41 protein-coding genes (1 of these 41 only partly in view) are annotated in these 48,516 nt (G+C 73.6%); 25 read left to right on the top strand and 16 right to left on the bottom strand.

Annotated features, from left to right (window positions below; translation table 11 throughout):
- Nucleotides 1-118: 118 nt before the first annotated feature.
- From Q392_RS01435 to Q392_RS01405, 7 genes are all read right to left on the bottom strand, one after another.
- Entirely contained in the window at nt 119-1,789 is a 1,671-nt protein-coding gene (locus Q392_RS01435) for an FAD-dependent monooxygenase (RefSeq protein ID WP_157007684.1), read from the bottom strand.
- Between the two features lie 41 nt (nt 1,790-1,830).
- Entirely contained in the window at nt 1,831-2,799 is a 969-nt protein-coding gene (locus Q392_RS01430; RefSeq protein WP_038200453.1) for a Bug family tripartite tricarboxylate transporter substrate binding protein, read from the bottom strand.
- A 42-nt stretch (nt 2,800-2,841) separates the two neighbouring features.
- The gene (locus Q392_RS01425) at nt 2,842-3,804 is read right to left on the bottom strand and encodes an MBL fold metallo-hydrolase (protein ID WP_038200452.1); all 963 of its coding nucleotides are present in this window, start codon (nt 3,802-3,804) and stop codon (nt 2,842-2,844) included.
- 17 nt (nt 3,805-3,821) lie between these two features.
- Nucleotides 3,822-4,007 carry a DUF2783 domain-containing protein gene (locus Q392_RS01420; RefSeq protein ID WP_084216773.1) on the bottom strand — a complete coding sequence of 62 codons (186 nt, stop codon included), beginning with the start codon at nt 4,005-4,007 and terminating at the stop codon, nt 3,822-3,824.
- Nucleotides 4,008-4,015: 8 nt separating this feature from the next.
- Nucleotides 4,016-5,659 (bottom strand): FAD-dependent oxidoreductase, encoded by a 1,644-nt coding sequence (locus Q392_RS01415; RefSeq protein ID WP_038200450.1) that lies wholly within the window; start codon nt 5,657-5,659, stop codon nt 4,016-4,018.
- 65 nt (nt 5,660-5,724) lie between these two features.
- Entirely contained in the window at nt 5,725-6,846 is a 1,122-nt protein-coding gene (locus Q392_RS01410) for an alpha/beta hydrolase family protein (RefSeq protein ID WP_038200449.1), read from the bottom strand.
- A complete protein-coding gene (locus Q392_RS01405) occupies nt 6,839-7,381 on the bottom strand; it encodes a VOC family protein (RefSeq protein ID WP_245610611.1) in 543 nt (180 codons plus the stop codon). The genes Q392_RS01410 and Q392_RS01405 overlap by 8 nt, the downstream gene beginning before the upstream one ends.
- A gap of 117 nt (nt 7,382-7,498) precedes the next feature.
- Between Q392_RS01405 and Q392_RS01400 the strand changes: the two genes are divergently transcribed.
- Nucleotides 7,499-8,407 carry a LysR family transcriptional regulator gene (locus Q392_RS01400; protein WP_038200551.1) on the top strand — a complete coding sequence of 303 codons (909 nt, stop codon included), beginning with the start codon at nt 7,499-7,501 and terminating at the stop codon, nt 8,405-8,407.
- 64 nt (nt 8,408-8,471) lie between these two features.
- Nucleotides 8,472-9,665 carry a phosphoglycerate kinase gene (locus Q392_RS01395; RefSeq protein WP_038200447.1) on the top strand — a complete coding sequence of 398 codons (1,194 nt, stop codon included), beginning with the start codon at nt 8,472-8,474 and terminating at the stop codon, nt 9,663-9,665.
- 2 nt (nt 9,666-9,667) lie between these two features.
- Here Q392_RS01395 and hmuQ read toward each other — a convergent pair whose 3' ends face one another.
- Entirely contained in the window at nt 9,668-9,973 is a 306-nt protein-coding gene (gene hmuQ, locus Q392_RS01390; protein WP_038200446.1) for a heme-degrading protein HmuQ, read from the bottom strand.
- A gap of 135 nt (nt 9,974-10,108) precedes the next feature.
- Between hmuQ and pyk the strand changes: the two genes are divergently transcribed.
- The 6 genes from pyk to Q392_RS01360 all read left to right on the top strand — a co-directional run bounded on the left by pyk (nt 10,109) and on the right by Q392_RS01360 (nt 18,300).
- Nucleotides 10,109-11,554 (top strand): pyruvate kinase, encoded by a 1,446-nt coding sequence (gene pyk, locus Q392_RS01385; protein WP_038200445.1) that lies wholly within the window; start codon nt 10,109-10,111, stop codon nt 11,552-11,554.
- 129 nt (nt 11,555-11,683) lie between these two features.
- Nucleotides 11,684-12,571 (top strand): fructose bisphosphate aldolase, encoded by an 888-nt coding sequence (locus Q392_RS01380; RefSeq protein WP_038200444.1) that lies wholly within the window; start codon nt 11,684-11,686, stop codon nt 12,569-12,571.
- Nucleotides 12,572-12,686: 115 nt separating this feature from the next.
- Nucleotides 12,687-13,595, top strand: coding sequence for a phosphoribosylaminoimidazolesuccinocarboxamide synthase (locus Q392_RS01375; RefSeq protein ID WP_038200443.1), 909 nt, complete (start codon nt 12,687-12,689; stop codon nt 13,593-13,595).
- Nucleotides 13,596-13,746: 151 nt separating this feature from the next.
- Nucleotides 13,747-14,403: a helix-turn-helix transcriptional regulator gene (locus Q392_RS01370; RefSeq protein WP_038200442.1), complete on the top strand. Its 657-nt coding sequence runs from the start codon at nt 13,747-13,749 to the stop codon at nt 14,401-14,403.
- Between the two features lie 124 nt (nt 14,404-14,527).
- Entirely contained in the window at nt 14,528-15,169 is a 642-nt protein-coding gene (locus Q392_RS01365; protein WP_038200441.1) for a Crp/Fnr family transcriptional regulator, read from the top strand.
- An 89-nt stretch (nt 15,170-15,258) separates the two neighbouring features.
- Nucleotides 15,259-18,300, top strand: a complete 3,042-nt coding sequence (locus Q392_RS01360) for an ATP-binding protein (protein WP_038200440.1) — start codon at nt 15,259-15,261, stop codon at nt 18,298-18,300.
- Nucleotides 18,301-18,307: 7 nt separating this feature from the next.
- Here the strand turns inward: Q392_RS01360 and Q392_RS01355 are convergent, their stop codons facing one another.
- The 4 genes from Q392_RS01355 to Q392_RS01340 form a co-directional block, all read right to left on the bottom strand.
- Entirely contained in the window at nt 18,308-21,766 is a 3,459-nt protein-coding gene (locus tag Q392_RS01355) for a Dyp-type peroxidase domain-containing protein (RefSeq protein ID WP_038200439.1), read from the bottom strand.
- Nucleotides 21,767-21,787: 21 nt separating this feature from the next.
- Nucleotides 21,788-23,779: a patatin-like phospholipase domain-containing protein gene (locus tag Q392_RS01350; protein WP_038200438.1), complete on the bottom strand. Its 1,992-nt coding sequence runs from the start codon at nt 23,777-23,779 to the stop codon at nt 21,788-21,790.
- A gap of 84 nt (nt 23,780-23,863) precedes the next feature.
- Nucleotides 23,864-24,319: an META domain-containing protein gene (locus Q392_RS01345; RefSeq protein WP_038200437.1), complete on the bottom strand. Its 456-nt coding sequence runs from the start codon at nt 24,317-24,319 to the stop codon at nt 23,864-23,866.
- Nucleotides 24,320-24,518: 199 nt separating this feature from the next.
- Nucleotides 24,519-25,427 (bottom strand): tetratricopeptide repeat protein, encoded by a 909-nt coding sequence (locus Q392_RS01340; RefSeq protein ID WP_038200436.1) that lies wholly within the window; start codon nt 25,425-25,427, stop codon nt 24,519-24,521.
- 38 nt (nt 25,428-25,465) lie between these two features.
- Here Q392_RS01340 and purE point away from each other — a divergent pair, with 38 nt between their 5' ends.
- From purE to Q392_RS01320, 4 genes are all read left to right on the top strand, one after another.
- Nucleotides 25,466-26,011 (top strand): 5-(carboxyamino)imidazole ribonucleotide mutase, encoded by a 546-nt coding sequence (gene purE / locus Q392_RS01335; protein ID WP_038200435.1) that lies wholly within the window; start codon nt 25,466-25,468, stop codon nt 26,009-26,011.
- The gene (locus Q392_RS01330) at nt 26,008-27,207 is read left to right on the top strand and encodes a 5-(carboxyamino)imidazole ribonucleotide synthase (RefSeq protein WP_038200434.1); all 1,200 of its coding nucleotides are present in this window, start codon (nt 26,008-26,010) and stop codon (nt 27,205-27,207) included. The genes purE and Q392_RS01330 overlap by 4 nt, the downstream gene beginning before the upstream one ends.
- Before the next feature lie 7 nt (nt 27,208-27,214).
- On the top strand, nt 27,215-28,216 hold the full coding sequence (locus Q392_RS01325) for an L-threonylcarbamoyladenylate synthase (RefSeq protein WP_038200433.1): 1,002 nt from the start codon (nt 27,215-27,217) through the stop codon (nt 28,214-28,216).
- A 125-nt stretch (nt 28,217-28,341) separates the two neighbouring features.
- Nucleotides 28,342-28,812 (top strand): hypothetical protein, encoded by a 471-nt coding sequence (locus tag Q392_RS01320; RefSeq protein WP_038200432.1) that lies wholly within the window; start codon nt 28,342-28,344, stop codon nt 28,810-28,812.
- Here Q392_RS01320 and Q392_RS01315 read toward each other — a convergent pair.
- Entirely contained in the window at nt 28,779-30,365 is a 1,587-nt protein-coding gene (locus Q392_RS01315; RefSeq protein WP_051952626.1) for an alpha/beta hydrolase family protein, read from the bottom strand. The genes Q392_RS01320 and Q392_RS01315 overlap by 34 nt on opposite strands.
- An 83-nt stretch (nt 30,366-30,448) precedes the next feature.
- Nucleotides 30,449-31,879 carry a D-alanyl-D-alanine carboxypeptidase/D-alanyl-D-alanine endopeptidase gene (gene dacB, locus Q392_RS01310; protein WP_038200431.1) on the bottom strand — a complete coding sequence of 477 codons (1,431 nt, stop codon included), beginning with the start codon at nt 31,877-31,879 and terminating at the stop codon, nt 30,449-30,451.
- Nucleotides 31,880-31,940: 61 nt separating this feature from the next.
- On the opposite strand from dacB, the gene Q392_RS01305 reads away from it, so the two are divergent.
- From Q392_RS01305 to Q392_RS01290, 4 genes are all read left to right on the top strand, one after another.
- Nucleotides 31,941-32,966, top strand: a complete 1,026-nt coding sequence (locus Q392_RS01305; protein WP_038200430.1) for a DMT family transporter — start codon at nt 31,941-31,943, stop codon at nt 32,964-32,966.
- A 246-nt stretch (nt 32,967-33,212) separates the two neighbouring features.
- Nucleotides 33,213-33,920 carry a tRNA (adenosine(37)-N6)-threonylcarbamoyltransferase complex dimerization subunit type 1 TsaB gene (tsaB, locus tag Q392_RS01300; RefSeq protein WP_038200549.1) on the top strand — a complete coding sequence of 236 codons (708 nt, stop codon included), beginning with the start codon at nt 33,213-33,215 and terminating at the stop codon, nt 33,918-33,920.
- A complete protein-coding gene (locus tag Q392_RS01295; RefSeq protein ID WP_038200429.1) occupies nt 33,917-34,510 on the top strand; it encodes a GNAT family N-acetyltransferase in 594 nt (197 codons plus the stop codon). Before tsaB ends, Q392_RS01295 begins: the two co-directional genes overlap by 4 nt.
- 58 nt (nt 34,511-34,568) lie before the next feature.
- Complete coding sequence (locus tag Q392_RS01290; protein ID WP_038200428.1) at nt 34,569-35,339, top strand: uracil-DNA glycosylase family protein; 771 nt, start codon at nt 34,569-34,571, stop codon at nt 35,337-35,339.
- A gap of 36 nt (nt 35,340-35,375) precedes the next feature.
- Here the strand turns inward: Q392_RS01290 and Q392_RS01285 are convergent, their stop codons facing one another.
- On the bottom strand, nt 35,376-40,379 hold the full coding sequence (locus Q392_RS01285) for an autotransporter domain-containing protein (protein WP_038200427.1): 5,004 nt from the start codon (nt 40,377-40,379) through the stop codon (nt 35,376-35,378).
- Nucleotides 40,380-40,556: 177 nt separating this feature from the next.
- On the opposite strand from Q392_RS01285, the gene pyrF reads away from it, so the two are divergent.
- Genes pyrF through Q392_RS01265 form a run of 4 tightly spaced genes read left to right on the top strand, consistent with a single transcriptional unit; the run spans nt 40,557 to nt 42,973 of the window.
- Nucleotides 40,557-41,384, top strand: coding sequence for an orotidine-5'-phosphate decarboxylase (gene pyrF / locus Q392_RS01280; RefSeq protein WP_038200426.1), 828 nt, complete (start codon nt 40,557-40,559; stop codon nt 41,382-41,384).
- Nucleotides 41,385-41,442: 58 nt separating this feature from the next.
- Nucleotides 41,443-41,793, top strand: a complete 351-nt coding sequence (locus Q392_RS01275; RefSeq protein WP_038200425.1) for a GFA family protein — start codon at nt 41,443-41,445, stop codon at nt 41,791-41,793.
- The gene (locus tag Q392_RS01270; protein ID WP_038200424.1) at nt 41,790-42,305 is read left to right on the top strand and encodes a GFA family protein; all 516 of its coding nucleotides are present in this window, start codon (nt 41,790-41,792) and stop codon (nt 42,303-42,305) included. Before Q392_RS01275 ends, Q392_RS01270 begins: the two co-directional genes overlap by 4 nt.
- Nucleotides 42,302-42,973 (top strand): LysE family translocator, encoded by a 672-nt coding sequence (locus Q392_RS01265; protein ID WP_038200423.1) that lies wholly within the window; start codon nt 42,302-42,304, stop codon nt 42,971-42,973. Before Q392_RS01270 ends, Q392_RS01265 begins: the two co-directional genes overlap by 4 nt.
- Nucleotides 42,974-42,983: 10 nt before the next feature.
- Here the strand turns inward: Q392_RS01265 and Q392_RS01260 are convergent, their stop codons facing one another.
- On the bottom strand, nt 42,984-43,805 hold the full coding sequence (locus Q392_RS01260; RefSeq protein ID WP_038200422.1) for an IclR family transcriptional regulator: 822 nt from the start codon (nt 43,803-43,805) through the stop codon (nt 42,984-42,986).
- Nucleotides 43,806-43,928: 123 nt separating this feature from the next.
- Here Q392_RS01260 and Q392_RS01255 point away from each other — a divergent pair, with 123 nt between their 5' ends.
- From Q392_RS01255 to fahA, 5 genes are all read left to right on the top strand, one after another.
- Entirely contained in the window at nt 43,929-44,894 is a 966-nt protein-coding gene (locus Q392_RS01255) for an MBL fold metallo-hydrolase (protein ID WP_038200421.1), read from the top strand.
- 35 nt (nt 44,895-44,929) lie between these two features.
- Complete coding sequence (locus Q392_RS01250) at nt 44,930-46,585, top strand: FAD-dependent oxidoreductase (RefSeq protein WP_038200420.1); 1,656 nt, start codon at nt 44,930-44,932, stop codon at nt 46,583-46,585.
- A 13-nt stretch (nt 46,586-46,598) separates the two neighbouring features.
- Entirely contained in the window at nt 46,599-46,802 is a 204-nt protein-coding gene (locus Q392_RS01245; protein WP_038200419.1) for a DUF2783 domain-containing protein, read from the top strand.
- Between the two features lie 169 nt (nt 46,803-46,971).
- Entirely contained in the window at nt 46,972-48,279 is a 1,308-nt protein-coding gene (gene hmgA, locus Q392_RS01240; protein ID WP_038200418.1) for a homogentisate 1,2-dioxygenase, read from the top strand.
- Between the two features lie 14 nt (nt 48,280-48,293).
- Nucleotides 48,294-48,516: the 5' portion of a fumarylacetoacetase gene (fahA, locus tag Q392_RS01235; RefSeq protein ID WP_038200417.1), read on the top strand. 1,046 nt of this gene lie beyond the right edge of the window; only the first 223 of its 1,269 coding nucleotides appear in the window; the start codon lies at nt 48,294-48,296; the stop codon falls past the right edge of the window.

Below are 48,516 nucleotides of genomic sequence, written 5' to 3'. Positions count from 1 at the left end.
AACAGCAGCAGCGCCAGGCGGGCCAGCAAGAGCGACTCGCGCTCGGCGCCGGCCTCGCTGACGGCGCGGGCGCACTCGGCGTACAGGCGGTCGCGGGCCTCGGGGGCGAGGGCGGCGGTCATGCGGTCTCCTTGACTTTGACGGTGTGCACCGAGGCGCGCTGCAGCGCGGCAGCGATCTGCGCCGCCGAAGGGGCGCGCCAGCGCGCGGCCACATGGCCATCCGGGCGCAGCAGGTAGACGGCACCGCCCGGCTCGGCGCCCAAGGCGCGCAACACCTCGGCATCGGCCCGCGCGTCCGCGCCTTCATCGCCGCCGATGCGCACCACCCGCAGCACCGGCGGCAGGCCCGCTCCGGGCAGGCGTGCCTCGCCCAGCGCCAGCAGCGTGAAGCACGGGCCGATCCAGTCCGTCAGGTGGCCGCGCCGCAGCGGCTGGTCGGCCATCACCTCGCCGGGCACCGGGCCAGCGGACAGATCGTCGCCGGGGCTGGACAGCGCCGAGTCCTCGTAGCACACCGCCTGCGTCTGCCGCGGATTGACCAGCTGCGCGATGCCGCGGTGCCTCTCGGCCAGCGACAGCGCCGCCTCGCGCAGCAGGTCGAAGCCGCGCGAGGGCGGCGACATGAACTCCGTGCTGCGCATCGCGTTCTCGGCGTTGACGTGGAAGGCGGCGATGCGCTCGGCCGAGTAGCTGTCCAGCAGCGCGGCATCGGACTCGCCCTTGGCCACCGCCGCCAGCTTCCAGGCCAGGTTGTCCGCGTCGTCGAAGCCGGAGTTCAGCCCGCGCACGCCGAAGATCGGCATGGCGTGCGCCGCGTTGCCGGCGAACAGGATGCGCCCGTGCCGGTAGTCGGCCAGGGTCATCGCGCCGGCGCGGTACACCGAGGTCCACACCGGCTTCCAGGGCAGGTGGCCCTCGCCGATGGCGTCCAGGTGGCGCTGCACGAATTCGCGCACCGCCTCGGGGGTGAGCGCCTGCTCGGTGCTCTGGCCGGGGCGAAGCTGGTAGTCGATGCGCCAGATGTCGTCCGGCTGGGGGTGCATCAGCACGGTGGAGCCGGGGTTCCAGGGCGGGTCGAACCAGGCGCGGCGCTCGGTGCGGTGGCGGCTGGGCAGCTCGATGTCGATGATCACGTAGCGGCCCTCGTAGGCGGCGCCCTCCAGGGCCAGGCCGAGTGCCTTGCGCACGAAGCTCTGGCCGCCGTCGCAGGCGGCCAGCCAGCCGGCGTGCAGGGTGTAGGTGCCCAGCGCGTTGCGCGCCTGCAGGGTCACGCCGCCTTCGTCCTGCGAGAAGCCGCTCAGCTCGGTGCCCCAGCGGATGTCGATCAGGCCCGGCTGCGCCGTGTTGCGCCGTTCGATCTCGTCCAGCAGGTACTGCTCGATGTAGTACTGCTCCAGGTTGATCATCGGCGGCAGCTTCTGCTGCGCGAAGGTCGGCATCTCGAAACGGAAGACAGGCGTCGTCTTGTAGAAGCTCGTGCCCGAATGCCAGGGCAGGCCCTTGGCGAGGAAGGCGGGCAGTGCACCCAGGCGCTCCACGATCTCCAGGCTGCGGCGCGAAATGCACGCCGCGCGGCTGCCCACGCACACCGTGTCGTCCGCTTCCAGGATCACGCTGGGCACGCCGTGGTTGGCCAGGCCCAGTGCCAGCGCCATGCCCACCGGGCCGCCGCCGGCGATCGCCACCGCGTGGCGCTGCGGCTCCGTGCCGCCGTGCAGTGCAGGTAGACGCGGCGCGAAGCGCGTGTAGTGGAAAGCCCCCACGGGCGGCGGCAGATCCGTCGGCATGGCGTCGGGCACGGTTGTCTCCGCTGCGGCAGGGCTGGGCATCAGTCCAGCTTCACGCCCGCGGCCGCGATCACCTTGCCCCAGCGCTCGCTCTCGGCGCGCGCCGTCCGGTGGAAGTCCTCGGGCGTGCCCGGCATCGGCTCGAAGCCGAAATCGGCGAAGAGCCTGACGACCTTGGGAGACTGCATCGCCTTGTGCAGCCCGGCATTGAGACGCGCCACGGCTTCCTTGGGCATGCCCTTCGGGCCGATGAGGCCGTGGAAGGCGTAGGCGTTCACGCCCTTGAGGCCGAGTTCGGCGAAGGTCGGCAACTCGGGCAGGGCGCTGGCGCGCTGCGGCAGCGCGATGGCCAGCGCGCGGACCTTGCCGGACTTGATGATGGGCAGGCCCGAGGCCAGGTCCAGCATCATGATCGGCACCTGGCCGCCCATCACGTCGGTCATGGCCGGCGCGGCGCCCTTGTAGGGCACGTGCGTGATGTTCAGCCCGGCCTGCTGCTTGAACAGCTCCATCGCCATGTGGTGCGGCGAGCCGTTGCCCGGCGAGGCGTAGCTCAGCTTGTCGCCGTTGGCCTTCGCGTAGGCGGTGAACTCCGCGAGCGTCTTCGCAGGGAAATCCGGGTGCACCACCAGCGCCACCGGGAAGCGGCCGATGGTGCCGATGTAGGTGAAGTCGCTGGCCGGGTTGTACGGCAGCTTGCCGAACATGTGCTCGTTGAAGAGCAGTGCGGCGTTCTCCGCCTGCATGATGGTGTAGCCGTCCGGCTTGGCGGCCATCATCGCCGCCACGCCGATGTTGGTGGAGGCGCCGGGGCGGTTGTCGATGATGATCGGCTGGCCGAAGTCGGCCTGCATCGCTTCGGCCAGGTTGCGCGCCAGGTTGTCGGTGCCTCCGCCGGCCACGTAGGGCACGATCCACTTCAGCGGCTGGCTGGGATAGGCCTGTGCCAGGGCGGCGCCGGCTGCCAGGGCCAGGGCGGCGGCGCCGAGGGCGCGCACGAGTTGCTTCATCGGGTTGTCTCCTTGGAGTGGGATGGGAAAGGGAAGGAAGGTTCAGCCGCGCAGCACCTGCCAGAGCGCGCGGTCGCGCTCGGCGGTCCAGATCACGGGGTGCTCGGTGCCGGTCAGCTCGTCGTAGGCGCGCGAGACATCGAAGGGCAGCACGTGCTGGAACACCGGCCAGTCGCCGAAGCGCGGCGTCATGGCCGCCTCGGCGCGCGCGAAGCAGCCCTTGAGCGTGTCGCCCGCGTCGATGCCGGCGCGCACCGCGCCCAGCAGGGTGGCGAGGAAGTCCTTCGTCAGGTCGATGGCCTCGCCGCAGGCGGCCTCGCCCTGCAGCACGGCGCCGCGGCCGGGCACCAGCACGCGCGGGCGCAGCGCCTTGACCGCATCGAGCGTGCCGGCCCAGTCGCGGATGTAGGCGTCGCCGGCGTACACGCCGCAGTGGTTCTCGACCACGTCGCCCGAGAAGCACACGCCGCAGTCCGGCAGCCAGGCCACCGTGTCGCCGCCCGAATGGCCGCGGCCCAGGGCCAGCAGCCGCAGTTCGCGGCCGCCGTCCAGCCACAGGCTCATCTCGCGCTCGAAGCTCATGGTCGGCATCGTCAGGCCGGGGATCTCTTCCACGCCCGCGAACAGGCGCGGGAAGCGGCCCACTTCCGAATCGAAGTCGGCCTGGCCGCGCGTGCGGATCCAGTCCAGCGTGCCGTTGCTGGCGACGATGGCCTGCACCTGCGGAAAGGCGCTGGCGCCCATCACGCGCACCGCGTGGTAGTGCGTGAGCACGATGAACCTGACCGGCTTGTCGGTCACCGTGCGGATGGCCGCCAGGAAGTCGCGCGCCATGCGCGGCGTGGGACGCGTGTCGATCAGCACGACATGCTCGTCGCCGACCACGAAGCCGCAGTTGGGATCGAAGTCGCTGATGTAGCCGTAGACGTTGGGCGCGAGTTCGCGCACCTGGGGCTTCTGCTCGCGGGTGTCGGAGGCGGAGGCGAAGGAGACGGAGGTGTTCATCGTGGGCGGGGCCGGGTTCAGGCCGCCTCGCGGGCGGCGTCGATGCAGGCCAGCAGCACCTGCTGGTCTGCGCATTGGTTGGCCAGCAGCAGCACCAGGCGGGCGTTGAGGTCGGCGCTCTGCGCTTCGCTCAGGCCCTCGTGGGCCTGCAGCCAGGCGGCATAGAAGCCGTCGGGGTCGGGGATGTGGGGCTCGGTGATCAGCGGCATGCTCAGGCTCGGTTCAGCGCGAAGGCGGTGCGCACGGCCTCGGCCGTGGTGTCGGGGTCGGGCGCCGGCAGCAGCGCGGCGCGGTAGCCGTCGGGCCGCACCAGCAGCAGGCTGTCGGGCGCCGCGAGGCCGAGGTGGGCCAGTTCGGCCTCGCCGGCTTCGAAGGTGGGCAGGGCGCTGGTGCCGCCCAGCGCGACGAGGTGCACCGGCAGGCCGGCCAGCGCGGCCGACATCGCCTGCGCGGCCCCGGCGCCGGGCGCGTGCCACAGCGCCAGGCCGCGGGTGCCCTGGCCCAGCAGCTGCATGAGCGTGGTGTCCGCGCCGTCGGCGGCGCGCAGCGCCACGTTCTGCACCGTGCGGCTGCCTTCGGGCAGGTGCGGCGCGGGCGGGTAGTCGTTGGCAACCGACATGCGGCCCGTGTTCACCAGGCCGCGGGCGAAGGCGTGGTGCCGGGCCAGCGCGACCACCGCGCGGCGCAGCGTGTGCTCCGCCGGCGAACGCGGCGCGAGGAAGCGCGCAGAGCGGCTCGTCACTTCCAGGTTCTTCTCGGCCGCCGGCCGGCGCTCGGCGTCGTAGCTGTCCAGCAGCGACGCATCCGCATGCCCTCCGAGCACCAGCGCGAGTTTCCAGGCCAGGTTGGCGGCATCCTGGATGCCGGTGTTGCCGCCGCGCGCGCCGAAGGGGCTGACCACGTGCGCCGCATCGCCGATGAAGAAGAGGCGGCCGTGGCGGAAGCGCTCCAGCAGGTGGTCGCGGTAGCCGTAGGGGCCGATCCAGACGAACTCGAACTCGACGTCCGGCCCGAGCTGTTCGCGCAGCCGGGCGCCGGCCACCTCGGGCTGGCTGATCTCGTCCGTGTCGCAGTCCTCGGGCATCTGGTAGTCCATGCGCCACACGCCGTCGCCCATCAGGTGCTGCCAGACGCCCCGGCCTTCGTTGAAGGGCGCGTCCACCCAGGTCCAGCGCTCGATGGGCAGCGGTTTCGTGAAGCGCACGTCGCTGATGCACCAGCGGTCGGTGCTGCGCGAGGCACGGGCGGGCAGCGCGAGCTGCGTGCGGATGGGGCTGTTGGCGCCCGTGGCGTCGATGACGTAGTCGGCGTGCAGTGCGTAGGCGCCGGCGGGCGTGTCCACCTCCAGCGTCACGCCGTCCTCGCCCGGCTCGATGCGGGTGAGGCGGTTCTTCCAGCGCAGCTCGGTCAGGCCCAGTTCGAGGATGCGCTCGACCAGGAACCACTCGATGTAGAACTGCTGCAGGTTGATGAAGGGCGGCTGGACGGAGACGCTGTCCGTCCGGAGGTTGAAGCTGTAGACCTCCTCGTCGCCCGAGAAGGTCCGGCCGAACGACCAGGTGATGCCCTTGGCGGCGATGCGTTCGTAGATGCCCAGGCGCGCGAAGATCTCCAGGCTCTTCTGCGCGTAGCAGATGCCGCGCGAGGAAGCGCCGCGCACGCCGATGGTGTCGTCCTCGTCCAGCAGCACGCTGCGGATGCCGCGCACGGCGAGGTCGCAGGCCAGCGTCAGGCCGGAGAGGCCGCCGCCGACGATCACGATGGGATGGCGCGCGGCCGTGCCGCCGAGTTCGGGCGGCGGCGTGAAGGGCCAGCTCGGGAGCTCGTAGGGCTCGGCGAAGCGGAAGGTTTCCATGGCGGGGCTGTCTCTCTTCTTTGTCTCGTGTGTCCGTGGCGCCGTGCGCCTGTGCGCCTGTGCGCTCAGAGCGCGTGGGCGAATTCGGCGATCGCGTCCGCCGCCCGGGGCACCAGCTCCGGCTGGCCGGCCAGGTAGTGGTTGCCGCCCACGATGTCGACGTTGCGGATGTGCTCGCCGCCGGCGGCCAGCCAGGCATCGCGCGTGCTCGGGAAGGTCGACTGGTCGGCGGTGTACGTCAGCAGGAGCTTGGGGCAACTGGTGCGCGCGAGGTTGGCCGGGCCGTCGGCCTGCGAGCGCGAGGACCACTGCGACAGGAAGGCCGTGAGCGAGGTGGTGCGGCCCATCGCGTTGGCCGAGTAGTTCACCTGCCGCGCGTCGCCCCACACGCTGCCGGGGGCGCGGTCGTTCGGGTCGAGCGAGAAGTCCACGCAGCGCGGGTCGGCATGGGTGCGGTAGACGATGAAGGCCTGGTCGCGCGGGGCGCCCGGCGTGCTGCGCAGCTGCTCCAGGCGGCCGAGCACCCACTGCTCGATGCGCTGCAGCCGCGCCTGCTGCGCGCCCTTGAAGCGCGCGAGGAACGCGGCCTCGTAGGGCACCCGGTGGCGCGGGTCGTACATGTCGAGCGCCGGGTCGACCGACAGCGGGTCGTGCTCGTCGGTCAACGACGGGTCGATCCAGTCGGCCAGCAGGCGCGAACGGCCCAGGTGCGCGGCGGCGAGCGCGATGCCGTCCACCGGCGGCAGGTCGTCGGGATGCAGGTGCGTGGGGTCGCCGTCCGGGAAGTGCGTGGCGGTCAGCCGCTCGGCCTGCGCCTGGTAGAAGCTGGCCAGCGCCGCGCCGCCGGAGTTGCCGATCAGCACGATCTTCCCGTAGCCCATCGCGCGCAGGTGCTTCACGCCGGCGCCCAGGTCCTGGATGGCGCGCTCCATCAGCAGCAGTGTGTCGTTGCCCATGTAGCGCGAGTTCAGGCCCATGCAGCAGATGCCGCGCTCGGCCAGCGGGCCGATGAGGTAGTGGCCCATGAAGTTGCTGGTCGGGTGCATCACGATCGCTGCGACCTTCCTCGGCCCCGCCGGCGCCATGAAGGCGCCGAAGATGCGCGGCCGCAGCATCTGCAGGCCGGACTGGCTCTCCAGCGCGGCCCCGGGCTTGACATCGATGACGGCGATCTGCAGCTCAGGCATGCGTGGCCCCCGCGCGCTCGCGGCGCAGCAGCGCCTTGCGCTGCGTCCACGCCTCCAGCTCGGCATGCGCCACCCGGGCATGGGCCTCCATCTCGGCCGGGGACACCGTGGGGGTGGTCAGTTCCACCCGGATGCCATTGGGGTCGAAGAAATAGATCGAGTCGATGATGTGGTGGTCGGTGATGCCCAGCACCTGCACGCCGGCCGCTTCCAGCCGCGCCTTGGCACTGCGCAGGTCGTCCACCGAGTCCACCCGCAGCGCGATGTGGTTCACCCAGGCGGGCGTGTTGGGCGAAGGCTCGGCCTGCACGTCGTCGCCGAGGTCGAAGAAGGCGATGTACGCGCCGTCGCGCATCTGGAAGAAGATGTGGACGTAGGGGCAGTACTCGCCCGTGCTGGGCACGTGGTCGTTCTTGATCACGTGCACCAGCGGCAGGCCCAGCAGGTCTTCCCAGAAGCGGCGCGTCTCCTCGCTGTCGCGGCAGCGCCAGGCAAAGTGGTGCAGGCCGCGCACGGGCACGGGCAGGGGGTCCATCGGCATCGATCTCGTCTCCATCGGGTGCCGGCCTCCCGGCCGACGCGAGGCGCCATTGGGCCGCAGCGTCTTCTATGATGCAATCGAAATTAATTCATCGATTGATGAAGGATGGCCATGAATCTCACCCTGCGCCAGTTGCGCGCCTTCGCCGCGGTGGCCGAGGCCGGCAGCTTCACCGCGGCGGCGCGGACGCTGCACCTGACGCAGTCGGCCCTGAGCGTGCTGGTGCGCGAACTGGAGCGCGAGATGGGCGTGCAGCTGCTGGACCGCCATACCCGCCAGGTGCTGCTGACGGAGGCCGGCCGCGAGTTCCTGCCTTCGGCCCAGCGCCTGCTGGCCGAGCTGGCGGGCGCGGTGGCCGGCGTGACCGATCTGCGCGACAAGAAGAAGGGCGTGCTGCGGCTGGCGGCGCCGCAGCTCATGGCCTGCGCCCTCATGCCGCCGGTGATCGCGGCCTACCGCGCGCGCTACCCGGACGTGGAAGTCCGCCTGGCCGACACCCTGCCGGAGCGGCTGCTCGACGGCCTGCGCAGCGGGCAGGTCGAGCTGGCGGTCGGCCAGGACGTGCCGGTGGACGAGGCCGTCGAGCGCCGCGCGCTCCTGCGCGACCGCCACTGGCTGGTGTGCCCGCAGGCGCATCCGCTGGCGCGGCGCCGCTCGGTGCGCTGGCGCGAGCTCGCCGCATGGCCCTTCATCGCGCCGACCCGCGACTTCCGCGCCCGCATCGGCCCCGAGCTGGCGGCCGAGCTGCGCGAATGGATCCAGCAGCCGGGCACGCAGGAGGTCTCGTACATGACCACGGCCATCGGCATGGCCGCCAACGGCCTGGGCCTCACGGTCTGCCCGACCTACTCGGCGCCGCTGGTGCGGGCCTGGGGACTGGCGATGGTGCGGCTCACCGCGCCGGACTTCGACCGCGACGTCTGCGTCTACACGCCCGCGCGGCGCTCGCTGTCGCCCGCGGCGCAGGCCTTCGTCGAGCTGCTGGTGACCCAGCAGCCGAAGAGGCCAAACCTACAATGAAATCCAGCATCGCCGCGGCCCCGCCGGCCGCCGCTTCCGCCTTCCAACTTCCCGGGCTTCGATCATGGACATCCTCCGTTTTTCCGATCTGTGCGCGCAAGGCAAGGTTGCCGGCCAGCGCGTGTTCATCCGTGCCGATCTCAACGTGCCGCAGGACGACAGCGGCGCCATCACCGAGGACACGCGCATCCGCGCCTCGGTGCCGTGCATCCGCATGGCGCTGGACGCCGGCGCGGCCGTGATGGTCACCTCGCACCTGGGCCGCCCGAAGGAGGGCGAGTTCAAGCCCGAGGATTCGCTGGCGCCGGTCGCCGCGCGGCTGGGCGAGCTGCTCGGCCGCGAGGTGCCGCTGGTGGCCGACTGGGTCGACGGCGTCGACGTGAAGCCCGGCGGCGTGGTGCTGCTGGAGAACTGCCGCCTCAACAAGGGCGAGAAGAAGAACGACGAGGCGCTGGCGAGGAAGCTTGCCGCGCTCACCGACATCTACGTCAACGACGCCTTCGGCACCGCGCACCGCGCCGAGGCGACCACCTACGGCATCGCCCAATTCGCCAGGGTGGCCTGTGCGGGGCCGCTGCTGGCGGCCGAGATCGACGCCATCTCCAAGGCGCTGGCGCAGCCGAAGCGCCCGCTGGTGGCCATCGTGGCCGGCTCCAAGGTCAGCACCAAGCTCACCATCCTGCAGAGCCTGGCGAAGAACGTGGACCAGCTCATCGTCGGCGGCGGCATCGCCAACACCTTCATGCTGGCGGCGGGCCTGCCCATCGGCAAGTCGCTGGCCGAGCCCGACCTGCTGGGCGAGGCCAAGGCCGTGATCGAGGCCATGCGCGCGCGCGGCGCGGCGGTGCCGATCCCGGTGGACGTGGTCACGGCCAAGACCTTCGCCGCCGACGCGCCCGCCACCGTGAAGGCGGCGGCCGACGTGGCCGAGGACGACCTGATCCTCGACATCGGCCCGAAGACCGCCGAGCAGCTCGCCGCGCAGCTGCGCGAGGCCGGCACCATCGTCTGGAACGGGCCGGTGGGCGTGTTCGAGTTCGACGCCTTCGCGCACGGCACCGAGACCATCGCGCGGGCCATCGCGGCCAGCAGCGCTTTTTCCATCGCGGGCGGCGGCGACACGCTGGCGGCCATCGCCAAGTACGGCATCGAGAAGGACGTGGGCTACATCTCCACCGGCGGCGGCGCCTTCCTGGAAGTGCTGGAGGGCAAGCAGCTCCCGGCCTTCGAGATCCTGGAGAAGCGGGCGGCGGGCTGAGGTCAGATCACCGCGTCGAACAGCTCCAGTTGCGGCGGCCCGAGGTACAGGTCGCGCTTCTGTCCGGCGCCCGCATGCGCGGCGCGGAAGGCTTCCGAGCGCGTCCAGTCCTCGAAGTGGGCGCGCGACGCCCAGACCGTGTGCGAGGCGAACAGGGTGTGCTCGTCCGTCGTGGGCCCGCGCAGCAGGTGGAATTCGACGAAGCCGGGCACATTCGACAGGTAGCTGTCCCGCTGCCGCCACATCTCGACGAATTCGTCCTCGCGGCCGGGCACGATGCGGAAGCGGTTCATGGCGATGAAGGGCATGGGCGATCCTCAGGAGACGGGTGGCCGTGTCATCCTATCGCGCCGCCGTTTTCCGCGGCGCCGCGCCAGCCGGGGATTCCCTCCCGGGCGAAAATTGTATACAGTTGAGAATACAAACTGATGGAGACACCGTCCATGCCTGCCGACCGCCTTCCCCGCCACGCCACCAAGATCGTCGCCACGCTGGGCCCGGCCTCCAGCACGCCCGAGCTGCTGGAGCAGATGATCGTGCACAAGGTCAGCGTGGTGCGGCTGAACTTCAGCCACGGCACGGCGCAGGACCACATCGCGCGTGCGGCGATGGTGCGCGAGGCGGCGCGCCGCGCCGGGCGCGAGGTGGCCATCATGGCCGACCTGCAGGGCCCGAAGATCCGCGTGGGCCGGTTCGCCGAGGGCAAGGTCTGGCTCGAGCCGGGCGCGAAGTTCGTGCTCGACGCCGCCCGCACCGAGCCGGGCGACGTGGATGCGGTGGGGCTGGACTACAAGGACCTGCCGCGCGACGTGAAGCCCGGCGACCGGCTGCTGCTGAACGACGGGCTGATCGTGCTGACTGTCGACGCGGTGGTCGGCGACGCCGTCCACACCACGGTGAAGCTGGGCGGCGAGCTGTCGAACAACAAGGGCATCAACAAGCAGGGCGGCGGCCTCACCGCGCCGGCGCTGACGGCCAAGGACATGGAAGACCTCAAGACGGCGATGAGCTTCCAGGCCGACTACGTGGCGGTGAGCTTCCCGAAGAACGCGACCGACATGGAGATGGCGCGCCAGCTGTGCAACGTGGCCGGCGCCGAGTGGGGCCACAAGCCCGGCATGATCGCCAAGATCGAGCGCGCCGAGGCGATCCCCAAGCTCGACGAGATCATGGCCACCAGCGACGGCATCATGGTCGCGCGCGGCGACCTGGCGGTGGAGGTGGGCAACGCCGCCGTGCCGGCGCTGCAGAAGAAGATGATCCGCATGGCGCGCGAGATGGACAAGGTCGTCATCACCGCCACGCAGATGATGGAGTCGATGATCACCAACCCGGTGCCCACCCGCGCCGAGGTGAGCGACGTGGCCAACGCCGTGCTCGACGGCACCGACGCCGTGATGCTCAGCGCCGAGACGGCCTCCGGCCGCTACCCGCTGGAGACGGTGCAGGAGATGAGCCGCATCTGCGAGGCCGCCGAGCAGGCCGAGGACACCACGCGCGACCTGGACTTCAGCGGCCACTACACCCGCATCGACCAGTCCATCGCCATGGGCGCGCTCTTCACCGCGCACCACCTGGGCGCCAAGGCGATCGTCGCGCTCACCGAGTCGGGCTCCACCGCGCTGTGGATGAGCCGGCATGCGGCGCACATCCCGGTGTACGCGCTCACGTCCCGGCTGGCGACGCAGCGCAAGATGGCGCTGTACCGCAACGTGCGGCCGCTCCTGATGGATTCCGAGAACGACCGCGACGCCGCGCTGGACCAGGCCGAGCGGCACCTGAAGACGCGCGGCATCGTGCAGAGCGGCGACGTCTACGCCATCACCTGCGGCGAGCCGATGGGGGCGCCGGGCGGCACCAACATGCTCAAGATCTGCCGGGCGTCCTGACGGGCCGCGCTTGCCGCTTGCCTTTTGAAACCGGCACGGCGCGGTAGGGGATAACCCGCCTTCTACAATCCCCGGCTGACCGCGCCGCCCCGGCGGCTCCCCCCGAACGACGACGAAGAGAGCGACACAGTGAACCAGGAACAGCTGAACAAGGTTTCCACCGGCAAGGGCTTCATCGCCGCGCTGGACCAGAGCGGCGGCAGCACGCCCAAGGCCCTCAAGCTCTATGGTGTCGAGGAGTCGGCCTACAAGGACGAGGCCGAGATGTTCGACCTGGTGCACGCGATGCGCAGCCGCATCGTGACCAGCCCGGCCTTCACCGGCGAGCGCGTGCTGGGCGCGATCCTGTTCGAGATGACCATGGACCGCCAGTTCGACGGCCAGGACGCCGCCGCCTACCTGTGGGAAAAGAAGCAGGTCGTGCCCTTCCTGAAGGTGGACAAGGGCCTGGCCGCCGAGGCCGACGGCGTGCAGACGATGAAGCCCATGCCCGAGCTGGACGCGCTGCTGGCGCGCGCCGTGAAGAAGGGCATCTTCGGCACCAAGATGCGCTCGGTGGTCAACGCCGCCAACCCGAAGGGCATCGAGGCCGTGGTCGAGCAGCAGTTCGCCGTCGGCAAGCAGATCCTGGCGGCCGGCCTCATGCCCATCATCGAGCCCGAGGTCAACATCAAGGCCACCGACAAGAAGGAGGCCGAGGCGCTGCTCAAGGCCGCCATCCTGAAGCAGCTCGACGCGCTCCCCGCCGGCCAGAAGGTCATGCTCAAGCTGACCATCCCGACGGTGGACGGCTTCTACGGCGAGCTGGCGAAGCACCCGAAGGTGGTGCGCGTGGTGGCCCTGTCGGGCGGCTACAGCCGCGACGAATCGAACGCCATGCTGGCGAAGAACCCCGGCGTGATCGCCAGCTTCAGCCGCGCGCTGACCGAGGGCCTCACCGCCCAGCAGTCCGACGCCGAGTTCAACGCCGCGCTGGACAAGGCCGTCGAGTCGATCTACCAGGCCTCCCTCACCTGATGTGCAGCGGCGGGGGCAGGCCCCCGCCCGACGCGCCCGGCCACCGCTCGCGGTGGCTTTTTTCTGCGCACAATGGCCGCCTGCCGGCCCCGCGCCTCCCTTCCCCCGCCGCACCATGACCACGACCGTCCACACCTCCTCCATCCAGAGCCAGCCCCTGCTCGCGCGCGGCAAGGTGCGCGACAACTACGCGGTGGGCGAGGACCGCATCCTGATGGTCGCCAGCGACCGCCTCTCGGCCTTCGACGTCATCATGGGCGAGCCCATCCCGGGCAAGGGCGAGATCCTGACGAAGATGGCGCTGTGGTGGTTCGAGCGCCTGGGCGGCCTGTGCCCCAACCACCTGACCGGCGAGGCGCCCGAAAGCGTGGTGCGGCCCGAGGAAGTGCCGCAGGTCGAAGGCCGCTCGATGCTGGTCAAGCGCCTCAAGCCGATCCCGGTCGAGGCGGTGGTGCGCGGCTACCTGGCCGGCAGCGGCTGGAAGGAGTACCAGGAGAGCCGCTCGGTGTGCGGCGTGCCGCTGCCCGAGGGCCTGACCAACGCCGCCAAGCTGCCGCGCGCCATCTTCACGCCGGCGGCCAAGGCGGCGGCGGGCGAGCACGACGAGAACATCAGCTACGACCGCGTGGTCGAGCTGGTCGGCCCGAAGCTGGCGCAGCAGATCCGCGAGACCAGCATCGCGCTGTACGAGACGGCGGCCGCCATCGCCCTGACCAAGGGCATGATCATCGCCGACACCAAGTTCGAGTTCGGCCTGGACGCCGACGGCGCGCTGGTGCTGATGGACGAGGTGCTCACGCCCGACAGCTCGCGCTACTGGCCGGTGGAGGGCTATGAGGAGGCGCTGGCCGCCGGCGCCAACCCGCCGAGCTTCGACAAGCAGTTCGTGCGCGACTGGCTGGAGGCCGTGCGCATCCACGGCAAGCCCTGGGACAAGACCCCGCCGGCGCCGCGCCTGCCGCGCGAGGTCATCGACAAGACGGCGGCCAAGTACCGCGAGGCGCTGGAGCGGCTGATCGGCTGAAGGCCGGCGCGCTATCGAAAAGATAGCGCCAAAGGTGAATGGATCACAAAAGCGGCGGTGATATTCACCGCCCGCCGGGCGTGCGTTTTTTCACACTCTCTTCTCATCACAAATGAGGAAGGAGCGCCCGATGCCATCCCCGCAGCCCCTGATGTCCGCCGTCGTCCCGGCCGCGTCCGAACCCGCCCCGCGCCTGCCGGAGGCGATGCTGGCCGCCCTGTTCTCGCGTGCGCTGGACGAGATCGACCACGGCCTGCTGCTGCTCGACCTGGGCGGCCGCATCCTGCACGCCAACCACCCGGCGCAGCGCGAGCTGGCTACCCAGCGCGCGCTGCGCGTGGGGCAGGGCGGCGTGCTGTGCGCCGCCAGCGGCACCGGGCATGCGCGCATCCGTCTGGCCCTGCACGACGCCGAGCGCGACTGCCGCAGCATCGTCGAGCTGGAGCACGCGGAGGAGCCGCTGAGCTTGGCCTTCGTGCCCCTGGCCGGCGGGCGCGCCGGCGGCGCGATCGACGGCGTGCTGGTCATCTGCAGCCGCCGCACCGGCGTGCAGCCGCTGACGCTGCAGATGTACGCCCGCTCGCGCGGCCTCACACCCACCGAGCAGTCGGTGCTGGCCCAGCTGTGCGCCGGCAAGGCGGCCGAGGAGATCGCCGAGCGCCAGGGCATCTGCCTGTCCACGGTGCGCACCCACATCAAGAACATGCGCCTGAAGACCGGCGCCAGCAGCATCCGCGACATCGTCCACCGCGTCACCCGCATGCCGCAGATCGTCTCCACGCTGCGCATGGTGGCCGCCAACCAGTAGCGGCCGGACGAAGCCCGGGTGGCGCGGACTCTCAAGAAAACGCCGGGCCGCCCCAAGTTTTCTTGTCCCCCTCGGGGGGCGGGCCGGGCGCAGCCCGGCCCTGGGGGCATCCTATAGTCCGCGCATGCCGCCCAGCCCGCCGCCCCCTGCCGACCTGCCGCCCGACGTGGCCCGCCTGGCCGCGCGCGGCGTGCAGCGGCGCTTTCGCGCGCGCACGCTGCTCATCCAGGAGGGCGAGGGCGGCGACGCGATCTACATCGTGCTGGCCGGCCGGCTGCGCGCCTTCGTCTCCGACGCGCGCGGGCGCGAGGTGACGCTGGGGCACCACGGGCCCGGCGAGTACGTGGGCGAGATGTCGCTCGACGGCGGCCCGCGCTCGGCCAGCGTGGAGGCGGCCGAGCCCAGCACCTGCGTGGTCGTCACCCGCGAGAGCGTGCTGCGCCACATGGCCGAGGACCCGGAATTCACCCTCGGCCTGGTCACCCGCCTGATCCGCCGCGCCCGCCTGGCCACCGAGAGCGCGCGCAGCATGGCCCTGCTGGACGTCTACAGCCGCCTGCGCCGCGTGCTGGAGCAGCGCGCCGCGCCCGGCCCCGACGGCGTGCAGGCGATCGCCGAGCGGCTGACGCACCAGAGCCTGGCCTCCGAGGTCGGCTGCTCGCGCGAGATGGTCAGCCGCCTGCTCAAGGATCTTGAAACAGGCGGGTACCTGGCCGTGCGCGAGCGCCGCCTGGTGCTGCTGCAGCCGCTGCCCGCGCGTTGGTGACAGCACGGCCGGGCGCCGGCCCGGCCTGCTGTTGCGAAATGTGAACGAGGCGCCACAATCCCGGGGTGGAGCACGGACAGGCGAAGGCGATGGCGGTCGAAGGGGCGGGTGCCGGTGCGGCGGCCGAGCTGCGTCGCCACATGACGGTGCTGTTCACCGACCTGTCGGACTCCACCCGCCTGTCGGCGCGGCTGGAGGCGGAGATCTTCGCCGCCCTGCAGGACGACGTGCGCCGCGTCTTCGACGAGGCGGTGCAGCGCCACGGCGGCACCATCAACCAGTACCAGGGCGACGGGCTGCAGGCCCTGTTCGGCCATCCCCACGCGGGCGAGGAGGACGGCCTGCGCGCCACCCGCGCCGCGCTGGAGGTGCACGAGCGGGTGCGCGCGCTGCGCGGCCGCTACGGCCCCGAGGAAGACTTCTCGCTGGACGTCCACTCCGGCATCCACGCCGGCCTGGTGCTGGTGCGCGAGGGCGGCCAGGGCATCGCCGGACGCTTCGAGCTGTTCGGCGCCGCGCCCGGCATCGCCAAGCACCTGAGCGACATCGCCGAGCGCGACGAGATCCTGGTGAGCGAGGAGACGCTGGGCCCGGCGCGGCACCTGTTCCACACCGACGAGCGCCGCGTCGAGCTCAAGGGCCGCGACGAGCCCCTGGCCGTGCACCGCATCGTGGCCGGCACCTCGCTGCGCACCCGCTTCGAGGCGCAGGCGCGGCGCGGCCTGGTGGACTTCGTCGGCCGCCAGGCCGAGCTGCGCTGGCTGCGCGCGGCGCTGGGCCAGGTGCGCGAGGGCCGCCGCGCGCGGCTGGTGGTCGTGTCGGCCGTCGCCGGCGTCGGCAAGACGCGGCTGGCCGAGGAGTTCCTGCAGGAGGCCGAGGCCGCCGGCTTCGGCGTGTGGCGCGGCTACTGCGAGAGCGAGCTCAGCGCCCAGCCGCTGCAGCCCTTCCTGCAGATGCTGCGCAGGCGCTTCGACGCGCAGGAGGCCCTGCCGGCGCCGGCGCTGCTGGCGCAGGCCGTCGCCGCGCTGCCCGAGGCGCTGCGCCAGCGCCACCCCGAGCTGGCGCAGGTGCCGGCCGCCGCCGCTGCCGACGCGGCCGCGCAGGCGCAGCAGATGCCCGGCGCGCTGGCCCGCCACTTCGCCGCGCTGGCGCGGCAGGCGCCGCAGGCCCTCTTCGTCGACGACTGGCAGTGGGCCGACACCGCGACGCGGCAGGTCGTCTACCGGCTGGCCGCGCGCGCCGATGCGCCGCTGCTGCTGCTGCTGGCCACCCGGCCGCTGGAGGCGGGCGACGCGCAGCTCGCCGCCGCCGAGGTGCTGGAACTGGGGCCGCTGTCGGGCGCCGAGGCCGACGCCACCATCCGCCGCCTGCTGCCGCAGGCCGACCCCTTCGTCGTCGCCCGCATCCGCCAGCACTCGGGCGGCAACCCGCTGTTCCTGGAGGAGCTGTGCCACTTCGCGGCCGAGGCTGGCCCCGGGCTGGACGCCCTGCACGGCGGCTCGGCCTGGCTGGAGACGCTGATCGAGTCGCGCGTGGCCCGCCTGCCGCCGCAGCAGGGCGAGGTGCTGGGCGCGGCGGCGGTCGTCGGCAACGTGGTGCCGGCCTGGCTGCTGCAGGCGCTCACCGGCTGCGACGAGCACCATCCGGTGGTGGCCGGCCTGGCTGCGCAGGACCTGCTCTTCCCCGCCGAGCAGGCAGGCACCCTGCGCTTCAAGCACGGCATCACGCGCGACGTGGTGTACGGCACCCTCGGCCTGCAGCGGCGCCGCGCCATGCATGCGCAGATCGCCCGGCTGCTGCGCGAGCGCGCCGGGCCGGCGGGCGAGGCCGAGCACTGCGAGGCGCTGGCCTACCACCATGCCGGCGCGGCCGATTTCGCCGAGGCGGCGCGTTACGCCGGCATGGCCGGCGACAAGGCGATGGCTGCTTCTTCCATCGACCGGGCCAAGACCCAGTACCGCGCCACGCTGCACATGCTCGACCGCCTGCCGCCCACGCCCGGGCGCTACCAGGCCTGGCGCGCGGTGGCGCGGCGGCTGGGCCTGGCGACGGCCTTCGACCCCTCGCGCGACGAGCAGGCGCTGCTGCGCCGCGCCATCGACCAGGCCCGCGCGCACGACGACGCCGCCGGCCACGCCTACGCCCAGTACTGGCTGGCCTACCTGCAGTACGCGCTGGGCGAGACGAAGAGCGCCGTCGGCCACTGCGAGCAGGCGCTGGAGAGCGCCACGGCGCTGCGCGACGTGCCGCTGGTCGTGCAGGCACGCGTGCTGCTCGGGCAGGCGCTGACCGCCGCCGCCGGCTACGCGCGCGCGCTCGACCTGTTCGACGCCGCGGCGCACGGCCCCGGCACGCCCGTGGGCGGCCGCCGCTCGCCCGGCGAGGCCTATGCGCTGGCCTGCCGCGCCAGCGCGCTGGGCGACCTGGGCCGCTTCGACGACGCGCACGCCTGCTTCGAGGAGGCGCTGGCCGCCCTGCCCGGCCCCGGCCACGAGGTCGAGGGCTCGGTGCTGTGCTGGCGCGCCGGCGTCAACCTCTGGCAGGGCCGCTGGCAGGCGGCGCTGGCCGACGCGCAGGCGGCGCACCGCGTGGGCGAGCGGGTCAAGAGCCTGTACATCTTCGCCATGAGCCAGGGCCTGGGCGCTTATGCGCAGTGGATGCTCGGCCCGCAGCCCGGCACGCTGGCCGCGCTGCAGGACTCGGCCGCCTGGCTGGCCCTGCGCGACAAGGCCCTGTTCTCCTCGCTCAACCACGGCTGGGTGAGCGATGCGATGGCGGCGCTCGGCCGTCCGGACGGGGCCCGCGCCGCCGCCGCCCGGACGCTGGCGCGGGCGCGCCGGCGCGACTGGCTGGGCGCGGCGATGGCCGGCCGCGCCCTGGCGCGCCTGGCGGCCGACGCGGGCGACGATGCGCGGCTGGCGCGCGCGCTGCACCTGGCCGACCGCGCCGCGGCGCTTCGCCGGTCGCCGCACGAGGCGGCCTGCAATGCGCTGTGCCGTGCCCGGCTGGCCGTCGCGCGCGGCGACGGCGCCGAGGCGGCGCGACAGCTCGATGCGGCAGCGGAGGGTTTCCAGCGCCTGGGCATGGACTGGCACCTGGCGCAGGCCGCCGCACTGCGCGCCGGCCTCTGACCCTGCGTCAGCCCAGGTGCAGCACCGTGGCCGCCAGCGTCGGCCGCAGCGGCGTGTCCAGCAGCGCGGCCAGCAGGCCCAGCATCACGCCCATCGCCATCTCCTGGCCGGGGCAGGCGTGGGTGGGGTGCGGCGCGGCGCGGCGGTCGCCGCCGAAGACGGGCCCGATATCGGGCTCGCCCTCCAGGCGGCTCTGCTGCATGGCCGAGACGATGCCCACCACGATGCGTTCGCCCGGCGCGATGTCCACGCCGCCCAGGCGGTGGGCGGCGGCCGCGGTGCGCCACACCAGCTCGGGCACCGGCCGCAGCTGCATCGTGCGGCGCAGCGCCGGCTCGATCGCCTCGGCGGCGGCCTCGAAGGGCGTGCGGCCGGCCTCCCGCGCCGCCCGCCAGGCCAGCTGCAGCTCCCACAGCGAGCGGTCGTCCACCCACTCGTACAGCGCGCTGCGCAGGCTGCCGTCCACCGTGGGCAGGAAGCCCATCATCACGCCGATCAGCGTGGCGGCGTACTGCGCGTCGTCCTCGATGCCGGCCAGCGCCTGCCCGACCGCGCTGCGGTTGGCGGTGCGCAGGCCCGCGCGCAGGCGCTGCAGCACGTGCTCGCGCAGCACGCGGCCGTGCGCCTCGCCGGTGCGCGCCGCCTCCGGGCCGGGGTTGGGCTGGAACATGTAGCGCGAGGGCGCGAGGAAGTGGCCCGGGCAGGTGGGCCGGGCCGCGTCCAGCCCCACGTCGCCGACGGCGACGCCGCCGCCCGGATCGGGAAAGCCGAAGAAGTGCGTCGCCAGGCGCGCGAGCACGCCGTTGACGATGTCCTTCACGTCGACGCCGGCCTGGCCGCCCGCGCCGGCGCGCAGGCCGGCGAGCACCACCTGCGCATCGGCCAGCGCCTGCGCGAAGGCCGCCCCGCGGGTCACGGCCAGGATCGCCGCGTTGGCCGCCCGCGACGCTGCGCGGTAGTCGGGGCCGTCGTCCAGGCCGAGGTAGATCTCGCCGAAGGAGGCGCGCATGCGCGGGCAGTAGCCGCTCACGGTGTAGCGGCCCAGGCGGTTGTCGAACACCTCCATCACCTGCTCGCGGCGGCCCACCAGCACGCCGAAGGGGGTGCGCAGCACGCCGCCGTGCAGTTCGCGCACCGCCGTCCAGAGCCACTGGCTGGCGCCGGACTGGCGCGCGCTGAGGTCTTCCAGCGCGATCTTCCACTGCTCCGCCGCGGCGGCCACGCCCAGGGCCGCTTCGGCCGCCTGCAGCCGCGCGATGAGCACGGCGCCCTTCTTCGCCTCGGTGGCGCGCTGGCGCTCGGCCGCCTCGGCGTCGGCGCCGCGCGCCTCGCGCCGGGCCTGCTCGCGCGCCAGCCGACGCAGCTCGCGCAGCGCCTCGATGGAGGGTGCGAAGAGGTACAGCCCCCACTGCAGCGTGACGGCCGGCTTCGGCCCGAGCGGCACCTCGACCGGGCCGTGCGCGCCCTCGTAGCGGAACACGGCGGGATCGCCCTCGCGCGGCACGCCGAACAGCGGGTCGCGCTGGCCCGAGTAGGCCTGGACGCCGCCGCTGTTGCCGCCGGACAGCCAGGACTGGATCAGCTCGAACTGCTCGGCGATGGAGGCGTTGTAGGCCATGAACATCACGCCCCGGTCGGCCTGCGGCCCCTGCTGCGCCGGCGGCCCGTAGGCCATGCCGCGCCGCAGGATGCGCGGCAGCACGCGCTGGTCGGCGCGCTCGCCGGGCAGGTCGCGCGGGTTGGCGCGGCGGGCGTGCGCGGCGAAGGGGCAGCGGCGGCCGTCGGGGTCGGCGCGGTAGTCGAAGTCGTTGCCCAGGCGGCCGTCCGGGTCCATCAGGCTGCGGCCGTCGGGCCAGCGGCCGACCATGTGGGCCATCGCCTCCTCGCGCTGGGCGGGCGGCAGGGGGGCGAGCAGGGCCTCGAGCGTCGCCGTGTCCTGCCGCAGCTTGCGCACCACGAGGAAGCTGCTGTCGGTCCACAGCCAGCCGCTCGGCGTGTCCTCCTGCTGCGAGTTGGTGTAGCCCAGCAGGTAGTCGCCCAGCGCCCAGCGGTCCCAGGGCTGGGGGCGGGCGCCGCCCTGCGGCGGCGCCGGGTTGCTCAGGCCGTCGGCGAAGCCGAAGTGGTCGCGCTGGTGGCCCTGCGCGTCGAGGTGGCGCTGCATCGGCTCGACCGACAGGATGCGCACGCCGTGCGGGGCCAGCGCCGCGTCCAGCGCCTCGATGCGGCGGCGCAGCGGATGGCCGGGCTGCGCTTCCCACGGCCCCTCGACCGGGCCGCGCGCGACCAGTTGCAGCACCGCGTGCACGCTGCCCAGCTCGATGCGCTGCGGTGCTTCGCCGGGCGCCGGCGCGGGCCAGTTGCGCTCGGGCGGCGTCCAGTGCAGCGGGTGGTTGCAGGCCATGTCGCCGAGCACCGCCGCGCGGCCCGCCATGCCCTCGAGGAATTCCGGCGGAAAGGCGGCCAGCAGCCCCTCCGGCAGGCCGGCGCGGCGCAGGCCCCGCGGCGTGAAGGCCAGGCTGGCGAAGGGCTCGTCCGGCGCCGGCGCGGCGTCGGCGCGCAGCCGCTCGGGGCCGAGCGCGTCGATCAGCGCCGCCGCCGCGCCGGCATCGCGCAGGCCGAGCAGCAGCACGGCGCCGTGCGTGGCGTCGGGGAAGGACTCGACGATGCCGCCCTGCGTGTTGGCCGGGTTCCACGCGGCCGGCACGTCGCGCGCGGGGCGCGGCGCCGCGGGCAGGTCGAACCACGCCAGCGCCGCCTGCTCGGTGGGGGTGCGGCCCTGGCGGCGGGCCGGCGGCAGCCCGCGCAGCGGCTGGAGCAGGTGGTGCGCGGCGCGCAGCAGCACGTCGCCGTCGGGGCTGCCGGGCGGGTAGACGTCGGTGAGGCGGTACAGGGCGGCCAGGCCGGGCAGGGCCTGGCGCAGCAGCTCCTCGTCGGTGCCCGGCGGCGCGGCGCGGGTCGGGCGCTGCGTGGCGCGCAGCCAGTGCAGGTCGTTCACCGTGACCGGGCTGGCGGTGTAGAGGAACTCGGTGTTCACCTGCGCCGAGCGCACCCAGCCGGCGTAGGCCTCGAAGGGATGCTCGTGCGAGAGCAGGTAGCCCTCGCAGTTGCAGAAGATCACGTCCAGCAGCGGCCCGAGGTCGCGCCAGATGCGGCGCATGTAGGGCTCCCAGCCGCCGTCGAAGTCGACCGAGAGCAGGAGCTGGTTCACCGGCTGCGCCGGGACGATGGCCAGGCGGAAGGCGTGCAGCGCGCGGATGCTGTCCACCACGTCCGGGATCAGCGGCGTGGGCTCGGCTTCCAGCGACGAGTAGCGCAGTGCGTTGACGGTGCGCAGCAGCAGGCGCAGCCGGCTCTCGTAGCTGCGCGCGTCGGGCGCGGGGACCAGGCCGCGCCGGATCGGCGCGAGCAGCGTCAGGTCGCTGATGCCGCGCAGGGTGCGCGACTTGGAGGTGGGATCGGCGGGCATGGGGGCGTCCTCGTGTGGGGGCTACAGCGGCGGCCGCAGGCGCAGCATCGGCTGCGGGCGCGGCTGGTAGGGCGGGGCGGCCTGCGGCGCGCCCAGGGCCGCCTCGGCGGCGCGCAGCGCGGCCAGCGTGCCTTCGAGCGCGGCGGCCTGGGCGGCCAGCAGGCGCTGGGCGTCGTCGCCGCGCAGGGGCGTGCGGGCCTGCGCATCCCGCACCTGCTGCGCCAGCGACGGGCCGTAGGCGCCCGGCGCGGCGGCGGCCGAGGCGCCGGCCAGCAGTTCGGCCAGGCCCTCGCGCAGCAGGTGCAGGCGCACCCAGCGGTGCTCGGCCCAGCCGGCGGCGGTGCCGTCGGGCAGGGCCGGGCGGGCGAAGCGTTCCAGCAGCCGCCGGCCGGCCTCGCGGCCGAGGTCCGACAGGCTCTGGATCTGGTCCGGCGTCATGCAGATGTTCAGGCCGCCGATGCCCGGCGGCAGCGCCACGCGCACGATGCGGTCGCGCACGCCGGGCATGCGGGCGAGCAGGGCGTCGTTCCAGTCCTTGGCGGTCCACAGCAGCGCGCCCAGGAAGCCGAAGGCGCGCTGCCAGGGTGAGGGTTCGTCGCCGAAGCGCTGCCACGGCTGGCGCGGCATGGCGTCGGGGTGCTCGGGCAGGTCCACCGCGGCGCGGATCTCCTCGGGCGTCATGCGCTGCGGCGCCACCACGGGCGCGCCGGGCACGCGCGGCGCGTCGTGCAGCGACACGCCGAAGGTCGGCCAGGCCGGGACGGCGCAGTCGAACAGGTGGATGGGGAAGTTCGAGCACAGCCCGCCGTCGGACAGCAGGCAGCGGCGCGGCACCGGCGGGCCGCTGTCGGCGTCGTCCATCCACACCGGCACGGGCGAGAAGAGCAGTGGCGCACTCACGCTCATGCGCGCGGCCACGACGATTGGCAGTTCCTTGTCGGGCAGGCGCCAGAGCGCGTCCTCGTCGTCGGGCCGGCCGGGCGGCGCGCCGTCGCGGCGCTGCCGCATCATGGCCCGCACCACCGCGGCCGGGAAGAGGCGGTGCATCTCGCGCGGGCGGAAGAAGAGTGGCTCGTCCGACGCGCGCAGCGGCAGCACCAGCGGGCGGCCGAGGGTGACGTTGGCGGCGTACACCTGCAGGCGGATCGAGACGCCGTCCATCTCCTGCCCGCCCTGGCCCATGGCGCGCGGCGAGGCGGGTGCGTCGCGCAGATCGGCGAAGGTGAGCGGCGGGCCGTCCGCCGTGCGCCCGGCGATCTCCTGGATCAGGCCGTGCAGCCACTCGGTGAGCGGCGCAGGGCTGTCGGGCGCGAGCCGCTGCGAGCCGCTGCACAGGCCGAAGTCGTCGTCGATCAGCCGGCGCAGGTCGCGCGCCAGCGCGAGGCCCGCCACGCAGGCGCCGGCCACGCCCAGCGCGGCGCCGGCGATCAGCGCCAGCGGCGCCATCCGGGGCCAGCCGGCGGGCGCGGCCAGGGTCAGCACCAGGCCCGCCGCGGCCAGCAGCGCCCCCGCACCCAGGCAGGCGGCGGCCAGGCGCTGGCCCAGGAGATAGGCGCGCGCCAGCGCCGCCGCCAGGCTCTTCACGCTGAGTTCCGGCTGCGTCAGCACCGGCACCAGCGCCTCGAACAGCCGCCGCGAATGCGCCCAGGGCTGGAACAGCGTGCGCAGCCGGGTGGTGCGGCCGTCCACCGTCCGGCGCACCTCGGCCGTGCGCTCCAGCAGGATGCGGAAGCCCTCGGACGAGCCGTGCCGCCGGCGGTACTCGGCGGCGGCGGCCAGCGCCGCCGCGCCCGCGCCGGAGGACGACCCGCCGATGCTGTGGAAGCGGAAGCTGCTCGCCAGCGTCAGCAGCAGCGCCGGGTAGGCGATGGAACTGGTCACGCCGCCGGTGAGGACGAGGTCGCAGAAGCGGTCGGGCGGCGCGCGGTCCTCGAAGGCGGGCAGGGGCGCGTCATCGTCCGGCGCGGCGGCCGGGGCGTGGGGCGGGACGGAACCGTCGGGAAGCGTGCTCATCGGAAGCGGCATCGTGCGGGGCTGCGCTGGCCCCGGTCATCCCTTGATCGGTGGAGGGCGGCGCACGGCGCCGCGGCGGTGCGCTCAGCGCGCCGCCTCGAACGCGGCCAGCGTCTGGCCGGCCGCGTCCAGCAGCACCATGCGGCCCGGGGCGGGCAGCCGGTAGCTGGCGGCGGCCTGCAGCACCTGCAGGAAGCGGCTCTCGAGCTGGTTGCGCCCGCCGTCCATGCAGGCCATCTTGGTCGAGCCCATCTGCGAGAGGCGCAACTGGCTGCCGGTGCGCGTGTAGGTGCCGAACACGCGGTTGCAGCCGCCGCTGCCGCTCACGCGGCCGGTGCTGCGGTCGAACTGCAGCTGCGGGTTGCGCGCCGGATCGCTGCCGGGCGCCACCGGCTGCCCGTCCATCTGCACCAGCCGCCAGGCCGGACCCTCGATCGGCTCGTCCAGCGCGATCCCGCTGCCGCAGGCGCCGAGGCTGACGGCCAGGGGCAGGGCGGCGGCGGCTTTCAGGGCACGGCGGCGGACGGCGGCTGGGTGCATGGGATTCCTCTTCCGGTGCAGCAGGTTGTATGGAAACGAAACGGCGCGATCGTACCGCCGGGCATGCGCGACGGGACCGAAGGCCGCGGAGCAGGCCATGCGGGAACACCCACGGAACGGGCTCGGCCCGGCCGTCGGGTGTGCCCCCTTGCAGGGGGTTGGCGGAGCGGAACGAAGTCCGCGGAGACTGGGGGTGGTTCTAGCTCAGGATGACGCTGGACAGGCGCCGGCGGTAGCTGGCCACCGTCGGGTCGTCGGGCGGGATCTGGCCCTCGGCCACCTTGGGCTTGGGCGGCTCGATGATGTCGAGCACGGCGATGTAGGTCTTTCGCGCCAGGTCCTCGTTCCACGCCTTGTCGCGCATGAGGATCTCCAGCAGCTCGTCCATCGCCTCGGTCCACTGCTGCCGGGCCATCAGCGCCTGCGCGCGGCCGAAGCGGGCCTCGAAGTCGCGCTTGCTGGCGGCGATCTTCGCGTCGAAGGCGGCCGTGTCGGGGGCGTCGCCCGCGGCGTCGATCGCGTCCATCCAGCGCTGCAGGGCGTCGAAGCGCTGCACCAGCGCGCGGCGGTCGATCACGGGCGCGAAGGCCACCTTGGCGTCGTCGGTGCGGCCCAGCTGCAGCAGCAGCTTGACGTAGTCGAAGCGCGCGTCGTCGTTGGCCGGGTCGGTGGCCACGGCGTGCTGCAGGCGCTCCAGCGCGCCGTCGGTGTCGCCCTCGGCCAGGGCCTCCTGGGCGGCTTCTTCCTCCTGCTGGGCCTCCAGCTCGTCGGCGCCGGGCACATGCTTGTCGAGGAACTCGCGCACCTGCGCGGCCGGCAGTGCGCCGACGAAGCCGTCCACCGGCTGGCCGCCGGAGAACAGCACGCAGAACGGAATGCTGCGCACGCCGAACATCTGCGACAGCTGCGAGGAGATCTGCGGCACCTTGTCGGCGTCGAGCTTGGCCAGGATGAAGCGGCCGCCGTACTCGACCTCCAGCTTCTCCAGCACCGGGCCGAGCTGCTTGCACGGGCCGCACCATTCGGCCCAGATGTCCAGCAGCACGGGCGTGGTCATCGAGGCTTCGACCAGTTCGGTCTGGAAGTTGTCGAGGGTGATGTCGATCATGGGCTATGAAGTGGGGGCGGTCCGTAGAATTCCAGCCCATGAGTGAACGCATCCAGGTCGGCGTCGTCATGGGCTCGGACTCCGATTGGGAGACGATGCGCAATGCGGTCGAGATTCTGACCCAATTCAACATCGCCCACGAAGCGAAGGTGGTGTCCGCCCACCGCATGCCCGACGCGCTGTTCGCCTACGCCGGGAGCGCGGCGCAGCGGGGGCTGGCGGCCATCATCGCCGGCGCCGGCGGCGCCGCCCACCTGCCCGGCATGCTGGCCGCCAAGACCACGGTGCCGGTGCTGGGCGTGCCGGTCGCCAGCCGCCACCTGCAGGGCGTCGATTCGCTCTACAGCATCGTGCAGATGCCCAAGGGCGTGCCGGTCGCCACCTTCGCCATCGGCAACGCCGGCGCGGCCAACGCGGCGCTGTTCGCGGTGGCGATGCTGGCGGTGAACGACCCGGCGCTGCGCGCGCAGCTCGACGCCTTCCGCGCCCGCCAGACGGCCGCGGCCGAGGCGATGACGCTGCCGCCGGGCGAGAAACCGGCCGACGTGTCGCCCTTTTCCCCGCAGGGCGGAGGAGCCCTGTGAGCCCTGCCACCGTGCCGCCCGTCCTGCTGCCCGGCAGCACCCTGGGCGTGATGGGCGGCGGCCAGCTCGGCCGCATGTTCGTGCACGCCGCGCAGGCGATGGGCTATTTCACGGCGGTGCTCGACCCGGACCCGGACAGCCCCGCCGGCCGCGTCAGCCACCACCACGTGCATGCCGACTACCTCGACGGCGACGGCCTGGCCCGCCTGTCGCGCCTGGCCGATGCGGTGACCACCGAGTTCGAGAACGTGCCGGCCGAGGCGCTGGCCTCGCTGGCCGGCGACGTGCCCGTGGCGCCCGGCGCCGAGGCGGTGGCCATCGCGCAGGACCGCATCCGCGAGAAGGCGCACTTCAGCCGCTGCGCCGAGGCCAGCGGGGTGCCCTGCGCGCCCTACGCCGTGATCGAGCGCGAGGACCACCTGGCGCCCGTGCCGGCGGCGCTGCTGCCCGGCATCCTCAAGACGGCGCGCCTGGGCTACGACGGCAAGGGGCAGCGCACCGTCACCACCCGCGCCGAGCTGGCCGAGGCGTGGGCCGACTTCGGCCGCGTGCCCTGCGTGCTGGAGCAGCGCCTGCCGCTGGCCGGCGAGTGCTCGGTCATCGTCGCGCGCGGGCACGACGGGCGCAGCGTGCACTTCCCGCCGCAGCGCAACCTGCACCGGGACGGCATCCTCGCCGTGACCGAGGTGCACGAGGGTAGCCTGCCCGCCGCGCAGGCGCAGCAGGCGGTGGCGGCCGCGCGCGCCATCGCAGACGGCATCGGCTACGTCGGCGTGCTGTGCGTCGAGTTCTTCGTGCTGGAGGACGGCCGCCTGATCGTCAACGAGATGGCGCCGCGCCCGCACAACAGCGGCCACTACACGATCGACGCCTGCGAGTGCTCGCAGTTCGAACTGCAGGTGCGCGCCATGACCGGCCTGCCGCTGGTGGTGCCGCGCCAGCACAGCCCGGCCATCATGCTCAACCTGCTGGGCGACCTGTGGTTCGCGCCCGTCAGCGGCCGGCCGGTCGAGCCCGCCTGGGCCCGCGTGCTGGCCCTGCCCGGCACCCACCTGCACCTGTACGGCAAGACCGAGGCGCGGCGCGGCCGCAAGATGGGGCACCTGAACATCACCGGCCCGAGCGCCGAGGCGGTGCGCGCCGTCGCCGCGCAGGCGGCCTCGCTGCTCGGCCTGCCCGATTCGACCGCTTGCTGACCACGCCATGATCCTCGACGGCCAGGACCCTTCCGCCATCGCCCGCGCCGCGACGGCGCTGCGTGCAGGCGAGCTCGTGGCCTTCCCGACCGAGACCGTCTACGGCCTGGGCGCCGACGCCGCCAACGACGACGCGGTGCGCGGCATCTTCAAGGCCAAGGGGCGGCCGGCGGACCACCCGCTGATCGTGCACGTGGCCGCCGGCGCGCGCGGCACCGAGTCGCTGTCGCGCTTCGCGCAGCCGCTGCCGCCCTTCGCCCAGGCGCTGGCGCTGGCCTTCTGGCCGGGCCCGCTGACGCTGATCGTCACCCGCCAGCCCGGCATCGGCACGGCCGCCGCGGGCGGGCAGGACACCATCGGCATCCGCTGCCCCGCGCACCCGGTGGCGCAGGCGCTGCTCGCGGCCTGCGCCGAGCAGGGCGTGCCCGGCCTGGCCGGGCCCAGCGCCAACCGCTTCGGCCGCGTGAGCCCGACCACCGCCGCCCACGTCGCGGCCGAGTTCGGCGACGAGCTGCTGGTGCTGGACGGCGGGGCCTGCCCGGTGGGCATCGAATCCACCATCGTCGACTGCAGCCGCGGCGCGCCGGTGCTGCTGCGGCCCGGCATCGTCACCCGCACCGAGATCGAGCGCGTGGCGCGCGAGCGCCTGCGCACGCGCGAGGAGCTCGGCCTGCCCGACCCCAAGGCCTCGGGCACGCTGGAGGCGCACTACGCGCCCACCGCCAAGGTGCGCCTGATGGACGCCAAGGCGCTGCAGACCGGGCTGGACGTGCTGGGCGCCCAGGCGGCGCACATCGCCGTGTGGGCGCGCGCGCCGCTGCGCAGCCGCTCCTCGCGCGTGCTGCTGCGGCGCATGCCGGACGACGCGGCCGCCGCCGCGCAGCAGCTCTTCGCCGAGCTGCGCCGGCTGGACGACGAGGGCGTCAAGCTGATCTGGGTGGAGGCGCCGCCCGACACGGCCGAGTGGGAAGGCGTGCGCGACCGCCTGCAGCGCGCCGCTGCCGCCTGACGGCTTTTGGCGACAAAATAATACTTTTGTTTCCAATATGGGCAATAATGCATGGGTGCCGGACCGGGGCGCTGGCACCATGCCGGGTTTCGCCGACCCGCAAGCCCCCCAGGAGATCTCACCGCATGCCCGCCGCGCCGGACGACGTGGAACTCATCGACCAAGCCCTGCAGACCGTGGAGCAGGCGATGGCGCACTGCGTGCTCCATTTCGAACCCGCACCCTCGCCGACCACGCTGGCCCATCTGCCGGAGGCGGAGCGCGAGGCCCTGATCAGCCAGGAGCGCGACGCCGCGCTCCAGCGCCCCGAGGACACCGCCGTCCACTTCTGCCTGCACGCGGCCGGCGCGCTGCTGGACGTGGCGCGCACGCTGCGCGTGCGCCCGCCCGACCACGCGCCCACCCCGGCGCAGCGCCAGCAGGAATGGGACGCGCTGGTGGCGCACACCAAGCTGGCCGGGCGCGGCGCCTACCGCGCGGCCCTGGTGCTGGCCGACACCGCCTCGGCCCGCGCGCCCAGCCCGCTCACCGGCAGCGCTCCGCCGGCCGGCCCCGACGACGCTCAGCCGCCCGCCGCCAGCAGCGCCTGGAAGTAGCCGCGCGCCGAGGCGAGGCAGAACGGCGGCACCAGCGCGCCGTGGTAGGCCAGCGTCACGGCCAGCGCCTTGTCGGCGTCGCTGCCCTCGGCCGCGTCGTAGGTCTGCTGCCTGGCCTGCGCGAAGCCGGCGCGGGCGGCGGCATAGGGGTCGCCCGCGCCGCCGGGCTGCTCCAGGTCCACCACCGTCAACTGCGCCGGCGCCATCCCGCGCGCGCGGAAGTGGCCGGCGGTGGCCTGCGTGCTCAGGAAGTTGACGGTCGGGTCCTGCGCGCCGCCGCAGAAGAACACCGGCCGCTGGGGCAGCCAGTTGCGCAGGTCGTTGGCGACCGCGGCGCGGCGCAGCCCGGTGGAGGGATGGCAGTCGAGCGGGCTGGCGTTCTCCAGCGAGGCGGCGGTGGCCGGCAGGCTGTTGCCGGGGCAGGGCGAGGCCGCGATGTCGTTGGCGACCTGCGTCAGGAAGCTCTGGCGCACCAGGTTGTCCGGGCCGTAGAAGGAGGCCAGCGCCGGGTTCACCGGCCCGGGCGTGCCGTTGGCGGGGAACAGCGCCGCCTGCGGCAGCCGGCCCTGGACGAACAGGTCGGCCAGCGGCGTGGTGCTGGGCAGCAGGGTCTCGATGCCGCCGGCATAGCGGCTCTCGTAGATCTCGGTGGGCGCGTTGTAGACGTTGCCGAACTGCTTCTGCCAGCTGGTGGTGATGAGCGGCACGAACACCGTGCTGCCCAGCGCCGGCCAGCCGCTGAAGGCGTAGTCCATCAGCAGGCTGATGGCCGAGGGCGCCGACAGCGGCGCCGAGGCGGTGGGCGACTGCCCGGTGGCCTGCAGCTCGCGGTGCGCGGCCAGCGCCACGTAGCCGCCCTGCGAGTAGCCCGTGACCAGCAGCGAGCCGGCGTCGCTCACGCCTTCCAGCGGCAGCGCCTTGCGCGCCGCCTTCAGGGCGTCGGCCATGTCCTTGCCCTGCTGGTCGCCGTTGAGGTAGGGGTGGTAGGGCAGGGGCGAGGCGGCGTAGCCGGCGTAGTTGGGCGCGATCACGGCCAGGCCCTGGGCCGCGAAGGTGGCGGCCACCAGCAGGCCCTCGCCGGCGGCGGGCTGGGCGGCGTCGGTCCAGCGGGCGATGTCGTAGCCGCGGGCGGCGGTGGTGCCGTGGGCGTAGAGCACCAGCGGCCGGCTGCCGGCGCAGGGCGTGGCCGAGCCCGCGGGCAGCATCAGCGCGGCCGTGGCGGTGGTTTCCTCGCCGGCCGCGCCCACGGTGCGGTAGGTCATGCTGCGCAGTTCGACGCCGCAGGCCGGCGTGCCGGCCACCTGCAGCAGCGCCTGGCCCTGCGGGCTCGACTGCAGCACCGCCTTGAACTGGTCGGCCGTCAGGCGCGTCACCCGCTCGGTGGCGCCGACCAGCGAGCCGCGGCCGGTGTCGCCGCCTCCCCCTCCGCCCCCGGGCGGCGGAAAGAGGCCGATGCCGCCGCCTCCACCGCCGCCCCCGCAGCCGGCCACGGCCAGCGTCAGCAGCGCGAGGGGGAGCAGGACGGCACGTCGGGCGCGGCGCGGCAGGGGCATGGGTGTCTCCGGTGAGGCGCCGCCCGTGATGGCGGCGCGCCCATTCTGGTGCGCAGCCTGCCCGCCGCGCAACCGGCCGGCGCCTACAGCCCCTGGTCGTTCACGGCCCAGTCGACCAATGCGTCGAAGGCCGGGCGCGCGGCGGCGGCGTTGGCGTCGTTGGCGATCGCCACCAGCACCCAGCGCCGGCCGCTGGCGCCGTCCACGTAGCCGGCGATGCCGGAGGCGTCGCGCAGCGTGCCGGTCTTCAGGTGCGCCGAGCCGCCGGAGCGGATCTGCCGCCGGCGCAGCGTGCCGTCCACGCCGATGGCGGGCAGCGAGGCCAGCAGCTCGGGCATGGCGGGCGACTTCCACGCCACCTGCAGCATCCGGCCCAGTTCGGCGGCGCTGATGCGCTCCTCGCGCGACAGGCCGGCGCCGTTGTCCAGCGTGGGCACGCCCTCGCCGGTGCCGATGCGCTCCTTCCACCATTGCCGCACGGCCGCGCGCGCCGCCTCGAAGCTGCCGCGCCGGCGCTGCGTGAGGCCCAGCGTCAGGAAGACCTGCTGCGCCATCACGTTGTTGCTGAACTTGTTGATGTCGCGCACCACCTCGGCCAGCGGCGGCGACTCGAACTCGAAGGCCGGCTGCAGCCCCGGCGGCACGCCGCCGTCGCGCACCTGGCCGCGCAGCACGCCGCCCGCCTGCGCCCACAGCCCGGCCACGGCGCGCAGCGCGTGGCTGCGCGGGTCGGCGTAGGCGACGGCCCAGGTCTTCTCGCCGCAGGCGGCCGGCAGGCTGCCGGCGAAGCCGATGCGCAAGGGGTCGGCCAACTCGGGGCGCAGCGCGGCGCGCCAGTCGCCGCAGGCGCCGGGCGCCAGGGGCACGGCGGGCTGCATCGCCACGCCGGCCAGCGGCGGGTCGTAGCTCACCTGCGCGGCCTGGCCGTTCGGCTGCGGCGAGAAAGTCATCACCACCGAGCGGAAGTTCACCAGCAGCGCGTCGGGCGAGGCGTTGTAGGGCCGCAGCGGCTCGCCGTCGAAGGCGGCCGGGTCGGACTCCACCGTGGTCTCGAAGGCGCTGCGGTCCAGCACGATGTCGCCCGCGATCTCGCGGATGCCCAGGCCCTGCACCCGGCGCAGCAGCAGCCACATGCGCTCGATCACGAGCTTCGGGTCGCCCTGGCCGCGGAGGTAGAGGTTGCCGTGCAGCGTGCCGTCGATCAGGCGGCCGTCGGTGTAGACCGGCGTGCGCCAGGTGTAGGCGGGGCCGAGCAGGTCCAGCGCCGCGTAGGTGGTCACCAGCTTCATGATCGAGGCCGGGTTGACCGGCACCTGCGAGCGCCACGCCAGCCGGGGCGGGCGCTGGCCCTCGGCGTCGGCCACCAGCAGCGTCACCGCCTCGCGCGGCACCTTGGCGCGGGCCAGGGCGGCGTCGACCTCGCGCGGCAGCGCCTGCTGGGCCAGGGCCGGCGCGGCGGCGGCGGCGAGGAGGAGGGGGAGGGCGGCGATCGGGGCGGGAAGGAGGCAGCGCATGGGCGCAGGATTATCCGAAGCGTCCGGCGCGGCCCCGACGCCGGCCCTCGATAATCCCGAGATGCCTGTTGCCGCCCGCCTGCTTTCGCGTCCCTCGCCACGGGCCGTGGGCATCGGCGCGGCCGTGGTCACGGTGGCGGTGTGGACGGGCTTCATCCTCGTCGCTCGCGCCTCGGCGGCCCGCTCGCTCGGGCCCTTCGACATCGCGCTGCTGCGCATCGTGGGCGCCAGCCTGGTGCTGGTGCCCTGGGGCGCGTGGCTGGTGGCGCGCGAGAAGCGGCGCGGCGGCGCGCCGTCCGGCGGCCCGGCGCCGCATTCGTTCTTCGGCCTGTCGCCGCTGTCGCTGCGGGTGAGCGCGCTGGCGGGCGTGTTCGGCGGGGTCGCCTACGCCAGCTTCGCGTATGCGGGCTTCTTCTACGCGCCGGCGGCGCATGCCTCGGTGTTGCTGCCGGGCAGCCTGCCGCTGTGGACGGCGCTGCTGGCGGCGCTGGTGCTGGGCGACCGCATCACGCCGCTGCGGGCCGCGGGCCTGCTGCTGATCGTCGCCGGCGACCTGCTGGTGGGCGGGCGCAGCCTGCTGCAGGCCTTTGGCGGCGGCGAGGTCTGGAAGGGCGACCTGCTCTTCATGACCGCCGCCTTCACCTGGGCCTGCTACAGCGTGGTGGTGCGCCGGCACGGGCTGGATGCGGTGCGCGCCACCATCGCCATCACCGTCTTCGCCCTGTTCACCTACGTGCCGGTCTACGCGCTGCTGACGGCGGCCGGCGTGCTGCACAGCCGGCTGGCCGCCGCGCCCTGGGGCGAGATCGCCTTCCAGATGCTGTTCCAGGGCGTGGGCTCGGTGGTGGTCTCGGGCATCAGCTTCACCCGCATGGTCGGCCACTTCGGGCCGGTGCGCTCCACCATGATCACCGCGCTGGTGCCGGGCCTGTCGGCGCTGGGCGCGGTGCTCTTCCTGGGCGAGCCGCTGAACGCCGGCCTGCTGGCCGGGCTGGCGCTGGTGACGGCCGGCATCCTGTTCGGCGTGCTGCGTGCGCCGGCCGCGCGCGCCGCCGTCCTGCCGGCAGGGAGGCGCTGCGATGCTTAGGGCCTGTGAACGCCATGGAAGGGGATCGCGTTGCTTCGCAAAGGGGCTGGATGCAAGGCGCCCGCGCGCAGCAAGGCTGGGGCCTTGCAAGCGCGGGCAACGCCGCAGACGGCCCCTTTGCGAAGCAACCCGGAGGGAAGCTCATCGCAGCCCGCCCCTCAGCGTTGCGCTCCTTGTGCGTGCGGACGCACGCACGGCGTCGCGCGCCTTGATGGACGGGCTGCGATGAGCTTCGCGACCCCTTCCATGGCGTTCACAGGCCCTAGCCTGCTGGCCTTCGACACCAGCACCGAGGTGCTGTCCGTCGCCGTGCGCCGGGGCGGCGCCGTGCTGGCGCGCAGCGGGCCGGGCGGCGCCGAATCCTCCGCCACCCTGATCCCGCTGGTGCAGGCGCTGCTGGCCGAGGCGGGCCTCGCCATCGGGCAACTGGACGCGGTCTGCTTCGGCCGCGGCCCCGGCTCCTTCACCGGGCTGCGCACCGCCTGCGCCGTGGCGCAGGGCCTGGCCTTCGGCGCCGGCCTGCCGGTGCTGCCCGTCGACACGCTGCACGCCGTGGCCGAGGAGGCGCACCATGCCGCCGGCGCCGCGCGCGTGGTGGCGGTGCTCGATGCGCGCATGGGCGAGGTCTATGCCGCCGCGCATGCCTTCGACGGCGGCGCGCACCCGCTCGGCGCCGCCGCGGCCGAGGCGCGGCTGCTGTCGCCGGAGGACGTGGCCGTCCCCGCCGGCTGGACGCTGGCCGGCAACGCCTTCGCCGCCTGCGGCGAGCGCCTGCCGCAGGATGCGCCGCGCGTGCAGGCGCTGCCCACCGCGGCGGCGATCCTGCGCCTGGCGCCCGCGCTGCTGGCCGCCGGCGCCGCCGTGCCGCCGGAGCGGGCCTGGCCCCTCTACGTGCGCGACAAGGTCGCGCAGACCACGGCCGAGCGCGCGGCGGCCAGGGGAGTTGCCACATGAGTGCAGTGCTCGATGCCAGCGAAGCCCGCCTGGGGCCGATGACCATCGACCACGTCGATCGTGTGGTGGCGGTGGAGCAGCTCGCCTACAGCCATCCGTGGACGCGCGGCAACTTCATCGATTCGCTGCACGCCGGCTACCACTGCCAGGTGCTCGAGGGTGGCGGGAGTGTGGCCCCCACGCTCCCCGCCGTGCGTGGTTCGCTGCCCCCCGAGGGGGCGCTCGCCGCCCTGGGGCGGCCCCGCGGCGGCGAGAGCACCCTGATCGGCTACTTCATCGCCATGAAGGGCGTCGACGAGGTGCACCTGCTCAACATCACCGTGGCGCCGCCCTTCCAGCGCCAGGGCTGGGCGCCGCTGATGCTGGAGGCGCTGGCCGGCTGGGCGCGCGGCCAGCAGGCGCAGTGGCTGTGGCTGGAGGTGCGCACCGGCAACCGGCGCGCGCAGGAGGTCTACCTGCGCCACGGCTTCCGCCGCGTCGGCGTGCGCAAGGGCTACTACCCGGGCTTCGCCGGCCGGCGCGAGGACGCCATCGTGATGAGCCTGCGCCTGAACGAGCCTGCCAGCGCCTGGGGGAGCCTGCAGCGATGAGCGCCGCCCGGCCGCCCGAAGGCGCTCGCACCGCAGCGCGCAGCGCGGAGGTTCGCCTGTGACCCTGCTGCTCGATGCGCGCCGGCGCGCCATGCTGGAGGAGATGGGGGTCAAGGTCTGGCTGCCCGCGGCGGCGCCCGCGCCTGTCGCCGTGCGCGCAGCGCCGGATGCCGACGTGGCAGCAGCAGCCGTGGTGGAAGCGCCCGAGCCTTCGCCGCCGCCCCATCGACCGGCGCCGCCCGCGCGCACCGCCGCACCGAATCCACCCGCCGCGCCCGCCGCCCACCCGCCCGCCGCGGCCGGCACGCTGCGCCTGGCGCCGCCGCAGAGGCTGTATGCCCAGGCCGACGCGCCCGCGCAGGGCGGCTGGCTGGTGGTGGCCGACATGCCGCCCGGCGCCGACGGCCGCCACGGCCCGCCGCTGGCGGGCGATGCCGGCCGCCTGCTCGACCAGATGCTCAAGGCCCTGCGCCTGCCGGCCGGCCCGGCGCCGGTGCACCTGCTGCGCGCCCACCGGCCCGGCCCCGTCGCGGCGCCGGCCGGCGAGGACGAGGCCGACTTCGACACCGGCTTCGCCGCCTGGGCCGCGCCGCTGGCACCGCGCATCGTGCTGGCCATGGGGCCGCTGGCCGCACAGCGCCTGCTCGGCCGCACCGAGCCGCTGGGCCGCCTGCGCGGCCAGGTCCATGCGCTGCCGGCGCTGGGCGAGGGCGTGCAGCTCGTCGCCACCTACCACCCGGCCTACCTGCTGCGCAACCCGGCCGACAAGGCACGCGCCTGGGCCGACCTGTGCCTGGCGGCGGCCTGCCTGGACGGGACGGCCGGCTGACGGCCGCGCGCCGCCGGGCCGGCCTGCGCGGTCAGGTCAGAAGGTCCAGCGCATGTCCGCCTTCAGCCCGTTGTAGGTGGTGCCGCCGGTGAACTGCGTGCCGTAGGTGACGCCCAGCGTCATGTTGCGGCCCAGGTTCAGGTCCACGCCGGCGTCCAGCACGAAGGCCTCGCGCGCCAGCGGCGTGCCCAGCACCGTGAACTGGCTCAGGCCGCCGTACAGGCCGAGGCGGGCGCTGGGCGTGACGTCGCCGTCCACCACGCGCCGCCAGCCGGCCGAGCCGCGCAGCGTCGCCTCCACGCCGCCCAGGCTGGCGCGGGTGGACGCCCGCAGGCCCAGGGTGGCGAAGGTGGTCTTCGTGCTGTCGCCGCGGCCGCTGAGCGCGGCGCCGCTACCCAGGCCCTGCTCGTTGATGCTGCCGCTGCGCACGTCCACGTGCGCCAGGCTGGCGAAGGGCTCGAAGGCGGTGCGCTCGCCGGCGTCGATGCGCCAGCCCACCTCGCCGAAGGCCTGCACCGTGCGCAGCGCGTAGCTGGCGCGCAGCCCGTCCGTCACGCCGGTGAAGGCGACCGTGCGCTGGGTGGTCAGCGACTGGCGGCTCAGGCTCGCGCCGCCGCGCACGCCCAGCGCGCCCCACTGCGCGCCGCCGTAGGCGCCCAGGTGCCAGGCGTCGCCGCTGGCCTCGCCGCGGCGTTGGCCGGCGTCCAGGCGGGTGTGGCCGAAGCCGGCGAACACGCCGGCGCGGGCGCTCTCGCCCACGCGCCGGTCGGCGCCGATCAGCAGGCCGCTGGTGCTGCGCTCGCTGTTGGCGGCGTTGCCGTCGCCGCCGGCCTCGGTGCGCCCGCCGTAGGCGCGCGCCCACACGCTGCCCTGGCTGCCTTCGCTCAACTGCGTGGCGCCGGCGGCGGCGGTGCCGACGCCGCCCAGGCTCTGGCGTGCGCGGTCCAGCACGGTGTCGCGCACCAGGTGGCTGTCTTCCACCGCGGCCGACTTCACGCTGGCGTGCAGCTCGCCCGAGAGCTGGTCGAAGGCCACCAGTGCGTTCGACCGGTCGAGCTGCACCACGGCGCGGTACAGCGGCGTGGCCGCCAGCGGCTCGATCGCGCCGGCGCTGGCCTTCTGGTTCCAGGTCACGCCCACGTCGGAGAAGCGCACGTCGTTGCGCATCAGCGTCAGCGAGGCAGTCTGCGCGCCGTACTCGATGGTCGGCGTGAGGAAGGCGAAGTTGGAGTTAACGGCGCCGAACTGGCCGGCGATGCCGCCGTCCGCCTTCAGGATGGTGTAGCTGCCGTAGGGGTTCCAGTTGCCGTCGGCCAGCAGCGCGATGGCGGAGGCGCCCTGCACGGTCGCCCTGCCGCTGACCAGGATCTGGTCGCTGCGGCCGTCGGGCGAGGCCTCCACCTGGTAGGCGGCGCCGCTGGCCAGCGTCAGGTCGCCGGCCACGTGCAGCGTGCCGATGGAGTTGCCGGGCGCCACCAGCGCGCCGCCTTCGACCACCGTGCTGCCCACCGTGCCGTTGCCCTTGAGCGTGGCGCCGCCGGCCACGCTCAGCGTGCCGCCGAGCCGGCCGTTGACCGCCAGCGTGCCCGCGGCCACGCGGCTGGCGCCGGTGAAGGCGCTGCTGTCGCCGGTGAGGTCCAGCGCGCCGGCGCCGGTCTTGGTGAAGCTGCCGCTGCCGGACATCGCGTTGGCGAAGCCGGCCGCCGTGCCCTGGTCGATGACCAGGGCTGCGTCGTTGACGATCGCGCCGCTGCCGAAGCTGGCGGCGTGGCCGGCCAGCGTGCCGTTCAGGATGCGCGTGCCGCCGGTGTAGCCGTTGGCCGCGGCCAGCGTGGTGGTGCCGCCGCCGCGCTGCTCGACCGCGCCGCTGCCCGAGATGGTGCCGGCGAAGGTGGTCGCGTCGCTGCGGTTGAAGGCGAGCGTGCCGTGGTTCGCCACGTCGCCGGCGATCGAGCCGCTGGTGCCGCCGTCGCCCAGCTGCAGCGCGCCGGCGGCGATGGTGGTGCCGCCCGTGTGGCTGCTGGCGCCGGTGAGCGTCGTCGTGCCGCTGCCGCGCTGCTCGACCGCGCCGCTGCCCGAGATGGCGCCGGCGAAGGTGGCCGCGTCGCTGCGGTTGAAGGCGAGCGTGCCGTGGTTCGCCACATCGCCGGTGATCGAGCCGGCGGTGCCGCCATCGCCCAGTTGCAGCGTGCCCGCGGCGATGGTGGTGCCGCCGCCGTACGTGTTCGCCGCCGCCAGCACCAGGGTGCCGCCGCCGTCCTTGACGAGCGCGCCGCTGCCGCCGATGACGCCTGCGACCGTGTGGACGGTCGCCGTGTCGCTGTGCAGGGTGCCGCCGCCTGCGCCCAGCGTGAGGGCCCGCGCCGAGGTGGTGCTGGACGTCGTCTGCAGGGCGCCGCCGTCCAGCGTCAGCGCGCCGCCGGCGTCGCCGAGCGCCGCGTCGTCGGCGATGCGCAGTGCGCCGCCCGTCACCTGCCAGGGCGTCACGGCGGCCGTGCTGCCGGTCAGCGTCCAGGTGCTGGTGCCCTCCTTCTCGAAGCCGGTGAAGTGGCGGTACTGCGCGGCCGCGCCGATGGCCGAGGCGTCGAAGGCGCCGTCGGCGCTGCCGGTCAGCGCCAGCGTGTCGCCGCCGGCGGCGGTCGCCACCACATTGCCGGTGATGGCCGAGGTGTTCAGCAGCTCGAGGCGGTTGCCGCCGCCGCTGAACCGGATCGCGTCCGCCCGTTCGCCGCCGCCCGCCGCCAGGCCGCCGCTGATGCTGCCGCCGTTGGTGATGCGGACGTCGCCGCTGGCGACGATGCCCACGCCGCCCGCGGCCGGCGTGTTGAGGTCGATCAGCGTGTTGCCCGCCGGCCCGCCGTTCCCGCCGGCGATGCTGCCGCTGTTCACCACGACCGTGCTGCCGGCGAGGGCCATGCCCGTGCCGCCGCTGCCGCCGCCGCTGGCCACGCCGACCGCGCCGATGCCTCCGGCGCCGCCCGCGCCGCCCTGGACGGCACCGCTGTTCCGGATGGTGACGCCGCCGGCCGTGCTGTTCAGGCCGGTGCCGCCGTCGCCGCCCCGCCCGGAGACGAGCACGGCGATGCCGCCCCGGCCGCCCGCGCCGCCGGCCACCGTGCCGGCGTTGTCGATCGCGGCCTGCGCCGCGTCGTTGTGCAGGCCGGTGCCGCCGTCGCCGCCGCGCTGGCCGAACGTCAGGGCGACGACGCCGCCGTTGCCGCCGGCCCCGCCGGTGAAGGTGCCGAAGTTGGCTGCGCCGGCGGCGCCGGCCTCCACCGTCACCGCCGTCCCGCCGTGGCCGCCGGCGCCCAGCAGGGGGCTGCTGCCCTTCGTCCCGGTGATGCTGCCGGCTGTGACCGCCGCATCGCCCAGCCGCAGCATGCCGGCCGCGACCTCGGCGCCGCCCGCCAGCGCGACGTTGCCCGTCAGCGCGAGCGCGCCGGCGCCGGTCTTGACCAGCCTGCCGTCGCCGCCCAGGGTGTTGGCCATGCTGACGTCGGCGGCCTGGTCGAGCACCAGCGTGGCGTCGTTCAGGATGCTGCCGCTGCCGAAGGCGGCAGCATGGCCGACCAGCGTGCCGCCGCTGATCGTCCAGGGCGTGGCCGCCTTGCTCGATCCGGTCAGCGTCCAGGTGCCGCCGTCGGCCTTCTCCAGGCCGGCGAAGTTGCGGTACTGGCTCCCGATCAGCCCCACGTCGAAGCTGTCGCTCCCGGCCCCGCCGAACACGAGCTGGTCCGCGCCGCCGGCCACGGCCACCACGTTGCCCTCGATGGTCGAGCCGGTGTTGATCTGCAGCGTGTTCTTGCCGCCGGTGAAGGTGACGGCATTGGCCTGGGCGCCCGTGCCGCCGTCGGCCCGCCCGCCGCGGATGGTGCCGTTGTTGACGACGGACAGATTGCTGCCCGAAATGCCCGCGCCGCCGGCAGCCGTGCCGGCCCCACCGCTGATCACGCCGCTGTTGCGGATGGCGAGGGTGCTGCTGCCGCCGCCCGTGCGGCTCACGCCGTCGCCGCCGATGCGGCCCGCGCCGCCGGACATGCTGCCGCCGGCGTCGTTCGTCAGGGTGCCGCCCTTGGAGCCGGCCCAGACCACGCCCTGGCCGCCGAGGCCCTGCGCGCCGGTGCCGGCCGCGCCCTTGCCGCCCATGCCGCCGCTGCCGCCTGCGATGGCTCCGCCATTGGTCAGCGTACCGGTCCCGGCGCCCGACCAGGCGATGCCGGCACCGCCGTCGCCCCCGCTGCCGCCGGCGCCGCCGCCGGCCTGGCCACCGTTGCCGCCGTTCCCGCCGAGGGCGGACGCGCCGACGTCGATAGCGACATTGCCGCTCGTGCGCAGCACGCCCATGCCGCCCTCGCCGCCGCCGCCGCCACCGCCCCAGCTGTCCTGGTTGAGGCCTGCGTTGCCGCCGTTGCCGCCATTGCCGCCCAGGGCCTTGCCGGTGACCGTATGGGTGGCAAGGATGCCGAAGAACATGTCGACCGCCAGGCCCGCGCCGCCGCTGCCGCCGCCACCTGCACCCAGGTCGGACCATCCCGGGTTTGAGGGAATCACGACGGACTGGCCGTTGCCGCCGGAGGAGCCCGTGGCGTTGTGGGTGCTGGCGCCCAGCGTCACCCGGTCTCCGCGCGCGCCGCCGTTGCCTCCGAGGGCGCCGGTCTGGCCGCCTCGGCCGCCTGCGCTGCCGATGCCCGTGCCGAGATTCGTGCCGCCCCCGCCCCCGCCGCCGCCGACCGGGAAGCTGCTGACCACGCCAGAGGCGCCCGTCGCTCCGGCGGCGGATGTGCCGCCGGCTCCCCCCGCGACCGCGCCGCTGTACGTGGCGCCGCCAGTGCCGCCGGCGGCCCAGGCGCCGCCGACCGCCAGGGACACGATCGCGGCGGCGCACAGCCGGGCGGTCGGCGAGAGACGGAAGGCGGGCGCGCCGGCGCGCCCGGGCGTCTCATCCTGGACGGTGCTGCTGCCGCGGGCGTGCGCCACCTCGGGCACCACCTGGGCCGTGCCCAGGGCTTGGTTGAAGATGACGCGATGGATGCGGTTCATGACAGGTGTTGTCTATCTTTATTAGTACAAGATACACATTGTCACGACATCAGTTAACAATTGTCATCAGCAAATCTTGGTTCAGGGCTTTTCGTGCAAAAGTTCACATCGAATCCAAAAGTACGCTAGAGGCACCGTGCGGTGTGGCGGTGCAGGGCGCCACCTAGAATCGGATCCATGGCTTTCATCGACCAGTTGCGCGCCGCCCAGCGCCAGAACCGTTCCCTGCTGTGCGTGGGGCTGGATCCGGAGCCATCGCGCTTTCCGGGAAAGATGAAGGGCGATGCCGGCAGGATCGGTGAGTTTTGCGCGCAGATCGTGGATGCGACCGCCGACTGCGTGATCGCCTTCAAGCCGCAGATCGCCTACTTCGCGGCACACCGCGCCGAGGCGCAGCTCGAATGGCTGATCGCCCACATCCACAAGGTGGCGCCGCAGGTGCCGGTGATCCTGGACGCCAAGCGCGGCGACATCGGCTCCACCGCCGAGCAGTACGCCGTCGAGGCCTTCGAGCGCTACGGCGCCGACGCGGTGACGCTCTCGCCCTTCATGGGCTTCGATTCGGTCTCGCCCTACCTGAAGTACGCGGACAAGGGCGCCTTCCTGCTGTGCCGCACCAGCAACCCGGGCGGCGCCGACCTGCAGGGGCAGCGGCTGGCCTCGGTGCCGGGCGAGCCGCTGCTGTACGAGCACGTGGCGCGGCTGGCGCAGGGCCCGTGGAACCTCAACGGCCAGCTCGGCCTGGTGGTGGGCGCCACCTATCCCGACGAGATCGAGCGCGTGCGGGCGCTGGCGCCCACGGCGCCGCTGCTGATCCCCGGCGTGGGCGCCCAGGGCGGCGACGCGGCGGCCACCGTGCGCGCCGGCTGGCGGCCGGACGCGCCCATCGTCGTGAACTCCTCGCGCGCCATCTGCTATGCCTCGGACGGCGACGACTTCGCCGCCGCCGCGCGCCGAGAGGCGCTGCGCACGCGCGACCTGCTCGAAAACGCCAAGCCGTCCTGACGCGCCTCCGGCGCCCGATGCGGTGTAGCCTGCGGCCTTTCGTCCGCCGGAGACACGCATGACCACCTACCACGGAAGCTGCCACTGCGGCGCCATCGCCTTCGACGTCGAGGGCGAGCTGCAGGGCGCCGTCGCCTGCAACTGCTCGATGTGCCAGCGCAAGGGTTCGCTGCTGTGGTTCGTGCCGCGCCCGCAGCTCACGCTGAAGACGCCGCCCGAGGCGATGCGCAGCTACCGCTTCAACAAGCACCTCATCGCGCACCATTTCTGCCCGACCTGCGGCATCCACCCCTTCGGCGAGGGCACGGCGCCGAACGGCGCGGCGATGGCGGCGGTCAACATCCGCTGCCTGGAAGGCATCGAGCTGGACCAGGTGCCGGTGCAGCACTTCGACGGCCGCGCGCTGTGAGCGCCGACGCCGAACGCGCGCCGTACCCGCTGGAGGGCGGCTGCGCCTGCCGCCAGGTGCGCTATCGCCTGCTCACCCCGCCGCTGTTCGTGCACGCCTGCCACTGCCGCTGGTGCCAGCGCGAGACGGGCAGCGCCTTCGCGCTCAACGCGATGGTGGAGGGTGAGCGCGTGGCGCTGCTGGCCGGCGAGCCGGAGATGGTCGACACGCCCTCCGAGAGCGGGCGCGGGCAGCGCATCGCCCGCTGTCCGCGCTGCCGCGTCGCGCTGTGGAGCCACTACGCCGGCGCCGGGCCGACGGTGAAGTTCCTGCGCGTGGGCACGCTCGATGCGCCCGACCACCTGCCGCCGGACATCCACATCTTCACCGCCTCGAAGCAGCCGTGGGTGGTGCTGCCGCCCGATGCGGCCGCGGTGCCCGAGTACTACGATCGCCGCGCGTACTGGCCCGAAGCCGCACTGGAGCGCTGGCAGGCCTGGCGCGAGCGGCACCCGCAAGGACGACACCCATGATCGACACCGCCTTCCTCCCCTCGCCGGCCGTGATGCTGGCCTTCGCCGCCGCCAGCCTGGTGCTGGCGCTCACGCCGGGCCCGGCGGTGCTGTTCGTGGTGGCGCGCACGCTGGCGCAGGGCCGCCGCGCCGGGTTGGCCTCGGTGGCGGGCGTGGCGCTGGGCAACTTCGGCAACGCGCTGGGCGCCGCGCTCGGGCTGGCGGCGCTGTTCGCCATCTCGTCGCTGGCCTTCACGGTGGTCAAGTGGGCCGGCGCGGCCTACCTGGTGTGGCTGGGCCTGAAGGCGCTGCGGCCGCCGCGCGGCGACGCGGCGGGCGAGGACACCGGCCTGCCCGTGCGGCCGGTGCGGCCGGCCCGCCTGTTCCGCGACGGCTTCGTGGTGGCGCTGCTCAACCCGAAGACGGCGCTGTTCTTCGCCGCGTTCCTGCCGCAGTTCATCCGCCCCGGCACCTCGCCGGCGCTGCAGATCATGGGCTTCGGCGCCGCCTTCGTGGCCATCGCCGGCTGCACCGACTGCCTCTACGTGCTGGCCGCCAGCCGGCTGCGTCCCTTCTTCTCGGCGTTGCGCGGCGGCGCCGCGTGGGGGCGCTGGGTGACCGGAGGCACCTTCATCGGGCTGGGCGTGTACACGGCGCTGTCGGGCTCGCGCGCGCGGCCCGCGGGCTGAGTTCTGCCGCTCAGGCGCCGCGCCAGCCCAGGCGCTGCGAGATCTCCTGCGCGGCCGTCTTGAGCGCGCGCGCCGTGGCGCCGTCCCAGCGGGTGTCGAGCACCGCCGCCGGGGCGATGGCGGTGAGCGCCAGCACGACGGCGCCGCGCGCGTCGAACACCGGCGCCGCCATCGCGCTCACGCCCGGCACGATCTCACCCTCGGAGCGCGAGACGCCGTGCCGGCGCACCTCCTCGAGCTGCGCCGCGAAAGCCTCCCAGGTGGGCAGCGCCAGCGCCGGCATGCCGGCCTCCGACAGGGCGCCGGGCTCCGGCGCGCGGCGGCGCTCGGCCTCCAGCGTGGCGCGCACCACCGATTCGTCCAGATAGGCGCCGAACAGCCGCCCGGAGGCCGTGCCCGCCAGCGAGAACACCGTGCCGTGCCGCATCGCCACGTGCACCGCGGCCGGCGACTCGGCGATGCGCACGATGGTGGCGCCGCGGTCGCCCCACACCGCCAGCGCCAGCGTCTGGCCGGTGCGCCGGGCCAGTTCCTCGATCACCGGCGCGGCCACCTGCACCGGGCTGGCCTGGGCCATCGCGATCAGCCCCAGTTGCAGCGCCAGCGGGCCGAGCAGATAGTGGCCGCTGGCGCGGTCCTGCTCGATCAGGCCCAGGCGCCCGAAGCTCACCATGTACGGATGCGCCTTGGCCGGCGTCATCTCCGCCTCGCGCGCCAGGTCCTTCAGGGCCATCGGCCGGCCGCTGTGCACCAGGGCTCGCAGCAACTGGCCGCCCACCTCGATGCTCTGGATGCCGCGCTGCGCCGCGGCGCGCTCGCTGTCCTCGCTCATGCCCGACCTCGACGTTTGTTCATGGAGAAAACATTAGACATTATCTGATTGAGCATCTAGACTTGCATCAAATTCGCAATAGACGAACATATTCAATTTAGACAAACACAGGAGCCAAGCCCCATGAATCAGCCCGCCAAGGCCTTCGCCAGCCAGGCCGACCTCGAAGAGAAGAAGGTCAGCTTCAGCCAGATCTCCGAACACGCCTGGGCCTACACGGCCGAGGGCGACCCGAACACCGGCATCGTGATCGGCGACGACGCCGTGCTGGTGGCCGACACCCAGGCCACGCCGGCGATGGCGGCCGACGTGATCCGCCGCATCCGCGAAGTGACGGACAAGCCCATCAAGTACGTGGTGCTCACGCACTACCACGCGGTGCGCGTGCTGGGCGCCAGCGCCTATGGCGCGCAGCAGATCCTCGCCAGCCAGGACACCTACGACTTGATCGTCGAGCGGGGCGAGCAGGACAAGGCCAGCGAGATCGGCCGCTTCCCGCGCCTGTTCGCCGGCGTCGAGACCGTGCCGCCGGGCATGACCTGGCCGACCATGACCTTCACCGGCAAGATGACCGTCTGGCTGGGCAAGCTGGAGGTGCAACTGCTGCAGCTCGGCCGCGGCCACACCAAGGGCGACACGGTCGTCTGGCTGCCCGGCGAGAAGACGCTGCTCTCGGGCGACCTGGTGGAGTTCGACGCCACGCCCTACGCCGGCGACGCCTACTTCCAGGACTGGCCGAAGACGCTGGACAACATCGCCGCGCTGCAGCCGAAGGCGCTGGTGCCTGGCCGCGGCGCCGCGCTCACCACGCCGGAAGACGTGGCCCGCGGCCTGGCCGGCACGCGCGACTTCATCGCCGACGTGTGGGCCAGCGTGAGCGAGGGCGCCCGCGCCGGCAAGGACCTGAACACGGTCTACCGGGAGACCTACGCGAAGCTCAAGCCCAGGTACGGCCACTGGGTCATCTTCGACCACTGCATGCCCTTCGACGTGACGCGCTGCTACGACGAGGCCACGCAATACGCCGACCCGCGCGTGTGGACGGCCGAGCGCGACATCGAGATGTGGAAGACGCTGGAAGGGCAATAAGAAAAGCAGCCCCCGCAGAACGACGGAGACGACAGATGAAGCTGAACGACCTCGCGTCGGCCGGCGCGCCGCAGATCGACTACCAGCAGGTGGTCTTCGACTACGCACTGCACGCCGACCAGCGGGCCGCCGCGCCGGTGCGCCACCCGGTCGTGGTGGTCGGCGCCGGCCCCATCGGGCTGGCCCTGGCCATCGACCTGGCGCAGCAGCAGGTGCCGGTGGTGCTGCTGGACAACGACCACCGCCTCTCGACCGGCTCGCGCGCCATCTGCTTTTCCAAGCGCTCGCTGGAGATCTTCGACCGCCTGGGCTGTGGCGAGCGCATGACGGCCAAGGGCGTGTCGTGGAAGCTCGGCCGCGTGTTCCTGCAGGGCGAGCAGGTCTACGAATTCGATCTGCTGCCGGAAGAGGGCCACGAGCGTCCGGCCTTCGTCAACCTGCAGCAGTACTACGTCGAGGGCTTCCTGGCCGAGCGCGCCGCGCAACTGCCGCTGATCGACCTGCGCTGGAAGAACACGGTGACCGGCGTGGAGCCGCAGGGCGACCACGTGCTGCTGAGCATCGAGACGCCCGACGGCCCCTACCGGCTGCGGGCCGACTGGGTCGCCGCCTGCGACGGCTCGCGCTCGGCGGTGCGCCGGCTCATCGGGCAGGAGAGCACCGGCCGCGTCTTCAAGGACCGCTTCCTCATCGCCGACGTGAAGATGGACGTGCAGTTTCCGGCCGAGCGCTGGTTCTGGTTCGACCCCGCCTTCCACCCCGGCCAGAGCGTGCTGCTGCACATGCAGCCCGACGGCGTGTGGCGCATCGACTTCCAGCTCGGCTGGCAGGCCGACCCGGAAGAGGAGAAGAAGCCCGAGAAGATCGTCCCGCGCGTGCGCGCGATGCTCGACGCCTCGCCTTTCAAGGGCACCGAGTTCACGCTCGAATGGGCCAGCGTCTACACCTTCGCCTGCCAGCGCATGGCGAGCTTCCGCCACGGCCGCGTGCTGTTCGCGGGCGACTCGGCGCACGGCGTCTCGCCCTTCGGCGCGCGCGGCGCCAACTCCGGGCTGCAGGACGCGGAGAACCTCGCCTGGAAGCTCGCCGCCGTGCTGCGCGACGAGGCGCCCGATGCGCTGCTGGACAGCTACGCCCGCGAGCGCGAGATGGCGGCGGACGAGAACATCCGCCACTCCACCCGCTCCACCGACTTCATCACGCCCAAGAGCGAGGCCAGCCGCCTCTTCCGCGACGCCGTGCTGCACCTGGCGCGGCGGCACGACTTCGCGCGGCGGCTGGTCAACAGCGGCCGGCTGTCGGTGCCGGCGACGCTGCACGATTCGGTGCTGAACACGCCCGACGCCGATGCCTTCGAGGGCGCGATGGTGCCGGGCGCGGTGGCGGCCGACGCGCCGGTGGCCGAGGGCTGGCTGCTGCGCGGCCTGGGCGGCACGCGCTTCGCCGCGCTGGTCTTCGGCAGCGGCGAGGCGGCCGGGCGCAGCGCGCAGGCCCTGGCCGGCGCCGACCGCCCGATCGAGGTGCTGCGCGTGCCGCTGGACGCGGCCCACGCGCTGGCCGCGCGCCGCTACGACGCGCGCGAGGGCACCACCTACCTGCTGCGCCCCGACCAGCACGTGTGCGCCCGCTGGCGCGCCCCCACGGCCGAGGCCGTGCGCGCGGCCTTCGACCGCGCCCTGGCCAGGGCATGAAGGAGAACGAGCCATGACTGCCACCGCCGATCACCTGACCACCGCGCCGAACATGCCGTCGCCGGACGACTTCTACGAGGCGCTGATCGACGCGCACCAGGACCTCACGACCGAGCAGAGCCACGCCTTCAACGCGCGCCTCGTCCTGCTGCTGGCCAACCACATCGGCAGCCTGCCCGTGCTGCGCGAGGCCCTGGCCGCCGCGCGAGAAGAATGAAACACCCCCAGTCTTCGCGGACTTCGTTCCGCTCCGCCAACCCCCTCAAGGGGGCACACGCAGCGGCCCGGCGAAGCCGGTTCCGCGCGTGTTCCCGCATGGCCTGCTCCGCGGCCTTCGGTCCAGCGGACTTTTCCGGATACATCGCCTTCCATCGAGGAGCCACACCATGACCTCTACCGCCGACACCCTGCGCTACCAGAGCGGCTTCGGCAACGAGCACGCCACCGAGGCCGTGCCCGGCGCGCTGCCGCAGGGCCGCAACAGCCCGCAGCGCGCGCCCTTCGACCTGTACCCGGAGCTGATCTCCGGCACCGCCTTCACCGCGCCGCGCCACGAGAACCGCCGCACCTGGATGTACCGCCGCCAGCCCTCGGTGGTGGCCGGCCGCTACCAGCCCTACGCGCAGCCGCTGTGGACGACCGGCGGCGACCGCGAGACGGCGCTCGCGCCCGAGCCGATGCGCTGGCATCCGATCCCCTTCGAGCCCGGCGCCGAGACCGACTTCGTCGACGGCATGCGCACCCTGGCCGCCAACGGCGATGCCGACGCGCAGTGCGGCGTCGGCTCGCTGGTCTACCTTGCGACCAAGTCTATGGAGCGGCGCGCCTTCGTCAACGCCGACGGCGAGCTGCTGGTGGTGCCGCAGCAGGGCCGCCTGGTCATCACCACCGAGCTGGGCGTGCTCGACGTCAAGCCCGGCGAGATCGCTGTGCTGCCGCGCGGGCTGGCCTTCAAGGTGGCCGTGCCCGACGGTCCTTCGCGCGGCTATGTCTGCGAGAACTACGGCGCGCAGTTCCGCCTGCCCGAACTGGGCCCGATCGGCTCCAACGGCCTGGCCAATGCGCGCGACTTCCTGGCGCCCGTCGCGGCCTACGAAGACAGCAACGCCCCTTACGAACTCGTCAAGAAGTTCGGCGGCCGCTTCTGGCGCGCGCCGGCCAAGGGCACGCCCTTCAACGTGGTGGCCTGGCACGGCAACCTCACGCCGGTGAAGTACGACACCGTCAACTTCATGACGATCGGCTCCATCAGCTTCGACCACCCGGACCCGTCGATCTTCACCGTGCTCACCTCGCCCAGCGACACGCCCGGCACGGCGAATTGCGACTTCGTCATCTTCCCGCCGCGCTGGCTGGTGATGGAGGACACCTTCCGTCCGCCCTGGTACCACCGCAACCTGATGAGCGAGTTCATGGGCCTGGTGTACGGCGAATACGACGCCAAGCCCGGCGGCTTCAAGCCCGGCGGCGCCAGCCTGCACAACGCGATGGTGCCGCACGGCCCGGATGAGGAAGCCTTCGAGAAGGCGTCGACGGTCGACCTGAAGCCGCAGAAGCTGGACAACACGCTGGCCTTCATGTTCGAGAGCCGCTACCGTTTCATCCCCACCGCCTTCGCGCTCAACACCGCGCCGCTGGACACCGGCTACGCCGACTGCTGGGCCGGCCTCAAGGACCAGTTCAGCAAGCCCTGAACGAAAGACTCACCATGTACGACATCGACGCCACCCACGACCCCAAGCGCACGAGCTGGGTCGAGTCCGCCAACGCCGCGGGCAGCGACTTCCCCATCCAGAACCTGCCCTTCGGGCGCTTCCGCCGCAAGGGCAGCGGCGAGGCCTTCCGCATCGGCGTGGCCATCGGCGACCAGGTGCTGGACCTGCGCGCCGCGGGCCTCGTCGACACCGACGACATGAACGCGCTGATGGCCG

It is taken from the genome of Xenophilus azovorans DSM 13620, from assembly GCF_000745855.1.
GTDB lineage: Bacteria > Pseudomonadota > Gammaproteobacteria > Burkholderiales > Burkholderiaceae_C > Xenophilus > Xenophilus azovorans.
The sequence above is the reverse complement of the archived record's forward strand: the minus strand, read 5'-3'. Positions and strand labels throughout refer to the sequence as shown.

Bases quoted from the DNA above. Each gene is read 5' to 3' on its own strand.
- Q392_RS01435 (WP_157007684.1), bottom strand. From the start codon at position 1,789: ATGCCGACGGATCTGCCGCCGCCCGTGGGGGCTTTCCACTACACGCGC.
- Q392_RS01430 (WP_038200453.1), bottom strand. From the start codon at position 2,799: ATGAAGCAACTCGTGCGCGCCCTCGGCGCCGCCGCCCTGGCCCTGGCA.
- Q392_RS01425 (WP_038200452.1), bottom strand. From the start codon at position 3,804: ATGAACACCTCCGTCTCCTTCGCCTCCGCCTCCGACACCCGCGAGCAG.
- Q392_RS01415 (WP_038200450.1), bottom strand. From the start codon at position 5,659: ATGGAAACCTTCCGCTTCGCCGAGCCCTACGAGCTCCCGAGCTGGCCC.
- Q392_RS01410 (WP_038200449.1), bottom strand. From the start codon at position 6,846: ATGCCTGAGCTGCAGATCGCCGTCATCGATGTCAAGCCCGGGGCCGCG.
- Q392_RS01405 (WP_245610611.1), bottom strand. From the start codon at position 7,381: ATGGACCCCCTGCCCGTGCCCGTGCGCGGCCTGCACCACTTTGCCTGG.
- Q392_RS01400 (WP_038200551.1), top strand. From the start codon at position 7,499: ATGAATCTCACCCTGCGCCAGTTGCGCGCCTTCGCCGCGGTGGCCGAG.
- Q392_RS01395 (WP_038200447.1), top strand. From the start codon at position 8,472: ATGGACATCCTCCGTTTTTCCGATCTGTGCGCGCAAGGCAAGGTTGCC.
- hmuQ (WP_038200446.1), bottom strand. From the start codon at position 9,973: ATGCCCTTCATCGCCATGAACCGCTTCCGCATCGTGCCCGGCCGCGAG.
- pyk (WP_038200445.1), top strand. From the start codon at position 10,109: ATGCCTGCCGACCGCCTTCCCCGCCACGCCACCAAGATCGTCGCCACG.
- Q392_RS01375 (WP_038200443.1), top strand. From the start codon at position 12,687: ATGACCACGACCGTCCACACCTCCTCCATCCAGAGCCAGCCCCTGCTC.
- Q392_RS01370 (WP_038200442.1), top strand. From the start codon at position 13,747: ATGTCCGCCGTCGTCCCGGCCGCGTCCGAACCCGCCCCGCGCCTGCCG.
- Q392_RS01365 (WP_038200441.1), top strand. From the start codon at position 14,528: ATGCCGCCCAGCCCGCCGCCCCCTGCCGACCTGCCGCCCGACGTGGCC.
- Q392_RS01360 (WP_038200440.1), top strand. From the start codon at position 15,259: ATGGCGGTCGAAGGGGCGGGTGCCGGTGCGGCGGCCGAGCTGCGTCGC.
- Q392_RS01355 (WP_038200439.1), bottom strand. From the start codon at position 21,766: ATGCCCGCCGATCCCACCTCCAAGTCGCGCACCCTGCGCGGCATCAGC.
- Q392_RS01350 (WP_038200438.1), bottom strand. From the start codon at position 23,779: ATGAGCACGCTTCCCGACGGTTCCGTCCCGCCCCACGCCCCGGCCGCC.
- Q392_RS01345 (WP_038200437.1), bottom strand. From the start codon at position 24,319: ATGCACCCAGCCGCCGTCCGCCGCCGTGCCCTGAAAGCCGCCGCCGCC.
- Q392_RS01340 (WP_038200436.1), bottom strand. From the start codon at position 25,427: ATGATCGACATCACCCTCGACAACTTCCAGACCGAACTGGTCGAAGCC.
- purE (WP_038200435.1), top strand. From the start codon at position 25,466: ATGAGTGAACGCATCCAGGTCGGCGTCGTCATGGGCTCGGACTCCGAT.
- Q392_RS01325 (WP_038200433.1), top strand. From the start codon at position 27,215: ATGATCCTCGACGGCCAGGACCCTTCCGCCATCGCCCGCGCCGCGACG.
- Q392_RS01320 (WP_038200432.1), top strand. From the start codon at position 28,342: ATGCCCGCCGCGCCGGACGACGTGGAACTCATCGACCAAGCCCTGCAG.
- Q392_RS01315 (WP_051952626.1), bottom strand. From the start codon at position 30,365: ATGCCCCTGCCGCGCCGCGCCCGACGTGCCGTCCTGCTCCCCCTCGCG.
- dacB (WP_038200431.1), bottom strand. From the start codon at position 31,879: ATGCGCTGCCTCCTTCCCGCCCCGATCGCCGCCCTCCCCCTCCTCCTC.
- Q392_RS01305 (WP_038200430.1), top strand. From the start codon at position 31,941: ATGCCTGTTGCCGCCCGCCTGCTTTCGCGTCCCTCGCCACGGGCCGTG.
- tsaB (WP_038200549.1), top strand. From the start codon at position 33,213: ATGGCGTTCACAGGCCCTAGCCTGCTGGCCTTCGACACCAGCACCGAG.
- Q392_RS01295 (WP_038200429.1), top strand. From the start codon at position 33,917: ATGAGTGCAGTGCTCGATGCCAGCGAAGCCCGCCTGGGGCCGATGACC.
- Q392_RS01285 (WP_038200427.1), bottom strand. From the start codon at position 40,379: ATGAACCGCATCCATCGCGTCATCTTCAACCAAGCCCTGGGCACGGCC.
- pyrF (WP_038200426.1), top strand. From the start codon at position 40,557: ATGGCTTTCATCGACCAGTTGCGCGCCGCCCAGCGCCAGAACCGTTCC.
- Q392_RS01275 (WP_038200425.1), top strand. From the start codon at position 41,443: ATGACCACCTACCACGGAAGCTGCCACTGCGGCGCCATCGCCTTCGAC.
- Q392_RS01265 (WP_038200423.1), top strand. From the start codon at position 42,302: ATGATCGACACCGCCTTCCTCCCCTCGCCGGCCGTGATGCTGGCCTTC.
- Q392_RS01260 (WP_038200422.1), bottom strand. From the start codon at position 43,805: ATGAGCGAGGACAGCGAGCGCGCCGCGGCGCAGCGCGGCATCCAGAGC.
- Q392_RS01255 (WP_038200421.1), top strand. From the start codon at position 43,929: ATGAATCAGCCCGCCAAGGCCTTCGCCAGCCAGGCCGACCTCGAAGAG.
- Q392_RS01250 (WP_038200420.1), top strand. From the start codon at position 44,930: ATGAAGCTGAACGACCTCGCGTCGGCCGGCGCGCCGCAGATCGACTAC.
- Q392_RS01245 (WP_038200419.1), top strand. From the start codon at position 46,599: ATGACTGCCACCGCCGATCACCTGACCACCGCGCCGAACATGCCGTCG.
- hmgA (WP_038200418.1), top strand. From the start codon at position 46,972: ATGACCTCTACCGCCGACACCCTGCGCTACCAGAGCGGCTTCGGCAAC.